Annotated in this window: 48 protein-coding genes and 2 pseudogenes (1 of these 50 running past the window's edge); 23 read left to right on the plus strand and 27 right to left on the minus strand. The window is 47.1% G+C overall.

Features of this window, described 5'->3' with window-relative positions:
- Positions 1–166 precede the first annotated feature (166 nt).
- From hutI to RQP50_RS28945, 4 genes are all read right to left on the minus strand, one after another.
- Positions 167–1,450 carry an imidazolonepropionase gene (hutI, locus tag RQP50_RS28930; RefSeq protein ID WP_315747459.1) on the minus strand — a complete coding sequence of 428 codons (1,284 nt, stop codon included), beginning with the start codon at positions 1,448–1,450 and terminating at the stop codon, positions 167–169.
- A 162-nt stretch (positions 1,451–1,612) separates the two neighbouring features.
- Entirely contained in the window at positions 1,613–3,298 is a 1,686-nt protein-coding gene (gene hutU, locus RQP50_RS28935; RefSeq protein ID WP_072727620.1) for a urocanate hydratase, read from the minus strand.
- 53 nt (positions 3,299–3,351) lie between these two features.
- A complete protein-coding gene (hutH, locus tag RQP50_RS28940; protein ID WP_072727621.1) occupies positions 3,352–4,914 on the minus strand; it encodes a histidine ammonia-lyase in 1,563 nt (520 codons plus the stop codon).
- Between the two features lie 397 nt (positions 4,915–5,311).
- Complete coding sequence (locus RQP50_RS28945; RefSeq protein ID WP_315747492.1) at positions 5,312–6,475, minus strand: MFS transporter; 1,164 nt, start codon at positions 6,473–6,475, stop codon at positions 5,312–5,314.
- A 342-nt stretch (positions 6,476–6,817) separates the two neighbouring features.
- Between RQP50_RS28945 and RQP50_RS28950 the strand changes: the two genes are divergently transcribed.
- Positions 6,818–7,399, plus strand: a complete 582-nt coding sequence (locus tag RQP50_RS28950) for a TetR/AcrR family transcriptional regulator (RefSeq protein WP_021259688.1) — start codon at positions 6,818–6,820, stop codon at positions 7,397–7,399.
- 149 nt (positions 7,400–7,548) lie between these two features.
- Here RQP50_RS28950 and RQP50_RS28955 read toward each other — a convergent pair whose 3' ends face one another.
- The 4 genes from RQP50_RS28955 to nadB form a co-directional block, all read right to left on the minus strand.
- Positions 7,549–8,205, minus strand: a complete 657-nt coding sequence (locus tag RQP50_RS28955) for a DJ-1/PfpI family protein (RefSeq protein WP_315747460.1) — start codon at positions 8,203–8,205, stop codon at positions 7,549–7,551.
- A 204-nt stretch (positions 8,206–8,409) separates the two neighbouring features.
- Positions 8,410–9,510: a quinolinate synthase NadA gene (gene nadA, locus RQP50_RS28960; protein ID WP_315747461.1), complete on the minus strand. Its 1,101-nt coding sequence runs from the start codon at positions 9,508–9,510 to the stop codon at positions 8,410–8,412.
- A 22-nt stretch (positions 9,511–9,532) separates the two neighbouring features.
- Positions 9,533–10,366 (minus strand): carboxylating nicotinate-nucleotide diphosphorylase, encoded by an 834-nt coding sequence (gene nadC / locus RQP50_RS28965; RefSeq protein WP_315747462.1) that lies wholly within the window; start codon positions 10,364–10,366, stop codon positions 9,533–9,535.
- Positions 10,348–12,045, minus strand: a complete 1,698-nt coding sequence (nadB, locus tag RQP50_RS28970; RefSeq protein WP_315747463.1) for an L-aspartate oxidase — start codon at positions 12,043–12,045, stop codon at positions 10,348–10,350. Before nadB ends, nadC begins: the two co-directional genes overlap by 19 nt.
- 235 nt (positions 12,046–12,280) lie before the next feature.
- Between nadB and RQP50_RS28975 the strand changes: the two genes are divergently transcribed.
- Positions 12,281–13,426 carry an IscS subfamily cysteine desulfurase gene (locus RQP50_RS28975; protein WP_315747464.1) on the plus strand — a complete coding sequence of 382 codons (1,146 nt, stop codon included), beginning with the start codon at positions 12,281–12,283 and terminating at the stop codon, positions 13,424–13,426.
- The gene (locus RQP50_RS28980; RefSeq protein ID WP_021259883.1) at positions 13,416–13,958 is read left to right on the plus strand and encodes a transcription repressor NadR; all 543 of its coding nucleotides are present in this window, start codon (positions 13,416–13,418) and stop codon (positions 13,956–13,958) included. The genes RQP50_RS28975 and RQP50_RS28980 overlap by 11 nt, the downstream gene beginning before the upstream one ends.
- Positions 13,959–14,201: 243 nt before the next feature.
- On the opposite strand, the gene RQP50_RS28985 is transcribed toward RQP50_RS28980, so the two are convergent.
- The 5 genes from RQP50_RS28985 to RQP50_RS29005 form a co-directional block, all read right to left on the minus strand.
- Positions 14,202–15,365: an Ig-like domain-containing protein gene (locus tag RQP50_RS28985; RefSeq protein WP_315747465.1), complete on the minus strand. Its 1,164-nt coding sequence runs from the start codon at positions 15,363–15,365 to the stop codon at positions 14,202–14,204.
- Between the two features lie 305 nt (positions 15,366–15,670).
- Positions 15,671–16,270 (minus strand): nitroreductase family protein, encoded by a 600-nt coding sequence (locus tag RQP50_RS28990; RefSeq protein WP_315747466.1) that lies wholly within the window; start codon positions 16,268–16,270, stop codon positions 15,671–15,673.
- Positions 16,271–16,611: 341 nt separating this feature from the next.
- Entirely contained in the window at positions 16,612–17,079 is a 468-nt protein-coding gene (locus RQP50_RS28995; RefSeq protein ID WP_315747467.1) for a hypothetical protein, read from the minus strand.
- 225 nt (positions 17,080–17,304) lie between these two features.
- Positions 17,305–19,113, minus strand: a complete 1,809-nt coding sequence (locus tag RQP50_RS29000) for a hybrid sensor histidine kinase/response regulator transcription factor (RefSeq protein WP_315747468.1) — start codon at positions 19,111–19,113, stop codon at positions 17,305–17,307.
- A 161-nt stretch (positions 19,114–19,274) separates the two neighbouring features.
- Complete coding sequence (locus RQP50_RS29005; RefSeq protein WP_315747469.1) at positions 19,275–20,639, minus strand: erythromycin esterase family protein; 1,365 nt, start codon at positions 20,637–20,639, stop codon at positions 19,275–19,277.
- Positions 20,640–20,902: 263 nt separating this feature from the next.
- Here RQP50_RS29005 and RQP50_RS29010 point away from each other — a divergent pair, with 263 nt between their 5' ends.
- The 8 genes from RQP50_RS29010 (at position 20,903) to RQP50_RS29045 (ending at position 29,979) form a co-directional block, all read left to right on the plus strand.
- Complete coding sequence (locus RQP50_RS29010; RefSeq protein ID WP_227774329.1) at positions 20,903–21,796, plus strand: CPBP family intramembrane glutamic endopeptidase; 894 nt, start codon at positions 20,903–20,905, stop codon at positions 21,794–21,796.
- Positions 21,797–22,412: 616 nt separating this feature from the next.
- Positions 22,413–23,408: a beta-ketoacyl-ACP synthase III gene (locus RQP50_RS29015; protein WP_315747470.1), complete on the plus strand. Its 996-nt coding sequence runs from the start codon at positions 22,413–22,415 to the stop codon at positions 23,406–23,408.
- Positions 23,398–24,729: an ATP-grasp domain-containing protein gene (locus tag RQP50_RS29020; RefSeq protein ID WP_315747471.1), complete on the plus strand. Its 1,332-nt coding sequence runs from the start codon at positions 23,398–23,400 to the stop codon at positions 24,727–24,729. Before RQP50_RS29015 ends, RQP50_RS29020 begins: the two co-directional genes overlap by 11 nt.
- Positions 24,711–25,727: an NAD-dependent epimerase/dehydratase family protein gene (locus RQP50_RS29025; RefSeq protein WP_315747472.1), complete on the plus strand. Its 1,017-nt coding sequence runs from the start codon at positions 24,711–24,713 to the stop codon at positions 25,725–25,727. The genes RQP50_RS29020 and RQP50_RS29025 overlap by 19 nt, the downstream gene beginning before the upstream one ends.
- On the plus strand, positions 25,718–26,617 hold the full coding sequence (locus tag RQP50_RS29030) for an MBL fold metallo-hydrolase (protein WP_315747473.1): 900 nt from the start codon (positions 25,718–25,720) through the stop codon (positions 26,615–26,617). Before RQP50_RS29025 ends, RQP50_RS29030 begins: the two co-directional genes overlap by 10 nt.
- Positions 26,599–27,918 carry a F390 synthetase-related protein gene (locus RQP50_RS29035; RefSeq protein ID WP_315747474.1) on the plus strand — a complete coding sequence of 440 codons (1,320 nt, stop codon included), beginning with the start codon at positions 26,599–26,601 and terminating at the stop codon, positions 27,916–27,918. Before RQP50_RS29030 ends, RQP50_RS29035 begins: the two co-directional genes overlap by 19 nt.
- Entirely contained in the window at positions 27,915–29,072 is a 1,158-nt protein-coding gene (locus RQP50_RS29040) for a GNAT family N-acetyltransferase (protein ID WP_315747475.1), read from the plus strand. The genes RQP50_RS29035 and RQP50_RS29040 overlap by 4 nt, the downstream gene beginning before the upstream one ends.
- A 25-nt stretch (positions 29,073–29,097) precedes the next feature.
- Positions 29,098–29,979 carry an SDR family oxidoreductase gene (locus tag RQP50_RS29045; RefSeq protein WP_315747476.1) on the plus strand — a complete coding sequence of 294 codons (882 nt, stop codon included), beginning with the start codon at positions 29,098–29,100 and terminating at the stop codon, positions 29,977–29,979.
- 86 nt (positions 29,980–30,065) lie between these two features.
- Here RQP50_RS29045 and RQP50_RS29050 read toward each other — a convergent pair whose 3' ends face one another.
- Both RQP50_RS29050 and RQP50_RS29055 read right to left on the minus strand, forming a co-directional pair.
- Positions 30,066–30,926 (minus strand): AraC family transcriptional regulator, encoded by an 861-nt coding sequence (locus RQP50_RS29050; RefSeq protein WP_315747477.1) that lies wholly within the window; start codon positions 30,924–30,926, stop codon positions 30,066–30,068.
- A gap of 200 nt (positions 30,927–31,126) precedes the next feature.
- On the minus strand, positions 31,127–32,155 hold the full coding sequence (locus tag RQP50_RS29055) for an alpha/beta fold hydrolase (RefSeq protein WP_315747478.1): 1,029 nt from the start codon (positions 32,153–32,155) through the stop codon (positions 31,127–31,129).
- 557 nt (positions 32,156–32,712) lie between these two features.
- Here RQP50_RS29055 and RQP50_RS29060 point away from each other — a divergent pair.
- The gene (locus RQP50_RS29060; protein ID WP_315747479.1) at positions 32,713–33,792 is read left to right on the plus strand and encodes an LLM class flavin-dependent oxidoreductase; all 1,080 of its coding nucleotides are present in this window, start codon (positions 32,713–32,715) and stop codon (positions 33,790–33,792) included.
- Positions 33,793–33,973: 181 nt separating this feature from the next.
- Here the strand turns inward: RQP50_RS29060 and RQP50_RS29065 are convergent, their stop codons facing one another.
- The 5 genes from RQP50_RS29065 to RQP50_RS29085 all read right to left on the minus strand — a co-directional run bounded on the left by RQP50_RS29065 (position 33,974) and on the right by RQP50_RS29085 (position 38,773).
- On the minus strand, positions 33,974–34,336 hold the full coding sequence (locus tag RQP50_RS29065) for a hypothetical protein (protein WP_072727641.1): 363 nt from the start codon (positions 34,334–34,336) through the stop codon (positions 33,974–33,976).
- A gap of 85 nt (positions 34,337–34,421) precedes the next feature.
- Entirely contained in the window at positions 34,422–35,096 is a 675-nt protein-coding gene (locus tag RQP50_RS29070) for an ABC transporter ATP-binding protein (protein WP_315747480.1), read from the minus strand.
- Positions 35,097–35,105: 9 nt separating this feature from the next.
- Positions 35,106–36,539, minus strand: coding sequence for an ABC transporter permease (locus RQP50_RS29075; RefSeq protein WP_072727643.1), 1,434 nt, complete (start codon positions 36,537–36,539; stop codon positions 35,106–35,108).
- A gap of 148 nt (positions 36,540–36,687) precedes the next feature.
- A complete protein-coding gene (locus RQP50_RS29080) occupies positions 36,688–38,139 on the minus strand; it encodes a HAMP domain-containing sensor histidine kinase (protein WP_315747481.1) in 1,452 nt (483 codons plus the stop codon).
- Positions 38,102–38,773, minus strand: a complete 672-nt coding sequence (locus RQP50_RS29085) for a response regulator transcription factor (RefSeq protein ID WP_072727644.1) — start codon at positions 38,771–38,773, stop codon at positions 38,102–38,104. The genes RQP50_RS29080 and RQP50_RS29085 overlap by 38 nt, the downstream gene beginning before the upstream one ends.
- A gap of 674 nt (positions 38,774–39,447) precedes the next feature.
- Here RQP50_RS29085 and RQP50_RS29090 point away from each other — a divergent pair.
- Entirely contained in the window at positions 39,448–40,380 is a 933-nt protein-coding gene (locus RQP50_RS29090) for an MBL fold metallo-hydrolase (protein WP_072727645.1), read from the plus strand.
- 115 nt (positions 40,381–40,495) lie between these two features.
- On the opposite strand, the gene RQP50_RS29095 is transcribed toward RQP50_RS29090, so the two are convergent.
- Complete coding sequence (locus RQP50_RS29095) at positions 40,496–40,939, minus strand: hypothetical protein (protein WP_315747482.1); 444 nt, start codon at positions 40,937–40,939, stop codon at positions 40,496–40,498.
- A gap of 207 nt (positions 40,940–41,146) precedes the next feature.
- Between RQP50_RS29095 and RQP50_RS29100 the strand changes: the two genes are divergently transcribed.
- Both RQP50_RS29100 and RQP50_RS29105 read left to right on the plus strand, forming a co-directional pair.
- Positions 41,147–41,662: an RNA polymerase sigma factor gene (locus tag RQP50_RS29100; protein ID WP_072727647.1), complete on the plus strand. Its 516-nt coding sequence runs from the start codon at positions 41,147–41,149 to the stop codon at positions 41,660–41,662.
- A complete protein-coding gene (locus tag RQP50_RS29105; RefSeq protein WP_315747483.1) occupies positions 41,643–42,683 on the plus strand; it encodes a DUF4179 domain-containing protein in 1,041 nt (346 codons plus the stop codon). The genes RQP50_RS29100 and RQP50_RS29105 overlap by 20 nt, the downstream gene beginning before the upstream one ends.
- Positions 42,684–42,806: 123 nt before the next feature.
- Here RQP50_RS29105 and RQP50_RS29110 read toward each other — a convergent pair whose 3' ends face one another.
- Positions 42,807–44,399, minus strand: a complete 1,593-nt coding sequence (locus tag RQP50_RS29110; RefSeq protein WP_315747484.1) for a basic secretory protein-like protein — start codon at positions 44,397–44,399, stop codon at positions 42,807–42,809.
- A 221-nt stretch (positions 44,400–44,620) separates the two neighbouring features.
- On the minus strand, positions 44,621–44,992 hold the full coding sequence (locus tag RQP50_RS29115; protein ID WP_315747485.1) for an iron chaperone: 372 nt from the start codon (positions 44,990–44,992) through the stop codon (positions 44,621–44,623).
- A 259-nt stretch (positions 44,993–45,251) separates the two neighbouring features.
- Between RQP50_RS29115 and RQP50_RS29120 the strand changes: the two genes are divergently transcribed.
- From RQP50_RS29120 to RQP50_RS29140, 5 genes are all read left to right on the plus strand, one after another.
- A complete protein-coding gene (locus tag RQP50_RS29120) occupies positions 45,252–45,749 on the plus strand; it encodes a DinB family protein (RefSeq protein ID WP_315747486.1) in 498 nt (165 codons plus the stop codon).
- A 271-nt stretch (positions 45,750–46,020) separates the two neighbouring features.
- Positions 46,021–46,251: a hypothetical protein gene (locus RQP50_RS29125; RefSeq protein ID WP_021254037.1), complete on the plus strand. Its 231-nt coding sequence runs from the start codon at positions 46,021–46,023 to the stop codon at positions 46,249–46,251.
- A 6-nt stretch (positions 46,252–46,257) separates the two neighbouring features.
- Positions 46,258–47,865: a malate synthase A gene (gene aceB, locus RQP50_RS29130; protein WP_251488326.1), complete on the plus strand. Its 1,608-nt coding sequence runs from the start codon at positions 46,258–46,260 to the stop codon at positions 47,863–47,865.
- 19 nt (positions 47,866–47,884) lie between these two features.
- Positions 47,885–49,168, plus strand: a complete 1,284-nt coding sequence (gene aceA / locus RQP50_RS29135) for an isocitrate lyase (protein ID WP_315747493.1) — start codon at positions 47,885–47,887, stop codon at positions 49,166–49,168.
- A gap of 635 nt (positions 49,169–49,803) precedes the next feature.
- A complete protein-coding gene (locus tag RQP50_RS29140) occupies positions 49,804–51,093 on the plus strand; it encodes an esterase/lipase family protein (protein WP_315747487.1) in 1,290 nt (429 codons plus the stop codon).
- Between the two features lie 113 nt (positions 51,094–51,206).
- On the opposite strand, the pseudogene RQP50_RS29145 reads toward RQP50_RS29140, so the two are convergent.
- From RQP50_RS29145 to RQP50_RS29160, 4 genes and pseudogenes are all read right to left on the minus strand, one after another.
- Positions 51,207–51,389: pseudogene (locus RQP50_RS29145) on the minus strand (2-thiouracil desulfurase family protein); the annotation flags it as partial.
- Positions 51,390–51,437: 48 nt separating this feature from the next.
- On the minus strand, positions 51,438–52,292 hold the full coding sequence (locus RQP50_RS29150; RefSeq protein ID WP_315747488.1) for an alpha/beta fold hydrolase: 855 nt from the start codon (positions 52,290–52,292) through the stop codon (positions 51,438–51,440).
- 344 nt (positions 52,293–52,636) lie between these two features.
- Positions 52,637–54,070, minus strand: coding sequence for a PQQ-dependent sugar dehydrogenase (locus RQP50_RS29155; protein WP_315747489.1), 1,434 nt, complete (start codon positions 54,068–54,070; stop codon positions 52,637–52,639).
- A 228-nt stretch (positions 54,071–54,298) separates the two neighbouring features.
- A complete protein-coding gene (locus RQP50_RS29160; RefSeq protein ID WP_072727655.1) occupies positions 54,299–54,670 on the minus strand; it encodes a winged helix-turn-helix transcriptional regulator in 372 nt (123 codons plus the stop codon).
- A 241-nt stretch (positions 54,671–54,911) separates the two neighbouring features.
- Here RQP50_RS29160 and RQP50_RS29165 point away from each other — a divergent pair, with 241 nt between their 5' ends.
- The 3 genes and pseudogenes from RQP50_RS29165 to RQP50_RS29175 form a co-directional block, all read left to right on the plus strand.
- Positions 54,912–56,105, plus strand: a complete 1,194-nt coding sequence (locus tag RQP50_RS29165) for an MFS transporter (protein ID WP_315747490.1) — start codon at positions 54,912–54,914, stop codon at positions 56,103–56,105.
- A gap of 27 nt (positions 56,106–56,132) precedes the next feature.
- Entirely contained in the window at positions 56,133–56,975 is an 843-nt protein-coding gene (locus RQP50_RS29170) for an aldo/keto reductase (protein ID WP_315747494.1), read from the plus strand.
- Positions 56,976–57,198: 223 nt separating this feature from the next.
- Positions 57,199–57,671 (plus strand): annotated as a pseudogene (locus tag RQP50_RS29175) (LysE family translocator); it runs 106 nt beyond the window's last position.

Genomic DNA, 57,671 nt, shown 5'->3' on the forward strand with positions numbered 1-57,671 from the left:
AAACCGTTCCTTTCGTAAATGGTGGGTGGTACTTCCATTTTACTAAAGAACGGTTTCTTTTTGTTTTACATATTTGAAAACAAGGGGGCGTCCCAAATCTTTTTAGACTTTTGGGACACCCCCAGATTAGGTCGTATGATAACTGTCGATTCTTTACAAGAAAATCTTACGCTTGTGCCGTTAAGGCACGGTTCCATACAACCTGCATGCCGTTCTTGATGACGCCGAATGTATGATTGATGCCGAAATGATACGGCAAGTAGGCTAGATTAGGAGCATCGAAGATGGTCAAGTCTGCCCGCTTGCCGACTTCGATAGAGCCGATGTCTGCTGCACGTCCGATCGCAGCAGCTGCATTCAACGTGCATGCTGTCAGAATCTCTTCAGGCTGCATTTTCAAATTCAAGGATGCCAGCATGATGATGAGCTGGATCGATTCCGTCGGGCATGATCCCGGATTGTAGTCGGTCGAGAGAGCGACAGGCAGCCGGAACTTGTCGATCATATCGCGGGCGCGGGCATGCTGGGATAGACCAAGGTTGAAGGTCGTTCCCGGAAGCAGAACCGGAACAACCTTCCCTGCGGCCAGACTAGCTAATCCTTGATCGGTTGTCATTACCAGATGCTCAGCTGAGATCGCTCCCACCTCTTGCGCCAGTTCAGAGCCGCCTAGTGCAACAATTTCATCTGCATGGATTTTCGGAATAAGTCCATGGTGTCTGCCCTCCATCAAGATAACACGGGATTGCTCCACGTCAAATACGCCTTCTTCGCAAAAGATGTCGCAAAATTCCGCTAATCCTTCTGCTGCAATGGCCGGGAGCATTTCCTCAATGATTACGGCCACGAATTCCTCTGTCCGCCCCTTATACTCTTCCGGTACAGCGTGTGCTCCCATAAAGGTAGAGGCAATGTCCACCGGATGCGTATCATGAAGTCGACGCGAGACGCGCAACTGCTTCAGTTCTGTCTCCAAGTTCAGGCCATAGCCGCTCTTCGCCTCGATCGTGGTCACCCCCTGAAGCAGCATTTCATTCAGGCTTCGATAAGCCTTGTCGTACAGTTCTTGCTCGCTCCATTGCCGAGTCGATTTGACCGTGCTTAGAATTCCGCCGCCCTTCGCCAGAATATCAAGGTAGGGCACTCCTGAGCGCTTCATCGCTAGCTCGTGCTCACGGGAGCCGCCATGAACGAGATGCGTATGCGGATCGACTAACCCAGGCGTCACGATGCGGCCTCCGACATCAATCGTCTCGCGAATAGCTGCTCCTGCCAAGGCAGCCATCACTTCATCCTTATGTCCGACCAATACGATCTTTCCCTTATCAATGGCGACTGCTGCATTCGCAATTTCCTGAATTCGCCCCATCTCTTCCCCATATCTGGGTCCATTACCTTCGGGGGTGTATAAACATCCGATACCTGTTAGAAGCAAATCAATCTGTTCCAATGAAAGCAACCTCCCTCGCTGTGTATTAAGGTTAGGAAATATTCCGTTGGTACTTCGCCGTTAGTACCTTTAGTGAGCAAGTAGTTAGTAGTTTATTTATTCGCAGTTAGTAGTTAGAAAATTTCAGTCGTCAACTCGCAGTCAGCAACTTTTAATCCACTACTATCGGCAATTTCCCGTGCTGTCATGACTGCTGCGCATTGGAATACAGATTCCATGCTGCTCCGCGGTTGCAACCGCTTCGTCATATCCTGCGTCTACGTGGCGGATGACCCCCATCCCTGGATCGGTCGTCAAGACGCAGCGCAGCCGTTCCGCAGCTTCATCCGTGCCGTCGGCAACGACGACCATACCGGCGTGCAAGGAATATCCCATGCCAACGCCGCCGCCATGATGGACGGATACCCAAGAGGCCCCTGCCGATGTATTAATAAGTGCATTCAAGATTGCCCAGTCTCCTACAGCGTCAGAGCCGTCCTTCATCCCCTCCGTCTCGCGGTTCGGGGAAGCAACGGAGCCGCAGTCGAGATGATCGCGGCCAATAACAATCGGAGCGCTAAGCTCGCCTGACTTCACCATCTCATTAATCGCCAAGCCGAACTTGGCGCGATCTCCATATCCGAGCCAGCAAATACGGGCCGGCAGGCCTTGGAAGGACACCCTCTCTTGGGCCATCGCAATCCAGCGGCGCAAATGATCATTATCCGGGAACAGCTTCAATACGAGTTCATCTGTCTTGCGAATATCTTCTGGATCGCCCGATAAGGCGGCCCAGCGGAACGGCCCTTTGCCCTCGCAGAAGAGCGGACGAATATAAGCCGGAACAAAGCCTGGAAATGCGAACGCGTCTTGCACACCTTGATCGAATGCCACTTGGCGAATATTGTTGCCGTAATCAAACACAACAGACCCGAGCTTCTGCAAGTCCAGCATCGCCTGCACGTGAACCGCCATACTGGCCTTCGCCAGCTCGATATAATGCTTCGGATCACGGACGCGAAGAGCAGCAGCATCCTCCAAGCTGTAACCAGCTGGGATGTAACCGTTGAGCGGATCATGAGCAGAAGTCTGGTCGGTTACGAAGTCGGGCTTGATGCCGCGGCGTACAAATTCAGGGAATAGCTCGGCCGCATTGCCAAGCAATCCGATCGATAACGGCCTCTGCTCATTGATTGCTTGAATTGCGAGTTCCAATGCTTCATCCAGGGTCTCGGCCAATACATCACAGTAACGCGTTTCAATGCGGCGTTCAATCCGAGAACGATCTGCCTCGACTGCAATCACGACGCCATCATTCATCGTCACAGCAAGAGGCTGGGCACCACCCATGCCGCCAAGACCAGCCGTTAATGTAAGCGTGCCGCGAAGCGTTCCTCCCGCATGCTGGCGGGCAGCTTCCGCGAACGTTTCATATGTGCCTTGGAGAATGCCTTGCGTCCCAATATAAATCCAGCTTCCCGCAGTCATCTGACCATACATCATCAGCCCTTTGCGTTCGAGCTCGCGGAAGTGATCCCAGTTCGCCCAATTCGGTACGAGCACAGAGTTCGACAAGAGTACGCGGGGTGCCCGCTCATGTGTGCGGAATACACCGACCGGCTTGCCGGATTGAATAAGCAGCGTCTCATCGCTCTCCAGCCGCTGCAGTTCACGGACAATGGCCTCGTAGGAAGGCCAGTTGCGTGCCGCCTTGCCAATCCCGCCATAGACCACCAAGTCTTCCGGTCGTTCCGCCACTTCTGGATCCAAATTGTTCATCAGCATGCGCATGGCTGCTTCCTGAACCCACCCCTTGCATGTTATTTCGTTACCGCGCGGTGCACGAATGCTTCTCTTTACCTGATTCATCTTGTTACGCCTCCTTTTCATATGAAACATGATGTACTCTTCTTGAAGTCGACTTAATATAATCGGCCTGCTACTTCCTCTACGGCATGAAGGAACTCCCCTCTGCTAAGCGCAGATGCTACTTCTTCAATCTCCTTGCTTAGAGAGCGATCCGTCGTTACTGGCGGTACAAGCTTGCGCACTAAGTCGAAGAGTGCACGCGTCGAAGGAGCCAGCTTCTCTGCGCCTCGGAACTCGGCGGCTTCTGCCGCGCAGATCAGCTCAATGGCCAGCACCTTGGACACATTGTCTACCACTTGTGCCGCATGGCGGGCAGCCGTCGTCCCCATCGATACATGATCCTCCTGATTGGCGGAGGAAGGGATCGAGTCGACGCTCGCCGGATGAGCCAACACTTTGTTCTCCGAGACGAGCGATGCGCTCACGTACTGCGGAATCATCATGCCAGACGCCATACCCGGCTGATGGCTAAGGAAAGCAGGCAGCCCACCAGACAATGCTGGATTGACAAGCCGCTCCGTGCGCCGCTCCGCGATGTTGGCCAGCTCGCTCATCCCAATTTTCAAGAAATCCATCGCAAACGCCATCGGCTGTCCATGAAAATTCCCGCCCGAGATGACTGTGCCCTGTTCCAAAAACAAGAGCGGATTATCGGTCGCTGCATTCATCTCCACATTCAACTTATCCTCTACATAAGCAAGTACCTGTCGTGATGCGCCATGAACCTGAGGCAAGCAGCGCAGGGAATAGGCATCCTGCACACGAATATCGCCTTGCTTCGTCGTCAACCGGCTGCCGCTCAGCAGTGTTCTCAGATTGGCAGCGACGCCAATCTGCTCTGGATACGGCCGGACGCGCTGAAGCTCATCCGCGAACGCATCCGTAATCCCATGCAAGCACTCCACCGTCAGAGCTGCGATCGCATCCGCCGTCTTGGCAAGCCGTAGTGCATGCACATAAGTCAGTGCACCGATTGCTGTCATAATCTGTGTGCCATTGATTAGCGACAGCCCTTCCTTGGCCTGCAGCTGTACGGGCTTCAGACCTGCCGATGCCAATGCATCATGACCGGACAAGCGCGTTCCATGATAGACAGCTTCCCCTTCACCCATTAGAACCAGCGCCAAGTGCGACAATGGGGCCAAATCTCCGCTCGCGCCAAGCGATCCCTGCTCAGGGATCACCGGATGAACGCCCCGATTCAGACAGTCAATAAGCAATTGAAGCGTTTCCAGACGAATGCCGGAGAAGCCCTTTGCGAGGGCGTTCGCCCGCAGCAGCATGATCGTGCGCACCGCTGCCTCTGGCAAGGAAGAACCAACGGCACAGGCATGGCTCCGAATTAAGTTGGCTTGCAATTCTGCCGAATCCTCTGGTGAAATCATGACATCGCTGAACTTGCCGAATCCGGTGGTCACCCCATATACCACTTTATTCGCATCCACGAATTCCTCGACCATCTCACGGCATCGCGTGACGCGCTGCACAGCGTCTGATGCGAGAACAACTGGGGCGTAATCATAGGCAATCGTAGCCAGTTGACCTAGTGTCAATTGTCCTCCGTCCAGCGTGATTGGCCCCGTATGCTCTTCTTGATGCAAATGTTTAACTGCCACAACCATCCCTCTCCTTTCTTGCTTTACCAAAAGAAAGAGGCTGTGCGGAAGTTGTTAGCTTCCACACAGCCTCTTGTTCAAAAGGGCCGACCTATGAAATTGCTCATCCCAGTAACAATGATGAACGCGCATCACTATGCATCGCCCTTTCATTTGAATTAGATAGGCAAATATATCCATTTCATCTACTATTACATGTGTATTCATTTCTGTCAAGTATGGTGCATTCACAGACGTAGGGATTAAGCGCCCTTGCCATCACATCCAACATCTGTGATGCAGCCGCTGCCAACACAATTGCAAGTGAAGATGCCGCATAGTCCTCGCGATTGAGTGAGGTGATAAGCAACCCGATTCATGATGCTGAGTCTGAAGATTATAGGACTGCAGCTTACCTTCATGCAGCAGCCCCAACGCGTCTGGTCATTGCCCAAAAAAGGAGAGCTGCTGCACTGACTGAGGCTCCAAGCAAGCATACGCCGCCCCAGCCATAATGTGCATAGACATGGGTTGAAGCAATTGAGCCGCTTGCGCTGCCGATCGAATAAAACACCATGTATCCGGCAGTTAGTCGACTGCGCGCCTCCGCGCGCAAAGGAAGGATCATCGTCTGATTCGTGACGTGTACGGCTTGCACCGCCAAGTCCAGCAGAACTATGCCAATCATTAATGCGAATAAGGACTGCTCCGTATAGCGGATGAACAACCATGAGAGCAGCAGTAGAACCAGAGAAAAGCCAGTCGTTCTCTGTCCATAGCCTCGATCAGCCAGCTTCCCCGCTCGTGCTGCCGCTAACGCTCCGGCAACACCCGCTAGTCCAAACGCCCCGATAGCACTGTGTGAAAGCGATAGCGGCGGCGCACTAAGCGGCAGTACGAGTGAAGTCCACAAAATGCTGAAATCAGCAAAAATCAGCAGCGCCAGGACAGAGCGGATACGCAGCATCCGTTCTTGTACAAACAACGTAATCACGGATCCGAGCAGCTGAGGATAGGACAGTGATATGACTTCACGCTCAATATGGGGCAGCACTCTAGCAAACATACAAACGATAAATAGCAGCAGCGTGGCGGAGACTAGATATACGGCACGCCAACCTGCAAGATCCGTTACAATACCAGCAATGGACCTTGCAAGCAGAATGCCGATGACAATTCCGCTTGTGACCATGCCAACGACGCGTCCTCGTTCAGCGGGAGCAGCCATCGTTGCCGCAAGCGCCACAAGCGTCTGCGTCACTACGGCAAGCAGCCCCACCAATGCCATGCCAACAAATAGAACGGTGCTGGTAGGAGCCGTTCCCACGATAACGAGAGCAATCATGGACAATAGCATCTGTCCAATAATTAACCGACGTTGGTTCAACAAATCCCCAAGCGGTACCAGCAGAAGCAATCCCAGCCCATAAAAGATCTGAGTGATCGTAATAACGATGCCAATAATCGAATGCTCAATACCAAACTCAACCGACAGCTGATCGAGCAGTGGCTGGGCGAAGTAGATATTGGCGACAGACATGCCGCAAGCAGCCGCAAACAGCAGGATCACATAACGAGACATCGCCGTGTGCTGATCAGAATCAGACGTAAGCTGTGTTGCGGAATTCCCCTTGGCATGGGCATGAATCTCTGCCTTTTCTAGAACCTCCTCCATGTTGGACACACTTACCTCCATTCGCTTAACTTAGTGATTATCATACTTTACCGATCGGTATGTTATAATTCCCAGTTAATATAGCTCACGCCAACTCCTATTGTCAACAAGTATATTTGAATTCATTAGCGTTTGTTGAAATGTCCATCCTCTCTCAATTAGGATAGTCCGACCTATATTTGACAAAAAGAACAGCAAATCGTAAAATAATAGCATACTGGTCAGTACGTAAAAAGAGAGGTATGTATTGTGGCAAGAACTCGTGAATTTGACGAAGGTAAAGTATTAGATGCGGCCATGCAGCTATTTTGGGAGAAGGGATATGAGGCTACCTCGTTAAGCGATCTAACCTCCAGAATGGGTATTCAGCGCCCTAGCATATACGCTGCCTTTGGAGACAAAAAAGAATTGTTCGAAACTGCGCTGCGCAAATACATGATGTCCCGGGCTTCTGAGACACGCGACAAGCTTCAAAGCCACTCTTCTGTCAAAGAAGCATTTGCTGCGTTTTTTGCAGATGTGGTTGCTGAGGAATACGCAGGTGATTGCAGTCGGGGTTGTTTTTGCATTAATACCATGGTCGAACTTGCGCCTCATGATGAGAAATTCGAAATTCTAACAAGAGAACATCAAATGTACTTGTCTGTCATTTTTCAAGAAACGATAGAACGCGGGATTCAATCAGGCGAGCTCGATGCCCATATAGAAGCGAAGGCTTTGTCACAAGCGCTCATCATCTCGCTAATTGGACTGACTGTTATGTTGAAGTCTCGTCCACAGCAATCATTTATTGATAATGCGATCAGAGCGACGCTTGCGTTGCTGAAGTAATGTAATGTAGGTCGTCTAGGAAATGAAAAAGCAGCAGTCTAGCACCCGAATAAAGTCCTAGACTGCTGCTTTCTATTTTCAGCTGCTGATATATCTCTCTGTTCTAATCCTCGTCAGTCTGTATCCAGACCTGATAGACGTATTGCAATTTATAAATTCGGTTCCTTCTGTGAAAACTGTTGAAGCATTCCTCGTATCTGTTCTACCAATGGCGCCGGCGCTTTATGGGGCGAACCAGCATCAAACGGAGGCTGAGGATCATATTCCAAAATCAACTGCACTCCTTTGCTCATCTCTTCACCCATTTCCCAGGCTACCACTTGGAGTGCCATGTCGATACCGGAAGAGATGCCGGCCGCTGTGACGATTTTGCCATGACGAACCACTCTCTCATCTGTTGGAATGGCTCCAAGCGAACGAAGCAGTTCGAAGGATCCCCAATGACTTGTCGCCTTGGCACCATTCAACAAGCCAGCAGCACTCAAAATCAAAGAACCGTTGCACACCGATGTCGTCCAAGTTGTGGTCTCATGCAATTGGCGTATCCAATTCAACGTCGCTTCATCATTCATCGGAGCTTTATAGTTTGGTGGGCTGCAGCCAGGAACGACAAGAATATCAGCTGAAGTAATCTCCGAAAAGCTGTAATCGGCATGCATATAGCCCATTTTCGAATCTAATTTAATCAACCCTTTTTCTTTGGCGACAAACTTCACGTTGCATTTCATTGTAGCCGCAAATACTTCATAGGGCCCAATTGCGTCTAAGGCTGTGATTCCATCGTATAGCATGATTGCGATTTCCATCCAAGACCTCTCCCTTACGCATGGTGTTTGATTCGTATTCACACACAGTATACCATACCCCCCTATAGTATATTGGTGTCGATACTGTGAAACCATTGCTGGGTATAATGGAAAATAGCGTGTACATGCTCTATGCACCTGCGGCTCTCAATCAGCAATATATAGTTATCTCCTAATAATGCGCTCGCCTCTAATAGCTCTTACCTAAATCTGCAGCATTCGATCCAGCGCCTTAACAGCATCGACCTTGATCGATTCTGGCACCGTAATGATGCCTACCGGCTTGCCTTGGTCAATCTGCTCCAATGACCAGAGCAAATGAGGCAAGTCGATCCGATTCATCGTTAAGCACGGGCACATATTCGGATTGAGCGATTCAATCTGCTGATCCGGGTGAGTATGGATGATGCGGTTCACGAGATTCATTTCCGTTCCAATGGCCCACTTCGTTCCGGGTTCCGCGGCATTGATCGTATCAATGATATACTTCGTGGATCCTGCATAATCCGATAACGCTACGACTTCACGCGAGCATTCAGGGTGAACGATAATGTGAATCTCCGAATCCCGTTCCCGAACACTGCGAATATTATCTTCTGTAAATTTCTCATGTACAGAGCAATGTCCCTTCCATAAGATAACCTGAATGGCTTGCACATCCTCACGATCTGTTACCAGCTCCCTCAGCTCCGGATCCCACAACGCCATGTCGTGCAGCGGAATGCCCAGATCATAAGCCGTATTCCGCCCTAGATGCTGATCCGGCAGGAAGAGGATTCGTTCCTTCTGCTTGAACGCCCATGCCAATACTTCCTTCGCGTTAGATGAAGTTACTGTCGCGCCTCCATGTCGGCCAACGAAGGCTTTAATCTCAGCCGATGAATTGACATAGGTTAACGGAATAATGGTGTCTCCATACACTGCCTGCAGACGTTCCCACGCCACCTCGGTCTGCTGCATATTGGCCATATCCGCCATCGAACAGCCAGCACGCATATCTGGGAGCACAACGACTTGACTCGAAGATGACAGCATGTCAGCCGTCTCTGCCATGAAGTGAACACCACAAAAGACAATAAACTCTGCATCTGTAATTCGCTGAGCAAGCTGCAGCGAGTCCCCTGTAATGTCGGCAAACTGAATGACCTCATCCTTCTGATAATGGTGGCCGGGAATCAACAATCTCGAGCCGAACCGCTGCTTGATATCACGCACCCGCTGCTCCATCTCTACCACACTCAGCCGCTTATAGTGCTCAGGCATCATGCCATGTTCGCCGCCTCTCATCACTTCCAATATGGACATCGTCTCTCTCCTCCTCTGTTCCTTAACGAAGTTCTACATCCATGCTAATGTCTAGACTGTGTACTGAATGAGTCAAAAATCCGAGCGATATATAATCCACACCTGTTCCCCGATACTGGTGAAGCGTGTTAAATGTAATGCCGCCTGATGCCTCAGTTATGATGCTTTCTGGTGTTAATGATGCGAAGTGCTTCACTTCTTCCGGTGAGCGGTTATCGAACATAATGACATCTGCCTGCGCGGCAATGGCCTCCAACAGCTGTGCCTCCGATTCAATCTCTACCTCAATCCGAATCATGTGGCCGGCATAAGATCGCGCTCGTCTAACCGCCTCTGTGATCGAGCCGCAAGCCGCAATATGATTGTCCTTGATCATAATGCCGTCATATAGACCGAAGCGATGATTATAGCCGCCGCCTACACGCACCGCATACTTGTCGAGCATGCGCAGACCCGGCATCGTCTTGCGCGTATCACAAATTCGGGTATGCTCGTCATCGAGCAGCCGAATCGCTTGTCGCGTCTGAGTCGCAATCGCAGACATGCGCTGCAGCAAGTTCAGGACAACGCGCTCTCCAGTCAGCATTGCTCCCGCAGGTCCCTGTAAGACTGCTATTGGTTCTCCCTTAGATAGAGAGTCCCCATCTCGCTTCTGCAAGGAAATCTGAATCCCCTCTGACATCAGCCGAAAGCCCTCTGTAATGACATCCGTCCCTGCAAGCAATCCAGCAGCCTTACTTTTAATAACCGCTTTGCACTGTTCGCCGTCAAATAGAAATGACGATGTCTGATCCCCGCTTCCGATATCCTCCGCATAGAAGGATTCCAGCAGTCGTCTTAACTGAAAACGTTCCATGATGGCACAATCCTTTCGTTACGCACAATTTGAATTCCTGTCAGGGAATGGACAATTTGTCTACTTCCCCAATTTTGATAATCACGATTCGGACAATCGCTCCGGTAATGAGCCCCGCGGCTCTCCTCCCGCAGCAAAGCAGACTCGGTAACAAGTTGTGCCAGCTGCCACAAGTTCGCAAGCTCCAACTGTTCCCTTGTGATTTTTTGCACTTTTAAGGCCTGTGTCGGCATCTCCATTAACCACTGCTTCATGCCCTGCAATTGTTCCCGATTCCGTTCAATTGCTGCTGCCGCCGTCATTCTACGCTGAAGCTCAGCAAGCGACGTCTGCGGAACCTGTATCGAAATGGAGTGCTGCACATTACCATCAACTATTTCAGCCTCGACTTCTTTAGCCATGCCTACTTCGCCAGTAATTGCTGCTTCACCCGTGAATGCTCCAGTCGCTCTGGTTCCTCTGACAACGTTTGCCTCTACCTCGTCGGCCCGTGATCCCAGTTTCCCGAGTTCACTCGCACGAATTCGCATTGCCGCCCTGCGCCCTGTAACTAGTGCTTCCAACAATGAATTGCTTGCTAGACGATTAGCTCCATGGAGTCCGTTGCAGCCGGCTTCCCCAATCGCAAATAATCCGTGAATACTGCTCTCTGCCCATTCATTAACTTGAATGCCCCCCATGAGGAAGTGCATGCCCGGGGCTACTGGAATCCGTCCCTTCTCCAGATCTACACCAGCTTCTTCACAAAGTCGCGTAATACTCGGGAAGCGACTTCGAAACTCTAGACATGCTTGAATATCCATATACACCGCATGCCCTTGCCGCATCTCTTCATGAATCACTCGAGCTACGACATCACGTGGAGCCAAATCCTTAAGTTCATGTCTGCCTTCCATAATCCGGCGGCCATACTCGTCAATTAACACACCGCCTTCCCCGCGCACCGCTTCCGACACTAGTCCATAGCTGCGGTCGTCCTTCACAAGCAGGGTCGGATGAAACTGCATGAATTCAAGATCCGTTAGATGCGCTCCTGCACGATAGGCCAGCATTAGCCCATCGCCGGTTGCAATCTGATGATTGCTGTGATGGCGATACAGGCTGCCACATCCTCCTGTGGCTAACACGACATGATCAGCATGAAGCGTCTCGATCTGCCCTTCCTTGCTTCGGAGAACAACACCATTGCAGTGCCCTTTCTCCACAAGAAGATCAATTACAGTAACATATTCACGGATTTGAACATGACTCGGGATCTGCTGCAGCAAATACTCCACCAGCATCCTGCCAGAGGCGTCACCGCCAGCATGAAAGATCCGATTCGCACGATGAGCACCTTCACGTCCAAGCATTAGCCTGCCATCGCGATCACGGTCAAAAGGAAACTGAGCCTCTACAAGCTCAAGCATAATCTCCTTGCCCTCCCGAATGACCGTCTGCACCATGTTCAGGTCGTTATGCCCCGCTCCGGCTTCAAGTGTATCTGCGATATGACTAAGCATCGTATCATCTGGCAAGTAGGAGGTAGCAATCCCCCCTTGTGCCAGAATCGAGTTGCTGTCTGACACCGTTCCCTTGGTTAATACAGTTGCGTGTATATGTGGAGGCAGCGAGGATAGTAACGACAGTGCCGCGACTCCAGAACCCACAACAATAACGGAGTGTTCTCCCTTTTCCATATCTCTTCACTTCTTTATTTCGAAAATAAGTGCATGAACTTTACAAACAAATAATCATATAATATACATGTGTCTTTACACTTGTATTGACAGTAAATCTGATACAACATTACAATAAGCTCAGTCACTTTGCAAGCAAGGATTTTGATAAAGGCAACTCATTCCTGGATAGACATAGGAAAAGTGACTGCATGATGAGTAACAAATAACAAGAATATAAAGGGGACTTTCACCGTTGATATATTTGGATTACGCCGCTGCTGCACCTATGGATGAACGTGCGCTGCACCTACTAACCGAATTAAGCCGCGAAGCATACGGCAATAGTCACAGCCTGCATGACACAGGCGGCCGTGCAGCAAATGTGCTGGAATACTGCCGAGAGAAGCTGGCAAGTATGATAGGCGGAGTTAAGGAAGGCATATATTTTACGAGCGGAGGATCGGAGTCGAATCTATTGACGATTCAATCCATTCTCAACGGGTTGCCAGAGGGGAGAAAGCATCTTGTCACAACGGTAATGGAGCATGCCTCCATCCGTAATGCCATTCCCTATCTGGAACGGTTAGGGTACCGGGTGACGCTCATTGAGCCGAATGCGAGAGGCATCATTACGAAGGAAATTCTTGAACATGCACTTGAACCGGACACAGGCTTAGTATCCATTCAGCATGCCAATTCCGAGACAGGAATTGTGCAGCCGCTGGCAGAGCTGTCTCCTCTACTCAGAGCACGAGGCATTTTCCTGCATAGTGATATGGTTCAGACATTTGGCAAGCTCCCGATTGATATCCGCCAGTTGGGGGTGGATGCCTGCTCGCTGTCCAGCCACAAAGTGTATGGCCCCAAAGGGGTGGGAGCCGCCTTCCTTCACCCACGCGTTCCTTGGCAGCCTGTCCTTCTAGGAACTAATCACGAACGTGGATTTCGTGGGGGCACTGTCAATGTTCCCGGTATTGGCGCCTTCGTGACCGCAGCCGAACATTGCATGGAGAATCAAGCTGAGCTTTTCTCACACTTCCGGCAGCTTCATACTTATTTGTTCACCCAAGCTGGGCGGCTTGGAATTCCACTCACCCCTGTTGTCAGCGAACAATACGCCGAAGTTGCTCCACATATTGCCGGGTGCCTCTTTGACGGGATGGAGGGCCAATATGTTATGCTAGAATGTAATCGCAACGGAATCTGCATTTCGACCGGAACGGCCTGTGCAGCAGGTCATCAGGAGCATTCCCCCTCTCTTGCGGCTATTGGACTTCGCAAGGAGGAAGCGCTTCGGTTTATCCGCATTTCCTTCGGCAGATCCACAACTACTGAGCATCTGGACAGCCTATTAACATTGCTGGCGTCCTTGAAAGGAGCAAATCCAATTGGCGACTAACATCAAGCTGACAGGCGAAGAGCGCCGAACGAAGCTGCTGGATTGGCTGAAGTCCTCCTCCCCACTCACGGGAACCGAGTTGGCCCAACGAGCCAATGTATCACGCCAAGTAATCGTGCAAGATATGACCTTGCTAAAGGCGCGCAACGAACCCATTCTCGCGACTAGCCAAGGATACGTATACATGGATCAAAGCACAAAAGAAAACGCCTCGTTGTTCGAGCGAGTAATTGCTGTTCAGCACGCACCCGAGCAAAGTGAGGAAGAACTGCTGCTTATCGTCGATTATGGCGTAGGCGTCAAGGATGTTATCGTGGAACACCCCATATACGGGCAAATCTCGGCACAAATCCGCGTTAATACCCGCAAAGAGGTATATGATTTCATGAACAATATCCGCAGCAGCGGAGCAGCCTTCATCTCAGAGCTTACGAACGGAATTCATCTCCATACCTTGACCTCCCCAAGCGAAGAGCGATTGGATGAAGTATGCGAAGCGCTCAAAAAGGTCGGGTTCCTTATTACGGACTAAGCACGGGCACATTCTTACGGATAGAGGTCTAATTGACGTCTACATAGTTCCTGTGAAATGAAGAGATTCTCGATAATGGCAAATGAAAAGCGGCAGTATCAGGAATGACGAATCCTGAGCTGCCGCTTTCCGATATATACATCTTCATGACGCTGACATCACGAGCAACACGAACATCATGCTTTACTTCTACAGGTCATCAACCTGTGCAGGCCTTGTATAGAACTAGAACTCAAGATCATCCTACTCTACTGTGATGCGCAGAGATACTTGTTTGCCGCCATATGAAAAGGTAAGGACAGCCTTCCCTTTACTTACTGCAGTAATCATCCCTTGATTGGCAGTCGCCTTGCCGTTCGACTTCGACTTGGCAAGTGACGTGACATCAGACGTGTTACCGCTGCTGTATACTGCCTGTACTCGATAGCTCGTCGACTGATGAGGCGCAAGCTTCGCCGTTGATGCCACAACGGTCAGCTTTTTCAACTTTGGTGTGACTTGAACCGGGATTTCAAACGTACGATCACCGTACACGCCCACAATTCTCGTCGTTCCCTCCGTAAGTCCTTTTACGCCGGAAACGGTTACTTTGGCAATTTGATCATTGCCGGACTTCCATGCTATCTTGCCAGCAAGAGACACCTTTTTGCCGCTCGATAAAGTGCCGATTACTTTAATGGGCTTCGCAGCTCCCGCTTCCACCACGAGAGATGTAGGCTGAACATCAATACTCACCAAGTTTTCCTGTAGTACAACGGGAAGAGTTACACCTTTCCCTCCATAATACAGTTTTACACTGACGCTTCCCTTTGGCTGCCCCACCGCCGTAACGACACCGCTGCCAACATCGATGCCCTGACCTGACGCTTTCGCCGTCACCTGTGAAGTTACATCTCTTGTGCTCCCGCCCGCATAGACCGCTTGAACGGAAAAAGCCGCAGACTTCCCGGGAGACAGTACCACCTTCGTAGGAGTTACAATTAGTTTTTTAATCGTAGCAGTAACGTGTACGGAAATATCAAACCTTTGTGATCCATATACGCCTGTAACGATCGTACTTCCTTCCGCCACTCCTTTAATTATTGCGCCGCTCATTTTCACAACTTGCTCATTGCCTGACTGCCATTGCACCTTCGATCCAAGCGATACTTTTTTCCCATTGGATTCATATCCGTATACTTTAATCGACTTGGAGGAACCCGCACCTAATGTGACAGAATTAGATGGACTCACGTCATATTTCACAAACTCCTTAACGGAACCTGGCTGATTGCCGTATGTCACCGATACCGCGTCGCTCTGGGCATATAAACTTGTTGGGCATGATAAGGTCAAGATAAGCATCGAACAAACGATGAGCCACCCAATGCCAATGCGGCCTTTTCTAACTTCCAATACTGACTTCATAATTTCTCCTCTCTCAACGACTAGGTTCTCTATGTATAGCTAACGATTAGACTATGGTGGATTCAAAAAAGTTCACCTGTCCAATTATTTACTATATTATTTATTAACGGCTTATCGTGAGAAAAAGTGAACATCTCGCACGCGTATACGATTTCCTTCTCAATCCTTCGGCTAGGTTATGCAAGAATCTACTGCAAAGAAATCTTATGAAAATTACTTATTGGCACAAAAAAAGAATCCATTTTGAATAATGACAAATCAAAATGGATTCTTTGTATTGAATGTTCCGTTTATATAGTACTTAATTACTTATGAAACTTTACACGCTCTTCTAACGGTTTGAATTGCTTTTCACCTGGTGCAGCTGTTGGATTACCAAATGGCATTTGCGCAATAAGTTTCCAATTAGCAGGGATATTCCATTCTTTTTTCACTGCATCATCAATCAATGGATTGTAATGCTGTAAAGATGCTCCTAATCCCTCTGCTTCCAATCCTGCCCACACCACTAATTGGTGCATACCTGATGCTTGGTTTGACCAAATTGGGAAGTTGTCAGCATATGAAGCAAATTGTTCTTGAAGTGATTTCACTACAGCCTCATCTTCAAAGAATAATACGGTACCATAACCTGCTTTGAAGGAATCCATCTTTTGTTGTGTTCCTGAAAAGTCTCCATCACCAACTACTTTTCTCAATGTTTCCGTTGTAATGTCCCACAATTTATTATGTGCCTCACCAGACAATACAACCAAACGTGCAGTTTGCGAATTGAAAGATGACGGTGTGTGTTTCACAGCAAATTCTACGATTTCTTTAATTCTTTCATCTGATACTTGTACCTCTTTATTGATTCCGTAGTAAGTACGTCTTTCTTTAAGTGCAGTGTAGAAATCTTTTGTCATCGTTTTCTTCCTCCTAATAATTCTAATATCCTTCAAATCGATATATCTTGTGAAAACATTTGTAAATGAATTGAATACATCATTATTCAATACTTTTTCATCCATCCTCAATTAATGTATCCTGCGTGTTTCGCATTTATACAAATATGAACAACAGCTATTTGGGATGGCACTACTTTATCTTGGACTAAAGTATCTCTAATTCGAGATAATTATATAAAATAAAATGAATATAGTCAACAAGAAAGAAAAATGACTTTTGAATTTTAGGGTCTAACGTCTTGCAAAAGCGGGATACAAAAAGACATCTCTAGAACGAGATGCCTTTTTGATAAAAGAATCTATTCGCCTACCCAGTCGAGTTTCACTTTGCCGTTGGTGATTTTACCACCTGGAGCACCGTTATACCACAATTGAACTCGGTAAGTACCCGCTTTAAGTTTAGTGTACGTGTGTGCCTTAATATTGTCGGTGAAAATGTCCTCTTTAACCATATCCCATGAGCTTCCATTCTTTTTTTGAAACTGCATGTAGAGTAAAGTGTCTTTTGGATATGTTGCGTAAGCTGTCACAGCTACATACTTACCCTCATCAACAATCATATTTTTTTTGACGAGGAGATTAGTAGATATTGAATCAAATGTTCCTTCGTAATGCATGTTTGTTGATGCTGAAATCGTTGGATTGTTACTAGGTGTTGAAGCATATGATGCGTTTACTTGAGACGATGCTTGTTCTGCATTTGCAGCAGGCACAATAGATATAACCGAGAGAGCCGCCAATAAAGCCAAGAATGGAATTTTCTTCATAACAATCGCTCCATTTATAATTTTTGGCGATGCTGTCTGGACAAAGATGGAACTACTTTATAGAAAAAATAGAATATACTGTATTCTTCGGCAAGTGAAATTAATAATAAATATAAATAGTTCATTATACTATAAATGGATTTGAGGCATAAAAACAGCCCGTGAATTTCACGGGCTTATTTGGAGAAGTTGATTATTGCCACTAATCTATCAAAGCTCTCTCTTCTAACTAATCAACCCTTCTTCCTTCGCCTTGTCAACTGCATCTTGCCTGTTATTTACGCCTAGCTTGGAATAGAGGATAGATATATAATTGCGGATCGTTCCTTCCGAAAGATTCATGCTAGCGGCGATAGCTTTGTAACGTGATCCACGGTGCAGTAGATCCAACAACTCGAACTCGCGTTTAATTAATCCATATGAATTATCCCAAATGATATTCCCACGTTCCTTGAGCTGCACCCGCTGCTGCTTCATCTCTTCGAATACTTGCTCCGCGATCTCCTGGGTGATGGACATGCCTCCAGCATGAATGAGGCGAATCGTGTCGATTAACTCCTTGGGCTGTATGGATTTCAACAAATATCCCACTGCCCCGTACTGAAGTGCGGTCACCGCTTGTTCTACATCACTGAAGGTACTCATTACGATCACTTGTAGATCAGGCCACTTTTCCTTAATCACTTGTAAAGCTTCGATTCCATCCATTTCAGGCATACGGACATCCATCAAGATAACATCTGGATGAACCTGCTCGCACAACTCAACGGCTAATTTTCCATTTCCGGCCGTTCCTACTACCTGCAGATCCTGTTGATTATCAAGTATCATGCTAAGACTATCGACAATCAACTGCTGATCGTCGACGATAACAAGCCGTATCTTGCTATGCACAATATCATTTCTAGGCACTGTACAGAGCACGACCGTCCCTTCATCACGATGAGAGTGGACGGATAAGTGGCCTGACAACTCTAGCAAGCGCTCCTTCATCGTCGAAAGCCCAAAGCCTGGCTGCAACTGCTCATTACCTACCCCATTATCTTGAATTTGCAAACGCAATTGATTCGCTTCGAAATGCAAATGAACCTCGATGGCCGTTGCTTGTCCGTGACGAGCCGCATTCGTCAATGCCTCCTGTAGACAACGGTACAATGTTAATTTGATCGGATTAGGCACGGCATACTCTTCACCTAATGTTCGATACTTAACTTCAATCCTTGTTGTATCCTTGAATTTGCTAACCAGCTTGTGTAGAGAAGTCGTAAAAGATGCGGGTAGGGTAGATGACGACATTTGATGCAAGTGAGTTCGAACTTCTTCTAATCCACTGCGGGCAGAGCGCAGAAGAGCATCAATGCGTTCAGTCTGATCGCCTGTTGCCGCCTGACGCAGCGACTCCATTCCCATAATGAGTGAAGTCAACGTATGGCCGATCGTATCGTGCAGTTCCTTAGATAGTCGATTTCGCTCCTCGACTAACGTCATCTGTTCAACCTGAGTCACATGTTGTTCCAAAATCCGATTTTGCTCCTTGATCACTTGCCCCTGTCTATGCGTAAGTACCGCTAATTGAAAGGCATATCCCAAGGCAAATACAATCCCATAATGCAAAATGACGTCTACAATAATATCAATCCAACTTATTTTACTTACCCAGCCGAGAATAAACGGAATGACACCAGAAGATAGAATCGCTGTCCATCGGTAAGTAGGATTACTGCTTAGAAAGCCAATGACAAATACAATCGGGGCATATTGCCATACATTCGATATCCCATACAGATTTAGGAAAATAACAAAACTCCCCGACAACACAATTTCAGCAATCAAATACCACTGCAAATGATACTGTTGAAGCCAAAGCGGGATGAATAATGGAACAAAGGAGAGCCCCATAGCTGCCCAAAGTGGTATCGGCAATCCTCGCTCATGCAATATGCATAGACTAATCACGAGCGTGATCCACCATGAGATCCGTATACATAATATGACCCAATCTGACCACAACCATCGCTTCATCCATTCTTTCATAGGAATACCTCAATCCTTCATCAGATATCTACAAGTTACACCACATACAACCTAATTGAGAACCATTAATTTCTGAAATAAATGATTGAACCTTCGTGCGGAGTGAGGTCTAGTATAAGAAGAAAGAGCAACCGTATCCCGATTGCTCCAGAAATGATTTCCTACTTTTGTACTTGTACGATATGGGATGGGCTGGTGTTACGAATATGGACAAGAATGTCAAACCGCTCCCGCAGGGGCACATTGAAAAATAGCGGCAGGCCCGGTACAAATCGCGCCCCTATGCTGAGGAGCGGCTGCTCTTCCTTCACCCATCGACCTGCCTCTCCCTTCAGTTGGCGTGCATCCAGTAGGAACTTCTCGTATGATACTTTCCCGAACATAGCGTTCGTACTATTCTTTTGCTGCGGTATCACATCCGTCGTAATCTTCCCGCCGCTGGCATTCGGATCGATCTCGCTGAACAGCGTAAAGCGTCCTTCCGTCGTTGAGGTTCCAATGGTGACGTACTGATTACCTACACGTTCTTTCAGGAACTCACCGGCTGGTTTCGGATACCATTCCTTATCAATAGCACGCTTAGCTAAGTGATTATTATGGCCCCACACCATTGTCTTCCCACCGAATGTTTCATTTGCCCATATAGCCTGTTCCGCCAGATATTGCTCGTGAAGAGTGACCAAGGACGAATAATCATCTGGAATCGTCATGGTTGTAAAATTCTTTATTGCTTTTGCCGTCCCTTTCACCCATTCAAGCTCGTATGAATCCGATTGTTTTTTGTTGGCTACAGTCACTTTCTCAAGCAATTGGACAACTTTCTCTGCATTCGTCTGGAACCGCGTCTTCTTCTCAGGAGTCAGCTTCATATAATCCACCACATTAGCAGTTTCCGACGACAGATCCTTATAGCTTTTCTCAACTTCAGACAATATATGGGGATGATGTTTCTTCACATAGTTAATGACTTTATTGTAGGCGTTCTTGTCAAGCGACTTCAGATCGAGTCCGATAAATTGAATCTTATTCTTGTTCTTTGAATTGGCATTAAAGTCCTTCATCCACTCCACCATAGCGATAATCTCGTCGGTTGGATATAACATCTTCAAAAGTTGCTTAGGATCTCCTTTCCCTGTATGGATATATTCATTCAGTTGTAAGCCATTCCCCCAATCTTCCTCCAGCCCGAAGTTCGTAAATCCCATCTCCGTAACCAAATATTTCACGAGGCGAAATTTCATCGTAAAAAGTTCAGAACTACCATGAGTTGACTCCCCTAATCCTACATAGTGGGCTTTCCCGATCATCTTCTTAAGCGGCTTTAAATCTGCAAACGATTGAGTCGGATCAATTGTCTTCAATGGAAAAACCTGTGATTCAAAGGACTTCACAATACTATTTTGCGACGTCTGCACGGAACGAGTCACTTCTGTTGACTGAGCACCAGCATTCGAAGCTCCCCCAGCAACCAACAGCGCTGTGCTAACTACTGCAGCCATGCCACTAACCATCATTTTCTTCTTCATGTTATTCCACCTCAATTGAGTAATTTGATGAGCGCAATGAACCGCAAGCAAGGCTATGCGTCAATCGCTCAACCCGATTGTCATTCATTCCATATCACTTTTCCTAGTTACTCTCTGTCACCATTTTTGATGACACATACCTCATGTCATTTCGTTACAAGCCTCACTATGAATAATGACGCCCCATTGGCCATACTGAGTTTGCGAAAGATTGAGGGCATCAATATAAAAAATTTCTATGAGTCGAAAGGAAGGATGTAATTTTGAAATCGCGTGGAAACAAAAACACTTCGGATTTTGGGGAGGTGAAAGTACAACATGCCAGAAAAGGACTCAATCTATTTCTGGGCCTCTTATTCGTAATGTCACTGATCATGAATACGGCTGTCATCATGTCGGGAAATATTATGCTTATTGTTGTATACATGTTCGTACCGGCAATCGCTTCGATTCTAACCCGTCTCCTCTTGCGGGAAGGTTTTGCAGATGTATCCTTTCAGTTGGGCAGTGTAAAAGTATGGAGAGGGATCGGACTGGGCCTGCTCATTCCTATGCTCATCTGCGGAATCACCTATTCCACCGCCTGGATGAGTGGTATAGCCTCGTTCCAGCTTCCTGTGGGAGGTACCTTCGAAACGTACTATCATGCTCTTGGTCTGCAGTACTTGCCTACGCCGCTGAGCTTCGTGCTTATGGTCGTAGTGGCTGGCATTGCAGGAAGTATCATCAACCTCATTCCCGTTATGGGGGAAGAAGTCGGCTGGCGGGGATATATGTTGACACGTTTAGTTGAGGCCAAGGCTCCGCGTCCTATTTTGCTTAGCGGATTGATCTGGGCAACTTGGCATATTCCGATTGTCATATCTGGTATGTATGTGGCTGGATCATCTGTCCTTCTCTCTGTCCTAGGCATCTACCTGTGTATCATTCCGTTCAGTTATATTACCGCCCAATTGCGATTAGCCACTGGCAGCGTCTGGCCTTCTGTCATTATCCATACCTCATGGAATTCTGTAATCCAAGGCCCTTTCACTCGTGCAACAACAGGGGAGTTTTCTGAGGTCTGGATCGGTGAGTCGGGTCTCCTTACGGCATTTATCATTATCATCGCAGCAATTATAGTGTCACGAACAGTAAAAGTCCGAGAGTTGACGTGACTAGAAATGAAGCTTTCTACTCATTCTCATTGACGAAAAAGAGAGTAACGAATTAGATTGATCATAAATCCTCCTTAGCACTAAGGGGGATTTTATGTTGTGTCCAGCCGACATTTAGTATTTTTGTGAAAAAAAGAACAAGTTAGCTATTGACTTGTGAATTTCTGACCTCTGTATGAAATGAAACAAGGAGCCTATTGATTCTCTATCAATAGTTTCTCCTATATGCATCACTCCTCTTATTAAACAAACACTTCGGTTAGTATCCTTTTGAGAATAGCGATAGTTTTGCGACTCTCCCCCTCTTTGCCAGCTCTTCTTGAGCCCAACCTTTTTTCGCTCAACAAACTACATTTTTATTACGTAACAACAGCAACACATCTGGATAGGAACGTAATGGCATTTTTAATCGTAAGGATTTTTTACAATTTTTTTTGCAAGACAGATTATCACGCCAATGTAAAAGTACTCCGATATATAATAGAAGAATCAACCGAACGAGTAAATTGATGGAACCACCAAGAGAATGTGCATTACAATAGAGGGGGCTTTTGGGTAATAAGCAAGAGCTTCACGTCATGATCGAAATCAACAAGAGGAACGAGGCCATGGGAGTATGGAGAGAAAAGTGAAAATTATCGGTACGGGGGTATATTTACCGAAGCAGCGCGTTACTTCAGATGAAATGGATCGGAAGCTTGGCGTACCCGCCGGGTGGTCCTTGAAAAAGTCGGAGGTTCGCGTACGATATTTTGTTGAGAACGAAACAGCCGCCGAGATGGGGGCGTTCGCTGCGCAAGCCGCACTGCAGGATGCGGGACTTACCTTCGCTGACATCGACTGCATCGTATGCGCGAGCGGTACAATGCAACAGCCGATTCCATGCACAGCGGCTTTGATACAGCAAGCAATGGGGAAAGGAAACTCCGGGGTGCCGTCTTTTGACATTAATTCGACCTGCCTCAGCTTCCTAGCCGCGCTCGACGTCATGTCGTATCTGATTGCCGCTGGACGCTATCAGCGTATCCTCATCGTCTCGACAGAGGTAGCCTCAGTCGGCCTGAACTGGGAGCATAAAGAAAGCGCGGTTCTATTCGGCGATGGCGCCGCTGCCGTTATCGTAGGCCAAGCGACAGCATACGAGCAATCTCGTATCGCAGCCTCATTAATAGAAACCTATAGTACCGGAGCCTCATACTCCGAGATACGCGGTGGAGGTACGGGGCTGCACGCTAAATATTACGATGATGCTCGAATGAGCGACTATATGTTCCATATGGATGGTCAGCCGATTTATAAAATGGCGTCCAAGCTGCTGCCTGACTTCCTTGAACGGCTGCTTGGATCGGGAAATACGGCAATGTCGCAATTCCCGCTTATCATACCGCACCAAGGCAGCGCTATGGCGATGCGCCTGATTAGCCGCAAGCTGGGCATTGCTCCAGAGCAGCTCATGAACATTACATCGGATCACGGCAATACGATTGCCGCTTCGATTCCGATGGGATTGCATGAGGCCATTCACCAAGGGCGGGTGCAGCGGGGAGACCGTATTCTGCTGCTTGGAACTTCTGCCGGGCTGTCATTGGGAGGGCTGGTGCTTGAATATTAGCAGTTCTAGCAGTCCGTCCAAGGATATACCGCCGGATGGGAGGCGAACTGTCCTAATTACCGGCAGCCGCTCCCCCGTCTCCTTGGAACTGGCGCGGCTATTGGGTGGTGCTGGGCACCGGATCATCATGGCTGATAGCTTGCTCGTCACAATAGGCTCAGCCTCCCGCTTTGTCACCCGCCATTACTGTTATCCGCCTCCCCGCCATGAACAAGAGCGGTTCCTAGCTATAATAGAGCGTATCGTGATAGACGAGCAGGTGGATTGCGTAATTCCGACCTGCGAGGAAGTGTTCTATCTAGCACAGAGACAGCGGGCATGGCCCAATGGATGCGAGCTATTTGCTCCTCCGTGGGAGATGCTTAAGCAGCTTCATCATAAGGGACAATTCATCGAAATGATCCGGCAAGCTGGCTTACACGCACCTTCGACACAGCTGCTGACATCACAAGCGGAAGCATGCGGCTACATACAGGCGCTTGGGGAAGATGCTGCCGTGCTGAAGCCGGCCTACTCGCGCTTCGCGAGCCGTGTATTATTCGTACGGGCTGGCTATGCCCTGCCGGACGACATCCTAATCACCCCGGACTATCCTTGGGTTGGACAGCAATATATTCACGGGACATTGTATTGCACGTACAGCATTGTCCGCGATGGCTCTGTATGTGCTCATGCCTGCTACCCCTCCAAATTCACGGCGGGTGCAGGGGCAAGCATCGCCTTCAAGCATGAGCCGCAGGCCGATCTGCTGGCATGGGTGCAACGATTTGTCGCCCCGCTTCGATATACGGGACAGATTGCGTTTGACTTTATCGTCACGCCGGAACGGAACATCTACCCTATTGAGTGCAATCCCCGCGCTACAAGCGGTGTCCACTGCTTTACAGTATCCGATCAGTTGGACAAGGCGTTCTTCGAGGTGAATGGTGGGATAAATGGCGACACAGAGGTCGGCATGGACGGCTGCACAAATAACACTGCTAATCAAAATACATATCTTGATGCAAATTTTGATGCAAATCTTGGCGAGCATCATGCGAGAGCCTACCCCATCGAGCCAACATCCACCCGCCCTGCCATGTTGACGCTCGCCATGCTGGCGTACGGCTGGAGGAGTCCTCGGCGGGCCTATTGGTTGAGGGAGCTATGGAAGGGGCAAGATGTCATCTTCCGCTGGCAGGATCCGAAGCCGTTTGTCGCGCAGGCCGTTATGCTATACCGCTTCTGGCGAGAGAGCAAAAAGCGCTCCATCTCACTGATAGAGGCCACTACATCAGATATAGAATGGAATGGTGAATCATCATGCGCCGACGAGCATTAGTGACGGGGGGAACCGGATTTCTAGGGCAGCGGCTAGCATTAAGATTGGTCGAAGAGGGCTATACCGTCAGCGCCATTGGCCGCAATACGCATGTAGGCCATGAGCTGGAACGAATGGGTGTCCGATTTACTCCGCTTGAGTTAGGCGATGCCGAGCGGATTAAGGAGATATGCCACGGTCAAGATACCGTCTTCCACTGCGCGGCACTGTCTGCTCCATGGGGCGCATATGCCGACTTCTACGCCAGCAACGTCATAGGTACGCGCCATGTCGTACAAGGATGCGTAAGCGGAGGAGCACGGCTCGTGCATGTGTCAACGCCGAGCATTTACTGGAATTGGCGTGATCGACTGAACATTAAAGAATCCGATCCGCTGCCTTCCAAGCAAGCGAATGCCTACGCCGCCACCAAGCTGCTAGCCGAGCTGGAAGTGGATCAAGCTGTGGAAGGGGCTGGGCTGCACGCCATTACGCTGCGGCCGCGCGCGATCTACGGTCCAGGTGACCGCTCCATCCTCCCACGGCTCATAGAGACGAACCGAGGCGGCTATATGCCGCTCATTCGCGGCGGCCGGTCGATGCTCGACGTTACATATGTCGACAACGTGGTCGATGCGCTGCTGCTAGCCGCCGAAGCTGACCCGGCTGCGCTTGGCGGCAAGTACAATATTACGAACGGCGAGCCCAGCCTGCTGAATGATTTGCTGGCTAAGCTTTTCGCCCTGCTCGAAATGCCGTTCCGCCCCATCCCGCTCGCTTACCCGATCGCTTCGGCGGCGGCCGGGATGCTGGAGCTTAACGCCCGCTGGTTTGCCAGAGGCAAGGAGCCGAAGCTTACCCGGTATACGGTTGGACTAATCGGACGGAGTCAGACGCTCGACATTACGGCTGCCCGCGAGATGTTGGGTTATAAGCCTAGGATCTGTATCGAGGAAGGCATGAAGCGATTTGCTGAAGCATGGGTACAAGAAGGAGGCTCGTCAGCTGCATGGACGTGAACAAAGGAGCCATAAAAGAAGTTTCCGTGAACTTGATGACCGCAGGGTACTGCACGCACCGGGAATGGCTTACGATTCAAGGCGGGAGCGGCGCTTCCGTGCGCTTTCCGGCCATGTTCGCCTATATCGAGCACCCGCGGCTCGGATCAATCCTGTTCGACACCGGCTATTCCACACGCTTCTTTCAGGCTACATCAGCCTTTCCCGCGAGGCTGTATCGGTGGACGACGCCGGTCTATATCGGCGAAGATGAGAGTGCAGCCAATCAACTGCGCAATCTTGGCGTAATGCCGGAGGACGTGCGGACGATTATTTTGTCGCACTTTCACGCAGATCATATCGGCGGTGTGTGCGATTTCGCGAATGCCGAGTTTTATTATTTGCGCGAGGCTTATCGGCCCCTGCAGGACATGTCTCCTTTCCAAGCTACGAAAGCCGGCTTTCTGCCTGGGCTATTGCCGGATCGATTCGGTGATCGATCCCGTCTTATTGAGGAGACATGCAGCCAAATAAACTTGGACGAGGGATATGCACCCTTCACAGAGGGATACGATCTGTTCGGGGACGGTAGCATCATCGGCATCAACCTATCGGGGCATGCGCTGGGTCAGCTTGGCCTGCTTCTGCGCTCTGCAGGGCATGAATACTTCCTCTGCGCCGACGCTGCTTGGTCAACGGCAGCCTATGCATCGCATCGGCGTCCGAAGTCCATCGTCAAGTTGATCAAAGCGAATTGGCAGCAATATAAGGACAACCTTCACCGATTACATATCCTGCATCGTAGGCGACCGGATCTTCGCATCATCCCAACGCACTGCCGGGAAGCCGAACAGTGGTACGTAACAAGCCCTAAGGTTCAAGGAGGTGCTCAGTGGATAAAGGAACGATGATCGCTGCCCGGGAATATATCCGTACGAAGTACGGACGAAGCTGGTGCAGCAGGGAAGCACTGGAGCGGTGGCAGCATCGTCAAGTGATGAAGCATCTGGGGCGAATCAGGCAGTGCTCCCCCTTCTTCCGCGAGCGCATGGGCGAGCTCCCCGACGATCAGTGGCGCGGCATGCCAGTCATGGACAAGTTGCTGATGATGGAGCATTTCGATGCCCTTAATACCGCTGGCGTACGAAAGGAGGAAGCGTTCGCCATGGCACTGGCAGCTGAGGAGAGCCGCGACTTCACTCCTGAATGGAATGGCATTACCGTTGGTATGTCCTCGGGGACGTCAGGCAATCGCGGCCTCTTCCTCGTCAGCCCACAGGAGAGTATGGCATGGGCCGGAGCGATGCTCGCTAAGGCTCTGCCTGGTTCCGTATTGGCTCGGGAGCGCATCGCGCTCTTCCTGCGCGCCAACAGCAACTTGTACGGGAGCGTGAGCAAGCGGCGGCTGCAGTTCGCCTACTTCGACCTGCTCGACCCGTTGGAGGAGCAGGTTATGCGACTGAACACTTACGCCCCTACCCTGCTCGTCGCGCCGCCGTCTATGCTCCGCATGCTTGCAGAGCAGCTGGAGCAGGGCCTGCTCGCGATACGTCCACGCAAGCTTTTTGCCGTAGCTGAAGTCCTTGATCCGCTCGATGAAGCGATAATTAGCGCGGCGTTCCAGCAACCCGTGCACCAAATCTATCAATGCACGGAAGGCTTTCTCGGCATTACGTGTGGACATGGGACGCTTCACTTGAACGAAGACCTCGTCTTCGTAGAGAAAGAGTGGCTAGACAAGCGCGAAAGAAAATTCACACCGATTATTACTGACTTCCGGCGTATGACTCAGCCGATCGTTCGTTATCGGCTGGACGATGTCTTGACAGAGAGAAACGAGCCTTGTCCGTGCGGATCTCCCTTCACTGCACTGGAGCGCATCGAAGGGCGTCACGATGATATGTTTTATATGCCTTCACTAAGAGACGGCACTCTTACGACTGTATTTCCCGATTTTATTCGCCGTGCAATTCTGTCCGCCTCATCGAAGATTGAACACTATGCGGCGGTGCAGCATTCGCCAACGCACATCACGGTGGCGCTGCAAGTGCCTACGCAATATCGGACAGCATGTGAACGGGACATTATGCTCGAACTACATAAGCTGTGTGCAATCGTTCAGTGTGCAGCGCCTGACATTCAATTTACCGAGTGGAAGCCGCAGCCTGCCGGGCACAAGCTGCGCCGGATCGAGAGGAAGTTTACAGTATGAGTATCGCAGTTCTATATGATGCAGCGAATATCGATCGGCTGCCTTGGCCGAACGATGAGGAGGGGCATGCGGCTAAGGCATGGATAGAGCCATGGATACGACATGGGCCGGAACGCGACGTGGATAATATTCAGACCCGGATGATGGCGATCCTCATCGACGACCAATTTGTGCTGCCGATTACCGTTAATGAACGAGAGTACGACAACGCATATGTATGCTCGCCGTATACGCACTATGTTACTTATGCGAAGCAAGAGCTCGGCATGCTGAAGCAGCCGCTGCTGGAACGGCCGCTTGCGTGGCTGTTAAGTGGAATCGGATTAGGAATGAAGTTTGCGCAGTGCAATCGCGTCGTGCATGTGAACAATTGGCTGCTGTCTACGAATCTGTATCCACGTATGACGGCAGAGCACGTATTAGCCATCATCCCCCTGCTGCAAGCTCGGTTCCCCGATCACTCGATCGTGTTCCGTTCGTTGAATCGCCACTACTACCCGGAGCTGTGTCGCAGTTTGGAGGAAACCGGATGTGCGCTTGTGCCTAGCCGCCAAATCTATTGCTTGGATACCCGCGATTCCAGATCTCAGAATGCCAAGGAGAGATGGTTAATTAAGCGCGATGAGGGGCTGCTGACGAAGCACGGATACGAGATCGTTCGGCATGAAGAGCTTGTACCGGCCGATATTCCCCGCATGGTTCAACTGTACAACTTGCTCTATATCGATAAATATTCACCGTACAATCCGCAGTTTAATGAACGCTTCTTCGCACATGCACTGGCGACGAAGACACTGCGCTTCCTCGCTCTGCGCACACCGAAGGGGCGAATAGACGGCATCATGGGTTACTTCTGCCGCAACGGTATACTGACGACGCCAATCTTCGGTTACGATACCGCCCTTCCGCTGGAAACAGGCCTGTACCGCATGCTCTCCGCTGTCCTGTTCCGTGAGGCGCAGCGACTTGGCATGCAATGGAACGAGAGCTCGGGCGCAGCGCAGTTCAAACGCAACCGGGGAGCTACTGGGCATTGGGAATATTCCGCCATCATGGATCGGCATCTGCCTGTGTACCGCCGTAGCTGCTGGTCGTTCATCTCCTTGGCCGCCAATCGAATCGGCGTTCCGCTAATGGAACGACATAAATTATGAGGATATAGACGGGGAAGGAGGATTCATGTTGACATCACCACAAACGAAGCCGCAGCATTCTATTGCTTCTCCTTCGCGGCCAATCGCCGTCGTGACCGGTACGTCCAGCGGCTTCGGGCTCTACACGAGTGTCGCGCTGGCGAGCGCAGGATATGATGTCGTAGCGACGATGCGTAATACGACCAAGCAAGGAAAGCTGCTTGCTGAAGCACAGACATGCGGCGTCTCCGCATACATCCATGTGCTCTCCCTAGATGTCACGAATCAGGAGAGTATTGAAACTGCATTCGTGTATATTCGCCGGCATTACGGCAGGGTCGATTTGCTCGTGAACAATGCGGGCTACGCCGCAGGTGGATACGTCGAGGAGGTGGACATGGACGCTTGGCGCGCCCAACTGGAGACCAATTTTTTCGGCACGGTCGCCGTTACGCGCGCAGTGTTACCTATCATGCGGGAACAAGGCAGTGGAACCATTGTGAATGTGAGCAGCATTAGCGGCCGATATGCTTTTCCAGGCTACGCCCCATATGCCGCCTCCAAGTTCGCCGTCGAAGGCTTTACAGAGGCGCTGCGGCTTGAGATGCTGCCATTTGGCGTATATGCCGTACTGGTTGAACCAGGCTCCTACAAAACGGATATATGGGAAAAGGGATTCTCCTCTATCCAATTACGCGAGAATTCGCCGTACAGCAAGCTGCTTCAAGCGGTTCTGCAATTCTCGAAGCGCAGCTCTGAAACGGCTCCTCCTCCGCAGGAGGTGGCGCGTCACATCGTCAAGATTGCGCGCACGCCAAGACCGAATCTACGCTATTTCATGGGTCGAGGGGCGATGCCCCTGCGCCTTATCCGTCTATTGCCATGGAAGTGCTATGAGAAGCTCGTACTGTGGGCTTTACGACGATAGACAAAGAGGCTGTGCCCAGTGTACATGTTGGGCCAGCCTCCTTTTTAACAGGTAATTGATGAACCGTCAATTCTTACTCTTTGTATTTATTTCTTTATAACCGGAATCCATACCTCGCTGCGATAGTCCTCTGCCCACGGATCCCCTGGAGGATACAGCTCGAAATCAGGACCCTCGGCTTGCTCGTAGTCTGTAGCTGGGAACCATTCCTGATAGATGCGGTTCCATACTTCTTGAATGGAACCAGGCATTGGACCCGTTGAGGTGAATATAGCCCACGTCGCAGCTGGAATTTGAATCAATTCATACTCGCCTTCTGATTCTGTCCGATCCGTCTCTACTGCAATCGCGTAGTTAAAGACCTCCCCACCCGGCTGCGCGCCATAGCAAATGCCTAGGGTATCTTGATTTTTGCCCAGCGCAGCAATTTTAGCGACGCTTCCATCCGCGTGACTATCTTGCCAAAACTTCGGAATCTCGATCGAATTTTCTCCCTCTTTCGTGGTCGTCTGGATCGACTTTCCTACTACGGTAAACGCCTCTCTCTGTACAATTCTATAATCCATTTCTTTGTCTCCCTTCAATGATAGGTGGAAGGAAATGCGAGGAAAGGCCTTCAGCTGGACACCCGAATTTCGAGCCTCGGAGGGCGAGATGCCGTGCAGCTTGCGGAACGCCTTAGAGAACGATTCTGGCGAATCGTAGCAATACTTCATCGCGACATCGATCACTTTAGAGCCACTCATTGCTAACTCTTGAGCCGCCAAGGTTAAGCGCCGTTTCCGTATATACTCAGCTACTGTCATACCAGTCAGCATATAGAACATCCGCTGAAAGTGATGGGGAGAAGAATACGCTGCCTTCGCAAGCTCCGCCATATCCAATGGCTCCAGCATCTTCGCTTCGATTAAATCAAGCACCGACATCATTCGGTTCAGCCATTCCATTCGCAATAGCTCCTCTCTGAGTACATCTTATCAAGGCTGCCTCTTGCCATCCTGTCATTCTGTGCGATCGTGTGACAGACCTATCATCTGCCCGTATCATTTCCCCTGCTTATCCTCATCTATAATCAACCCGTACAATGCCTAAATCATCGAATTAGCATCAGCTATGAACTAAGGTTCGACTTTAGCCCTACAATCCATCATTTTGCGAACGAGTCCACCATCCATTGCGAGAACTTTTCTTTTTCTTCAAATTGCGGATAATGAGCGGATTGATCGTATGTGATAAATTCCTTTTTAGCTGCATTGATTTGATCAAAATATGTTTTGGCTGCTTTCGCAGATGTCATGTAATCGTACTGCCCCATAATGAAATAGACCGGTACTTCCAGCTTGGTAACAAATGTAGGCAATGGCTTCTTCAATACCTGCCCTATCAATACTTCTTGTGCATTCGATACGCTGCGATAAAAACGGATGCGATCCAGCAAATTATATTCCGGTCCGAACAAGCCTCTATCCATGTCAGCATTCACATCAATCAATCTTGCTGTACCGCCATATTTACGCACATAATTGCGTGGAGTTAATTGTTCTCCGCTTTGCACCTTTTCCGTTAACCCTTGCAAGTACTCCATATCGGTTGCTTCGCCGCTCAACTTTGCTTGATTAAGCGTGAACTGCAGTGCATCTTTTTCGCTTTCCGTAACATTAGACATCTGTCCGATGCCAATATAGGCTTTATATTTCTCAGGTGCTTGCTGTGCAGCTTGTATGCCAATATAAGTACCGAAGGAATGGCCCGCTAATATGACCTTCTCTTGATGGAAACGAGCCGATATGTAATCTGTCAAAGCCAGTACATCTTTCACTAATAGATCCGTAGACAGATTGGAATAATCCTCTCCAAAATGATACGACTTTCCTCCGGCTCTCTGGTCATAACGAACAACTGTGAAATGCTTCTCCAATATGTCTTGGTATTTGGTTACATAGGGGATTTCCGATACAGCCGGTCCACCGTGCAAGAAAATGACAACCGGATTATTCTTATCCTGTCCCCGTATCATCAATTCATGGCCCGTTCCATTAATTTCGACTTCCTCAAGCACGCTTATACTGTTTGCGCCCTCTATACTAGGAGTCCATGTGGGAAAAACCAATGCTATCCCAACCAATAAAAGAATGGCTACTCCGATGTAAATGAATGCTTTTCTAACTTTTTTCACAGTTTCAGCTCCCTAGTCCTGATAGACACCCTCGTCTTATCATCCGATGATCCATACGAATGATGCTCTTCCATCATTGTAGTCGAGGAAAAATTTGAGAGAGTCGTACAAACGTCGGGAATTATACTGGACTAGGGTCGGGGAAAAGGGATAGCACAGTGCCCGCTTCCCCATTCCGTATATATTCCACTTCAATAGTGCCCATAGATTAGTCCAGTATTTCGTTGAAAAGGAGTCCTTCTCCTTTTATTTTTATGATTTTTAGACGCTTCGTGTTTTTAATAAATGTTCCCCCTTTCATTTTAACAATAAGCGCTTCTCATAATCTAGGCACAATTTTAGGTGATCCTAAAGCCATGTTCGCCTTGATTGAGTAACTACCTATAATCGGATCGTAGATGGATGGGAATACAGACGGGCGGGCAAGATTGATATGAGCGACTGAACGAGGATAACAGGCAACGACAAACGGGACAGCTTTTTGTTTTCTTTTAAACTAACAAAAGTTATGTTACTGTATATTATAAAGCAACATTTGAATAAAGGAGGCGAACACGATGACCGATAAACCGGTTGTTGATCTGGAGATTGGAATCAGTACGTTTTTGGAGGCATCGACGAATCCGGTGACAGGTGAGCGCATTAGCCATACCGAACGAATCCGTCGGTCGGTAGAAGAGATTGTTCTAGCCGATCAGGTCGGGCTTGACGTCTACGGCATCGGCGAGCACCACCGGTATGAGTATGCTTCTTCGGCCCCAGCGGTCATCCTGGCGGCAGCGGCGGCACAAACGAAACATATTCGGCTGACCAGCGCCGTGACCGTCCTGTCCTCGGATGATCCGGTACGCGTATATCAACAGTTTGCGACGCTGGATGCCATCTCGAACGGACGCGCCGAGATTATGGCTGGCCGCGGCTCGTTCATTGAATCCTTCCCGCTGTTCGGCTACAACTTGAATGATTACGATCAATTGTATGAAGAGAATCTGGAGCTTCTGCTCGCTATCCGGGAGTCAGAGAAGGTAAGCTGGCGAGGCAGCCGTCATCGTGCGGCTATTGACAATCTTGGCGTGTACCCACGGGCCGTTCAGGAACCGCTTCCCGTCTGGATTGCCACCGGCGGTAACGCAGAATCTTCCGTCCGAGCCGGCAGACTCGGCTTGCCGGTTGCTTATGCGATCATTGGCGGCATGCCGGAGCGCTTTGCGCCGCTTGTCGAGCTCTATAAGAGATCCGCGGCTAAGGCTGGACACGATGTGAACAAGCTGCAAATTGCAACCCACTCACATGGCATTGTAGCTGATACCGCCGAGAAGGCGGCAGATCTTCTGTTCCCAGGGACACAAGCGATGATGAACAAGCTCGGACGTGAGCGTGGCTGGGGAGCTCAGTACACACGCGCAACCTTCGATGAGGACAGCAAGTTGCGAGGCTGCCTCTATGTCGGCGATCCAGAGCACGTCGCTGAGAAAATCGTATTGCTCCACCGCAACTTGGGCGTGACGCGCTTCTTCCTGCACTGTGACATTGGTTCAATTCCGCACCATGATATCATGCGCTCGATTGAACTGCTCGGCACCAAGGTCGCCCCGCTCGTACGGAAGGAGCTTGCACGTGCCGAGGGCAAAGCGTAAGAATTAATGGCATAAGGAATGATTCCCGCAGAAGGTAGCGCGTCAAATCGTCAAGATTCCACGAGACCAAGCCCGAAGCTTCGGTATTTCACGGGTCGGGGGGCGACGCCACTTCACCTTCACCCAGGATTTCTCAACAATTTAAAGGCGTGCCCAGCAGGGCACGCCTTTAGACGAATTCTCATTTTTCATTGTTCTGAAACCACGTTTCAAAATCAACCTCATCGCTTTCATTCGTGCGTATTCCTCTAGCGGAAGCGGCTTGATCACTACGGTTAGGATTTCCTGCATGAGAAGATGAGTTCAAATGCAAGTTCCACCCTAATGTAATTAGGATAACGGCAAAAATCATATATTGTGCACAGCTTGTCATAAAGAAGTTTACAATTTCGTATCTATTTTCGCTGGCCACCATCTGATCCATCGCTATCATTTCGGAAATATAACCATAACTCTGGGACGCTGACCAGGCCGTATATAGCATCAGCAACCCAGCGAGAGCATATAGAACCATGCTCAAAATGGGAATCTTCTTTTTTCTCATGTTTTTCTTCTCTTTTCGCTATATTTTATAAAAAGTGCAGATAACTGAATGCCTGCTGTCAATGTTCAATTCTCACGGTCATGACTTATTGAGTTTCTCCAACTACAAACAGTCTTCCCGCATGTATCCCCAAAACCTCATCCGCAATCGATGTAACCTTCTTAGAGTGGGTAACGATAATGACACATTTACCTTCATCATGGGCAAGCGAAGTGAAAATCTTTAAAATCTCAGCTTCCGTATCTTTGTCCAAATTTCCGGTTGGCTCATCGGCTATGATAATATCTGGATGATGCGACAGTGCACGTGCGATTCCAATGCGCTGCTGTTCGCCACCCGACAACTTCAGTACCGGACGATCGGCTGTTTCACGGTCAATTCCAACTTTATCAAGAATTCCATAGGCAAACGCTTTCTTATCCTTTTCAGGGCTCTTGCTGATGTTCATCGAAAGCACAATATTTTGAACCGCCGTAGCGTTTGTCAGCAGGTTATATGCCTGAAAGATCACTCCGATGCTCTTAGCCCTGTATTCGTCGCGGTCAATTGTTTTCAGATCATCGTCTCGATATAAAATCGCGCCTTCCTTACAAGTATCAAGACCCGCCATCAGCGACAACAGCGTGGACTTGCCAGAACCCGACTTGCCAATAATCGTATATACCTTGCCTGGTTCGAACGCTGTGCTTACCTCTTTCAGAACGTGTTTTTTGGCGCCATCATATTTGTAGGAGACGTTTTGTAATGTCAATACACTCATATTTATCACTTAATTCCTTTCCATAAGAATTTTGATCGGTTCGTATTTAGTAATTCGACTGATAGATATGAGACTGGCTGCGGATACAAGCAATAACGCGATTCCTATAATTTGAAGAGCCGAGTCCACATTTAAGGAAAGATCGATGCTGCTGAGCGGCTCCACGTCTGCACTTGGAAAGGAACTCTTCGGACCCATCATCATCATATTGCCCCCGCTTGGCTGCTGATTGGCTGCCTCTTCTGCCAATTCAATCTGGTTGGCAAGTAGGGCGTTGGTGACAGGCTGCGCCGTCAGACTGCCCATGCCAAGTCCGACCGCCAAACATGTACAGGTAATCATCATGATTTCAGACCACAATCCAAAAGCGACCTTCCTTTTTTTCATCCCCATCGCCCGCAGGACGCCGATTTCATACTTGCGCTCTCGGATAGACATCGAGGAAAGAAGGGTGATAATGATGCCTCCGAGAATTAACACGACCGCCATGAACGTCACGGCAATGCCTCTCAGTCCTTCCACGGGACCGATGATTTTATTATAGGAAGCCTCATCGGTAGTAACGTTAAAGGTTTTCTCCAACCCTTTATCATATACTTCCTCAGCGAACGCATCCAACATGTCGGGCTGCTTCAAATAATAGGTCGCTTCAACCTTGATACCGGACATATCTGGCTGAATTTCCTGAACGACTGTTTCATAAGTCGTAAGTATTTCATTGCGACGGTTGGCAAAAGCGTTTTTCATTGAGCCTTCCGAGTATTCATCCGTCGCATCATTGTAGGTTCCCACCACGGTCAATTCATAGGATATATCCGTGCGTTTCCCCTCCATCATATTGTTCAATTCACTAAATAACGATAGCTTATCCCCAATTTGAATCCCGTTCTTCTCCGCCAAATCCGTACTAATGATAGCCTCGTTACGTTCTTCCGGCATCCTTCCTTCCGCAAGCTCCCGCGTTCCATCCTCAAATTGAGTAAATGTATTCCCCAAAAGATTCAGCATGAACTGCATGGCTTCATCCTGGGGCATATCTGGACCGCCCCTCTTCATCACACCGCCTCCAGGGCCAAGCTCCGCGTCAATCGCGGTGACTTGGTCGCTATTTACTCCTGTTTTGGCCGTATATACGCTATTTTGCAAATATTCCGATTTACCGAAGTCGATATATTGGTCAGCAGGAACCGAAGGAATGCTTACCCTAATTCGCCCATCTGTACTGTTTGCCATAGCCTCCTCTCGTATTTTCTGCATGTCAGGTTCAAGACGCACTTCCGATCCAAAACGGCCTTTATAGTCGTCTATAATGCCATTTGCGGTGTTGCGGATCATGATCGCAATGACGGTAGTCACGACAACACCCAGAACGATTGCGCCGATCAGAATGTTTCTGCCCCTATTTTGCCTAACATTATGAAGCGCATTTTTTAAAATATACATGTTCTCTCCTCCTGAAAATCCTTTTGCGACGAGCCCCGATTTCTCATCTGAACCAGCATACTGTCCCAATCTAACTTGAATCTAACTTTTGATTTCAACCTAAAAAAACCGGCAGGTTCATCTGCCGGTTTATCGGTTAAACATCATTCTATTCGTGAGGTAGATCCATATGAAATAACACGCCATTATCCACATTTTCAAGCGCAAAGGAGATTCCCATTAAATCGAGCGCTTTTTTCACAATGGTTAGGCCCAGGCCGCTGCGCCCCTGACTCCGGCTTCTGGCTTTATCCTCACGGTAAAAGGGCTCAAAGAGCTTAGCTAGCATTTCCTCCTGAATCCTCACGCCGTTGTTGAAGACACAAAGACGAACGCATTTTTTCATGTCCTGCGTATAGATATGGATTCGTCCACCTTCCGGCGTATTTTGGATCGCATTCATGACAATGTTGGACAACGCTTTGCGGAACAGCTTCGGATCCAATGTGCAGCATAGGTTCTCCGAAATGTTCACATCGATGCTCTGCTCTCTTACATCTGCTAACGTGCGGTAGGAAGAAAGAATCCCGGTTACTAACTTATTTAGATGGATGCTCTCACGTTCCTGTCCCGCCATATCATTGCTCAGTGTCACAATATCTAAAATTTCCGAGACCAGTTTATTTTGTTCATTCATCATTTTCAAGCATTCTCGTACATATTTTGGATGTTCCGCCGGCGGTATAACATTTTCCAACATCCCCTCCAGCAATGCACTGGTGGCGGCGATGGGCGTCTTTAACTCATGCGAAGCGGCAGAGAAAAAATATCGCTGATTCTCTTCCATCTCTTTTTCCCGTTCAATTTCAATTTCCAATTGCTGAATCGTTGCTAGTAATGTTCTATACATTTTATAGACATCTCCAGCAAGCTGACCAATCTCGTCTTTGCGGGAACCAGGAGCAGTAACTGGCTCCAAATCAGACATTTTCTTGGTGTCCTGCGCGATTTTTTCGATTGGCTTTGCGATTTGTCTGGCAAATAGAGCTGCGGCAAGGAGACTTACCATGAGTATCATCAAAAAAGCAAAAATCATTTTTTCGATAAACTCGTGATATACAGAAGTTCCAGATATCGTACCGGTAACATATAAGGCTACGCCCCCGGAAGCCTTCATTAGGAATTGAAACCGACCGCTGGCATCGGCGGTTATAAAATGAAATTTACGCTCCGTGAATGGATTCCCTTTCACGATTGCATTGCCTGATGGCAGTAATCCGATATCATTTCTCGTCAGGGTAAAATTTTCGGTCTGATAAAGAATTTGTCCATCGGAAGCCTCCAAGCGAAATTCAAAGGAGGTGTTTTTTTCGTGGAAATCTTTAGCCATAATCATAATCTCATCATCAGATTTTCCATGCAGATGATTGAGAAGGGGCTGAAATACATTTGATATTTGCTGTCGCTGTGTTGACTCAACGACAGATTTGATTTGGTCGGAGAAAAAGATGAACATAAAAAAGATAATAAAGAGCAATATCAACGCAGTATAGAAAAACACTTTTCCATAAATCCCGAAAAATCTACGCTTGATGATCCTCGACCTCCAAACAATAGCCAATCCCCTTGACGGTTTTAATGAGATTTTTAGGCAATTTATCCCTTAGCTTTTTGATGCTTGCATGAATAATGCCCTCATTTCCATCAAAATCATATCCCCAAATCTTAATTAATAACGTTCCATGTGGCACAATTTTATGGCTGTTTTGTGTAAGCAGCATTAAAATCTCGAATTCCTTGGGCGATAACTGAATTTTTTCACCGCTATATTCCACGCCGTAGGTTTCGGGGAATAATGTCAGCTTACCCGCTGTAATTTCTTTTTTAATAGCCCCGCTGCGTCGTAGAAGCGCTTCAACACGTTTGACAAGAATCGGCATAGAGAACGGCTTGGTTACGTAATCGTCCACTTCATTGGTAAAAGCGGTCAGTTGATTCTGATCATCGCTCAATGCAGTCATCATCAATACCGGGGTGTCGCTTATTTTACGAAACTCTTTCAGAAGCTCCTGCCCGTCCATGCCGGGCAGCATAATGTCCAGTATGATGAGGTGATACTGTGTGTTATAAAATTGCTCTAGCGCGTCATCGCCATCCGAACACGTATCGATTCGATACCCCGCATTTTGCAAAAATTTTTGAACCATCGTTCTGATATGCTCATCATCCTCGACCACCAAAATTCTAATCTCCATAATCTCACCCGACACCACTTTAGCATGATCATCTAACATTTATCTAACCAGGATACAATATCATTATCTTGAGTCATTTTTCATAATTGCAAACACTAAGTGTTTTTAACCTCTTCTGCTACGATCCATATAATAAAATCGCTACAACCGCAAACTGTTCATTTCGATTTCAAATCAGTATCATAAAAAATTCAAAGCTCTCTCCCAACCATGTACTGTCAATAAATATTTGGAATTTTATAGTATTTCAAAAACCAGCCTTGACACTCTTTATTGGTTGTAACTATAATAGTTACATCTCGAGAACACACTAATGCAAATAAGCAGTAGAATTTCCATTGCGGTTCAAAATGATTTATAAAAAGTGAGCCCATTTTTTTTGGAACAGTTGTAACTATAACAGTTACAACTTTAGATCTCGAAATACGTTAGAAAGGAGAATGTTGATTACGATCTGCTGGATATGCTGATTGCCAAATACGCAAACAATCAAGATAAAGCTGAATGCTTATGAACTGTGACGGGCATACTTTACCTACTTTTAGGAAACCACGAATTGGTGGTTGGATCGTGGTAAATCACTCAAATGATATAAGAGTGAGCAGCTTGAGCTGCGTATCGTTACACGTTTCTGTTTAAAATTGTTATCAACATAAGGAAGAGGGAGATTTTTGATGTTTAGAAAGAAATCATCGATCGGAGTTATTTTATTGCTTGCTTTTACCCTATTGCTGAGTGCATGCGCCGGTAAAGCGAACACGACAAACAACGAGAACAAAGAAGAACCTAAGAAGCAGGCAGCTGAACTGAAGATCACGCCATTCAACCCTGGAGAAAACGGCCTCTTCTCTGTCAGTTCGAGCCTAATCGAAGGGCCGAAAGAGGTCGTGCTTGTCGATGCACAGTTCGAAAAGAGCAACGCCGAAAAGCTGGTCAAAATGATCCAAGACACTGGAAAGAAGCTGACTACGGTCTATGTAAGCCATAAGGATCCAGATTTCTACTTCGGTCTGTCGGCAATCCGCAAGGCATTTCCAGACGTAAAAATCGTTGCTACTCCGGCAACCGTGGAAGGAATTAAGGCAACCATCAAGATTAAGAATGACTTCTGGAGCCCAATCCTGAAAGAAAACGCTCCGACAGAGCTGATTGTCCCTGATGTCCTAGACGGTGATAAGCTGACAGTCGATGGTGAAACCGTGCAGATAGTCGGTCTCAATGGTTCTGATCCGTCCCATACTGTGCTTTGGGTTCCATCGAAAAAAACAATCTTGGGCGGCGTACCTATCTACGAGAACCTGCATGTCTGGATGGCAGACAACCAGACTCCAGAGAGCCGTGACCACTGGCGGGAAATTTTGAAGCAGATTCTTGATCTGAAGCCGGAACGGGTTATCCCTGGCCATTACCTAGGCAAGAGCTCCGAGAATACGTCCAGCGTCACCTTCACTCGTGACTATATTGCAAAATTTGAAGAAGCGGCTAAACAGTCCAAAAATTCAACTGAGCTGATTGCAGCGATGAAGAAAGACTATCCGAACTTCAAGAATACAAGTGATCTGGAAATGGGCGCACAAGTAATGAAAGGCGAGCGTTCATGGCCTTGATTTAACGTTTGTTTCATATAATATAAGGCCGTCATGCCGTCTTCATTCGGAGTACTCCACACCATCAGGTTAGCTCCATTGCAGCGGTATGGCGGCCCTTTTTTATGTAGTCTATTCACGATTCTGTCAGTTCAAAATACCACTCGAGGAAGGAATTAAAGCTTTTCCATTGCGAATCCAGTTTACCAGCATAAAAATCCTCCATTTGCTGACCCAATCCTAAGCCTATCACTTCGTCTGTGTTCTTATTATAAAAAAAACCGTATTCCCCTTCAAAGCTATCTAACGGAATATATTCTTCAGGCAGTTTTAAAACGGCATGAGCATTCTCCATTGCTAACATATAATCCAAAGAATTGATCATAAACCAACAAATCTGATAGATTTCATATCGTCTATTATAGAAAGTCGGCCCTTCCTCTGCATGCAAATAAAAAGCAGCAAAATCAGAACCCAGATCAATGCCTAACTTTACTAATGCGTTTTTATACTCCTCATCAATGTCTTCAAACCACCAGTTTTTGCTTCTGCAATAATTGACCACTTTTTCCGACAGCATCTCGATTGCTCCTCCGATATATTTATAAACTATCTAAATTATTCCCCTGAGTATATCACATCTCCTTTCGTTATCGTTGTTCGCGGCTTACCTAATTGTGCTTCAAAAGCAAGGCAGGTATGGTCGATAAAATGTTAACTGTTAAAAAGTTTATCGGAATGGGATATTTTCGAGCTCCCGATCGTGTTGTATATAGGAGGCGAAAAAATGGAAAGCAATTCTTTATTGCGTACGGATAAGGAATTGGCCGAACTCTATCAACGGCATGTAGATGTAGTTTACAGGCTGAGCTATATCTATTTGAAAAATCCCGCTGATGCAGAAGACGCTGTTCAATCTGTATTTATAAAACTTATTCAATCTCAGGTGGTATTCAATGACCATGAGCACGAAAAAGCTTGGTTTTTGGTAACCACCCGAAATTACTGTAAAGACGTATTAAAGCATTGGTGGAAATCCCGGCGCGTCGATGCAAAGTCCCTACCGGAGATTTCCTCTTGGAATGGTCAGGAGGCATCTGGCAAAATGCTCGCAAGGCTGCTGTCACTTCCCGAAAAGTATAAAACCGTGCTGTACCTTTATTATTACGAGACGTACTCGATAAAGGAAATATCAGAGATGATAGGATACAAGGAAAGCACGATTCAAACACAGCTAGCCAGAGGCCGGCAGCTCCTTAAAGCGGACTTGGGAGGTAATTATCTTGAGCGACAAACAGATTAATCGGCTATTTGAGGCTCTTGCGCCTACATCGGAGCAAAAAGAAAAAATGTTTCATAACATTGTCGTACATAGCCAGAACGAAGCGAAAAAACAGAGCAGGTTTACTCCCGCGAGACGTTTAAGACCCGCGCTGCTGTTTGCCATCCTGTTAGGCTGCTTGACGACAACAGCTTTGGCAGCGGCCTATATCGGGTTAGATGAAGCATTTATAAAATTTCTGAAGCCCGCAAACCAGGGGCAGGCACAATTTTTATCAAATGACGCCTATATCATCGATAAGCAAATAAAAAATGAAAATGGTACGCTTACGTTGAAGCAAGTCGTCGGCGATAGTAATCGAACCTATATCCTCATGAACTTTACTGCTCCAAATGGGACTGTGTTAGATGCAGATGAATACCGTTTTGAAAGTACCTATCTTCGCTATGATGGGGCGGGGAAAGATAGGTTCGGATATAGTTGGGGGTTCGATGTGCTAGATGATGGACATCCGAATGCCAATAGTATCAACTTGATCATGAAGATTACGACTAAACATTCATTAGCTGGACGTACATTTGATTTCGAATTCGAGAACTTGCAAATCAGAAATCTCCTTACGAAAGATTTTGAAACGGTCATACCAGGTACTTGGAAAACAACAGTTAAGCTGGATTTTAAAGAATATTCCAGCGTGTATCAGATCAACCAAGACATCGACATGTATGGTCATAAGGCCGTGTTAAAAACGATCTCCATCTCGCCAATTTCAATTACGTTAAAGCTTGAGAGTAATTCGCTACGTGAGATTTCCAATACCGCTGACAGAGGGAAAATTGACGGTAAGTCATTGGATAACTTCCCTATCACAATAAACTATAAAGATGGATCCTCAGAGACGACAAACTTTTTTAGTGGATCAGATAGTATGGATCTTATAACTGGGCAAATGTTTACGAACAAAACTTTTAAAAATGTTATAAATGATAAGGAAATCAAATCTATTGTATTCTTTAATAAAGAATTTCCAATCAACGACTAAAATTCCCTATTGGTTCAGTTCATAAAATTAACCCCCTTGACATTCAAGGGGGTTAATTTTTAATGATATGAATTTCGCAATATTGCAATCAATCCGATTTTTTCATGTGTATTTGGCTAAGACCTAATTAGGAAGTGACGCTTGATACTGTGACCAAAGCGTCTGCACGTCTGTTCCGGTAATCAATTTAATTTGACGTTCCTTCCACAATCTTTTTTCATTTTCTCCTCCAATGTTGTAAGGGATCTGGGTCGCATTTAATTCACGAATGAAGCCTCGTTTTTTCGTATCCTCTATCCAGCGAAGGAAATTCGCTGTCCCCTGCTTCTCCCAGATTCCTCCCTTTCTCGCGCTATAACGGTCATGGTAGCCCGCTCTATAGCGCAAGCTATCGGCTATTGCCTCTACATCAAAATTACTATATTGATAAACATGACCGATTTCATGATAAAGGATTCCAATTATTTCGTCGCGCAGCGATTTGGCAGGGCTCTCTACAAACTTTTGCAGATACTGCGCACTGAAGCCTACTGTCTTCAGCGTGGCATCTCCCGATGTCCAAGCCACCCCAGGAGCGTCTACTATCGTAACTAATATTTTTTTGACATCTACAGGCGCATCGGCCGGACTCATGTATAACATCTCATGTACTTTACGTGCGACCGCCAATATTTCTTTCTCTGCATTGGGAAGAGCTTTCTTAAATAATTTACCTTTACTCGTTGAATCAAGGATCTGTACTTCGATTTTTGGGTTGATGGCATGCCCGACATCATTCGTACGCGAGAATTCGACTTCACCCAATTGCATGGAGTTTCCGCTGTGATTTTTCATATTGCTGAGTCTATAGTATTGATACGCTGCGGTATTGTTATCTAAAAGATAATACATGCGCTGATGTCGAACCTTGAATATCTCATTGCTTTTCTTATCTATACTAGTCCAGTTCTTATTATCGTTCGATCCTTGAAGAACCCAACTTTTAGGGTCGCGTTCAGGTCTATCATCAGCTGCCGTAAGCGAGTAACCATCGATTGTCACCGACTTGCCGAAATCGAATGTCAGCCATGCAGTATTATCTTTTGTTAACCATTTTGTAACGCTAGTCCCGTCCACCAGATTCTCTTTGGTATTGTTAGGCTTATTTTCTCCGCTGGCTGCAACCTCGGGCTTGGTCGTACTCCATTTCTTTGAGCTGCCATCATATAGCTTGATTTCGGAGACCTGCAGCATTCCGCTTCCATTTTGATTATGAAAGTTATCGAATTTCACAAATTTATACGCTGTCTGATTGGAAAATGAATAAGTTTTCGTTTGGTGCCGGGAGGTGAAGCTTTGATTCTGCTGCACGTCCAGCTGAGTCCAGCTAGCCCCGTCATTAGAGCCTGTTAACACCCAGCTTTTCGGGTCTCGATATGGCTCGTCCTCCGCAGAAGTAATCGAGTATGAGGTTACGACTTTCGCGTCAGGAAACTCGTATTGCAGCCATGCCGGGCTGTTGAACGTCAACCATTTTGAAAAAATATCTTGATCGAATGCCTTATCCTTCCCTTGATCCGGCGCGAACTCTCCGCTGGCCGTTGCCTTCCCGCCTAAAGCCAAATTCGTTGGGATTTTGATTGAAGTTTGTTCCGCTGCTGCTGCCTGAATATGTACACTGTTGCTGAAGCCTGCCCCTAAGGTAGCAGCTAAAATAAGAATGCCAAGTCTCTTCATGCTTCGCCATCTCCTCTTTACTTTGCTTTGGGATTGGACCGAAATGGGATGGTTATAATTTCTAATTATACCTCAAAAACACATATTGGTAAAATATACAATTCAGTCATCCGTATTACCAAACCTATTCCATTTCACGTGATGCTACTATCATGAACAAAATAAAAAGAGAGCATAAAATAACCCCCTTAGCATTTAAGGGGGCTCCATCATACATGATATTACTTTCGCCAAAAGGTTGAGCAGTTTGCCTTATCCAAAATATTGAACGCAATCATTTTCTCAAGTAATGAGAAAGGAACCGGACTACTCCACGGAATACGAAACAACTGCTTCGTCTGTTCATAGCCAGCCTGCTCAATTTCATCAGAAAAATGAATAATCCCAGCCCTTTCGGGGCCAACAGCTAAATGATTCTTGGATACACTAAAGCCAATAATAAATGTGCCATGATCGGTAAACATAGGCTGATTCCACGCGATTTTGGGCATTAAAATCGGAAATTTCTGAATGATCCAAGCCAAAACCTCTTCTGTTCGATCCCGATGCTGTGGGTGCTCAATTTTTTCTAAATATTCTGAAAAAACTTCCATGTCGCTCTCTCCTAAAATGAAAACTTATTTTTACATAACATTATTGTCACTGTACACCAATTCCTATCCTTCAGTGCTTTGGTGACGTCCATTTATCAACTGTAGAGATTATTGTTCTATTACACTAGAAACGCTTTGCTGGATAATCATATCCAACAAGTTTTGATGTTGCAAATGTATGTCAAAATGCTTTCAGGGGATCTTTTCCATTCGACTGGTTGTATAGTATTCTAGCCATAGAAGGAGTGAGGAAAAATCCATGGTAAAACAATTAATCGTCGGAGATGCCTTGCAAGAACTGGCCATTACACGCCGCATACTGGAGCGCTTACCCGAAGAGCATTTGACGTGGAAGCCGCATGTGAAATCGATGTCGTTAGGCGGGCTAGCCACGCACCTGATTAACCTGCTGAATTGGCAAATCGCAATTTTTCGTTACCCGGAATTCGATCTTTCAACCGTGCCGAATCGTCGAGAAGCTTTGGAAAGACGTGAAGACGTGCTGAAAGAATTCGATGCAAATGTCGTGGAGCTTGAAAGGTTGTTAGCTGAATGTGACGAAAACGCCCTTAGCGAGGAATGGACTTTGCGAAACGGTGACCATATCATCCTGCGCCAGCCGCGGGCGATCGCGCTTCGCACAATCGGAATAAGCCACATGATCCATCATCGAGCACAGCTCGGGGTTTATTTGCGGTTACTCGATATTCCGCTGCCAGGCCTCTATGGTCCCTCGGCCGATGAGGAAGGAAAATAAATAAAAAATATACCAAAAGGTCGCAGAGAATCGGCAAACCGCCGGGTACTCTGCGACCTTTTTTTTGAGAATAGAATTTTTGCCGGGCAGGTGGATAAAAAAAATATTTTTTGCAGCAAAAGCCGCACCCCTATTGGGATTGACCTTTGTTTATGGAAAATTTTCTTAAAAAAGGGGCTTTTCATTCTCAAAAGCTCTGTTATAATACAGATCAACGAATGACAAATCTGTATTATAACAGATAACCTAAATGACTCAGGAGGCGTTTGGAATGGACTGCTACTACTGTCATGGCAATGGAGAAATGGAATGTTTGGAATGCGAAGGACACGGAAAACAGGAGAGCGGCCACCAATGTGGCTCATGCCAAGGGCATGGCATCACGCCTTGCCTGCGCTGCAACGGAAGCGGCAGCCTGGATTACGAATTCAATGAACAAGACTCGATCACGAATATTTTGCAAGCCGCCTATTTGAGTCCGGCTTTCAGCAGAGGGAGGTAATTATTCATGTCCAAAATGCCCGCTAACAATTGCAAGGAAATTGTTGTACTCGGTCACATGCCTGAACCGTACGCCGAGATTTTGACGCCTGGGGCACTCGAGTTCCTCGGAAAGCTCCATGAACGGTTCAATGCCCGCAGATTAGAGCTTCTCTCTGACCGTGCCGAGCGCCAACGCCGACTGGATGCCGGCGAACTCCCCGACTTCCTGCCGGAAACGAGGCACATTCGGGACGGTGAGTGGAGCGTCGCCCCTGTGCCTTCCGATCTCCAAGACCGACGGGTGGAAATAACTGGCCCCTCCGGGGATGCAAAAATGGTCATCAATGCGCTCAATTCCGGCGCCAAAGGCTTCATGGCCGACTTCGAAGATGCCAATTCCCCGACATGGGACAATTCGATCCGCGGCCAAATCAATATGCGCGATGCCATCCGCCGCACGATCACCTTTACGAGCCCAGAGGGCAAAGCCTACCGCCTGAACGAACAAACCGCTTACCTGTTAATTCGTCCTCGCGGCTGGCATTTGGAGGAGAAACACATTCGCATAGGCGAAGAAAATGCCTCAGGCAGCCTTGTCGACTTCGGACTCTATTTCTACCACAATGCTCGTACCCTCATCGAGAATCAATCCGGACCTTATTTCTATCTTCCCAAGCTGGAGTCCCATCAAGAAGCAAAACTATGGAACGATGTATTCGTGTTTGCCCAACAAGAGCTGGGCATCCCTCAAGGAACGATTAAAGCAACCGTGCTCATCGAGACGATTCTGGCCACATTTGAGGCAGATGAAATTTTATACGAGCTGCGGGAGCATAGCGCTGGCTTGAACTGCGGTCGCTGGGACTATATCTTCAGCTTCATTAAGCGGCTGAACCGTCATAGACATGCGCTGCTCCCCGATCGTTCACAGGTCACGATGACCGTGCCGTTCATGCGGGCGTACACGCAGTACGTCATCCGTACCTGTCACAAACGCGATGCGCATGCCATGGGCGGCATGGCAGCCCAGATTCCAATTCGGAATGACGCCGAGGCTAACGCGAAGGCAATGGAGCAAGTGCGCGCCGATAAGCAACGCGAAGCAAATGACGGCCATGATGGAACTTGGGTCGCCCATCCTGGACTCGTTCCGATCGCAATGGAAATATTCAATGAACAGATGAAGGGGCCGAACCAGCTTCAGAAAAAACGCGAAGATGTCCGTGTCACGGCAAGCGACCTGCTCGCTTTACCAGAAGGCACAATTACCGAGCAGGGACTGCGGACGAATATCAGTGTCGGTCTGCAATATATCGAAGCATGGCTGAGGGGATTCGGCGCCGTACCGATCTTCAATCTTATGGAGGATGCGGCGACGGCCGAGATATCGCGCACTCAGGTGTGGCAATGGATTCGTCATCCGGAAGGCCGGCTTACGAATGGAAACGACATCACGCTTGAGCTTGTGTTGAAGCTGACGGAAGAAGAAATGTCCAAGATTGAAGAGTCAATCGGCCAAGATGACTTCGCGGGCCGCAGATTCACTGAGGCGAAGCAATTGTTCGTAAATTTGATTAGCGAAGAAACTTGCAGCGAGTTTTTGACGGTGATGGGCTATGAATTGCTGGGATGAAATCATTGAATATGAGGAGATGGCTGCCGTGAAGGATAAGCATACGATTCAACAATTGGAGACGAAATGGAAAGGAGAACGGTGGGAAGGCGTAACGCGTACCTATTCTGCCGATGAAGTGATCCGGCTTCGCGGTTCTGTCCAGGTGGAGCATACGTTAGCCCAGATGGGAGCCGAACGGCTCTGGCATCTGCTGCATACCGAAGAATTCGTGCCCGCGCTTGGAGCATTGACGGGGAATCAAGCCGTGCAGCAGGTAAAAGCTGGCTTGCCCGCCATATACTTAAGCGGATGGCAGGTAGCCGCAGACGCCAACCTGTCGGGTCATATGTATCCCGATCAAAGCTTATACCCGGCCAACAGTGTGCCGCAGGTCGTGAAGCGGATTAATCAAGCCCTGCAGCGGGCCGACCAAATCCAACATGCGGAAGGCAAAAACGAAACCTACTTTTTTGCCCCGATCGTGGCAGATGCCGAAGCAGGATTCGGAGGGTCGCTCAATGTATTCGAGCTCATGAAGGCGATGATTGAAGCAGGAGCCGCAGGCGTACACTTCGAAGATCAACTATCTTCGGAGAAAAAGTGCGGGCATCTCGGCGGCAAGGTGCTCCTGCCTACGCAGCAAGCCATTCGTCATTTGATTGCAGCCCGCTTGGCTGCCGACGTTATGGGCACGGGCACCTTGATTATCGCACGTACGGACGCCAATGCGGCCCAACTGCTGACGAGCGACGTCGATCCGTACGATCGGCCATTCCTGACGGGGCAACGTTCTCCGGAGGGCTTCTATTATACCCGTGCTGGGATTGAACAAGCGATTGCGCGCGGTCTCGCCTATGCGCCTTATGCAGATCTCGTCTGGTGCGAGACGTCCGAGCCGAACATCGATGAAGCACGGCAATTCGCCGAAGCGATCCATGCCAAATATCCAGGCAAGCTGCTCGCTTATAATTGCTCGCCTTCCTTCAACTGGAAGAAGAAGCTGGACGATAAGGCAATCGCGGGCTTCCAGCGCGAGCTTGGACGTATGGGATACAAGTTCCAGTTCGTGACACTAGCCGGTTTCCACGCGCTCAATTACAGCATGTTCGAGCTGGCGCAAGGCTACAAGGAGCGTGGCATGGCCGCCTACTCCGACCTGCAGCAGGCTGAATTCGCCTTGGAACAGCTCGGCTATGAAGCGGTTAAGCATCAGCGCGAGGTCGGCACAGGCTACTTCGACGAGGTGGCACAAGCGATTTCGGGCGGAATTTCATCTACAACCGCCTACACAGACTCGACGGAGGCAGAGCAGTTCACGTAAGGGGAACCGTTTCAAACCCATTTTTGAACATAGAGCTAAATTAACTAAACGCCCCGGTTTGCAATCACTCCCCTTTGCTGCCCGCTGCTCTGCAACCTCACCTTCGCTGCTATAAGCAGCTTTCGTAACACGAAGCTCGCTACGGAAGCGCAAAACCTCAGTTCCACCGCAACCTCCCCGGGGCATACAAGGATGGAGCCGTCTCACAGGTCATTGAACAATGACGCAGAGACGGCTCCATTTTTTCATTCAGCAGCCCCTTTCCCAAACGCATTTGTACCGTTTCCCTATCGTTGCTAGTGGATTCAGCCCATTCTTTACTCCCTTTTATATCTGCTTCTTTCGCACTCCTCACTAATCAACTCTCCAAAACTATCACTGGATGACAAATGCTTCAAAAAGCTATTTACTAGCAAATATTTAATTTACATAGTTGTAAATATTAGGTTTATATGGTAAATGTAAATGTATAACATCATGCTAACTGTCCCCCTCAACACGCCATTCCGTCAACACACCACAAAAATCTCCTTTTGAATCTTCATGAATCCAGCAATGCTAGAACAGAAAGAATAGCGGAATTTTGAGAGCAACTGTATTTGAAAGCGATTACAAAACTAGATAGGAGGCATTTTATGAGCCGTAAACTGTCAAGCTGCGTTTTGCTACTCTTTATTCTTTGTTACTCTATTCTTCCTAACAACTTGCCGTCTGTTCACGCGCAGGCCGACGATGCCATTGTCAACAATATCATTGCTAACAATGACTTCCCTATCGTGCTGGTTCATGGATTTGGAGGCTGGGGAAGAGACGAAATGTTTTCGTTTAAATACTGGGGCGGATTGGGCGATATTCAAGGACAATTAAGGAAACACGGTCATTCCGTATATACAGCTGCGATAGGGACGGTATCGAGCAATTGGGATCGTGCCTGTGAGTTGTATGCGCAAATTAAAGGGGGAACCGTAGATTACGGTCAAGCCCACTCGGAACTGTATGGTCACGAGCGATATGGCAGATCGTATGAAGGGATGTATCCATCATGGGGAGAGATCGACCCGAATACGGGGCGTCCGAAGCAAATTCATGTAATTGGACACAGCATGGGAGGACAAACTGCACGCATGCTGATTCATCTATTGGAAAAAGGAGATGCTGCTGAACGTGCTGTCACCGATGCATCTGATCTATCCCCGTTGTTCAGTGATCAACCACTTCCGTATGTTAGCAGCCTCGTTTCCCTCGCTGCGCCGCATGATGGCACCAGCTTTACGCATTTTGTAGAGGGAGTAGTTCCCTTCATCCACCAGCTGATTGGCTTGATTGCCGCAGCTTCTGGCAATGCCGAGCACCCCCTATATGATTTCAAATTGGATCAATGGGGATTGAAGCGAATGCCCGATGATTCCTTTTTCGATTATTTCCAACGGGTAATAAACAGTAAATTTTGGAGAATATCAAAAGACAGTTCACTGTGGGATTTAAGTCCTGACGGGGCCAAACAGTTCAACGAGCAAATACAGGCAAATCCGAGCGTCTATTATTTCTCGATCGCCACCAACAAATCATATCGTATCCCGCTATCCGGATGGCATGCGCCAAAGCTGCTCATGAATCCGTTATTGCTGCCGCCGAGCTATTTTGTCGGTTCCTTTTCGTTCGATTCCCCAGGGCATGTAGTCATCGATGAGGAATGGTGGCCAAATGATGGGCTGGTAAATACGATTTCCATGGACGGCCCGAAAAACGGATCAAACGATCAAATCATTACTTACCAAGGAAAGCCGCAGATTGGAAAATGGAACTACTTAGGACTCATGGATTCCTGGGATCATCTCGATATCGTTGGATTGGGCCTAAAAAATACGGGAGATTTTTTTCTTGACTTAGCGGATATGCTGACCGACCTGCCTCCGGCAGGCTGATGAAACAGATGTCTATAGGAAATAAAGTGTTACCTTGACTTCAATATAAAACCAGCGGCAGTCTCCAACTGAAAAATACAGTCTTAGACTGCCGCTATTGCTTTTTAACACTTATCTTCCCCACAACCGCCAACGATCTCAGCTGGCTCCCTTGGAGTCGTAAAGCCCCCAAGCAATTCTGGACATACTGTTATCGCTTGGTCTGCTTCTAACAATTGGAGTATCTTTGAATCTAAACAATGTGTACCATTATATCTCACCTCTAAGCCTGCTAAGCAAGAGCTCACTAATATCATTTATATCACCTCTATATATCGCGGAAAATAAGATTTCTGCATCCACGATTACTCCAACGATGTGTGGTTCGAAATTGCTTGAATAATCGTATCCCAATCGTCGAAGTGTATTTCGTGCCCCGTTCCATCAAGCGTTAATAAGGATGCATTCGGTATTTCCTCAGCAAGTGCAACACCATGTTCTAATGGAAGAATCGTGTCATCCGTACCGTGAATAACCAAAGCAGGCACATTGATTTCTTTTAACTTCCCTTCGTAGGCGTCATCACCTGTAAGCAGTGCGTGATTAAACATACTGAGCAGATTATTAGCTCGTTTGATCTCGCGCATTACTTGCTTATTCACTCTATTCTCATCGAAGTCATGCTTGGAACCACAAAGCAGGCTAGAGCCTTTGACCAGGTATTTTGCAACCGCCTCTTCATCCGACCAATCCAGTGCTGCTCCATCCGCATGATAAGCAAGTATCTTTTCATCCATCGGAGGCAATCCCCTGTCGTTGTCATCAGATCCAAAAATAGATGAGGCAATCAAAGTCATGCTTAGAACTCTTTGAGGATATTTGACAGCGATTATCTGTGCAATCATGCCACCCAGTGACAATCCGACGAGATGCGCTCGGTCAATTCCGTATGAATCAAGCACCCCAACTGCATCATCAGCCATGTCTACCACGGAATATTGGGACTTCCCTGGCGGATAGGTCGTTGTACGTCCCACATCTCGGTTATCAAATCGAATCACATAACGGCCCGAGTCAGCCAAACTTTGGCAGAATTCATCATCCCAATAAACCATAGAACACATGGCTCCCATAATCAACAGGACGGGTGGATGAGTTGGACTGCCAAAACTCTCTGTGCATATCTCAATTCCATTGATTTTTCTTATCTTTTCACTCATGAGATACTCCTCATTTCATTCGAATAATTTAAAAAGATACACTCAAATAAACCCATACATTTTTCAATAAAATGATGAGAGTAGTTGAACTGTGCTTCAAATTAACGCAAACGAATGAACTCGATAATCATGAGAAGCTCTCTCCTTTATAAAAATTGGTTTTTGATACCAATTTCGATTTTACCATATCCGCTGCAATATTTTCAGTATTTTTATCAAATAAGAACATGGACAATACCGATTATCATTTATAAAGAAGAACCTTCTGCCATAGGATACGCCTTATATGGATTGCTGAGTGTCGGCTTCGCAGTAGTGAGCTCAACCCGAACAATAGTTACGAACTATGGAACAATCTCAAACACAGTTCCTTGGTGACGATCAGCCACTTTTACAGAGCCATAAACCCCTAAATACAGTCTGGATTGACTCAGACTCGTTCCCAAACTAACATAATAAGCGGATTGAGACCCAAAATCATAATCGGTTTCAATCACACTAAAATCACTTTGTTTACAATCCGTTCTTACCCTGGTATAAGCTAAAACTCCTCTAACTGGAGGGGGAGATCCTTCATTTCTGGCGAGATCCGTAAACACAACACTTCCCGTTAAACCGGGGATTGCATTTCCCATATAGGTCTGAACCCCAGTCAGGGCAGTTCCTCCAAACTTATCGGCTCGGGGATCTTTATGAAAATAACTAATGAGAGGCGGAAGACACCGCACTGAAGTCGTGATCGCTTCATCGTAATAAGAAATTGTCTTCTCAGCCAAAGCCGGATCTGCAGAACAGCCTGTAATGAACGAAGTAGGAAAAACGCCTTCCCACCCTCGCCAGCCAAAGTTAATAAATCCTTCTTGGTCAAGGACAGAATTCGTCAAAGTCGAAGAAGCTTGAACAAGCTGAGTAACCGGTATGGGTTTATAATGAATGAATGCAAAAATCGACTCTACGAGATCCTGTCCGACACTTCCTACGTATTTGATGTACTGATTATAAGATAACCTTTGAAATGCAATGCCTGGCAGATTGCGGCCCCCTTTGGCCATTACCGCAAGTGTTTCCTGAATAGACACAGGCAGCTCATTAAAACGTGTAACTACGGGCAGATTATCGATAAATGTAGGTTTGGAAATATTAATTTCAATGATTTTACCCGCGATTTCCATATCCGTTTGGCTTAAATTAAATGGATCATAGCCTGATCCGCCATCTCCGGTTGTCAAAATAAGTTTTCCTGTTTCAGGTGAGAAGTTTAAGCTATTGACGCCATTATGATTTAAAAATGGTCTTCTTATATTCAGTAATGTCCGCCGTTTTTGAGGTTGTCCATTCGCATGTAGAATCCATTCCTCAACGGTATCAATATGATCATAATACGTTTCTCGATTTAACCACTTCAAGTTTAAGGTTTTAGGATCACACGGGCTCGGCTTAAAAGATTCAAATTCACCTGGAAGAGAACCAGGGCCTTGGGTTCCAGCCACTGAATAATGGAGATAAAACAGACCATTAAAATAAAAATCAGGATGAAAGGCTAGCCCTATCAATCCCCGTTCATCATACCCACCATTAGAGGCACCTAGTGTTATGATTCTTGAGCGAATATCTAAAAAGGTTCTTATATCCCCGTCCCCTATGTAAAAGATCTCACCTACTTGAGTTGCAATAAATAATCTTTCAATTGATTCACCCGGAAGGATCGCTGTTTTCAAAACAGTGGGCATATTTAACTTGCTTACAATGGGCCGTAAGCCAACTTTAACTTTCATCAAATAGCTGTGCGCCCCCTTTTTATTGTTTTACTTTTGATATGAATATGTTTCGATCTGTTCTATTAGTACCGACTTAGGGCCTGGCATCTGACAAGGCATTGCACCACTTTCCGAGCCTGGCCGCGGCGTATACAAAAAGGGCTCTGCCTCCATTACGGAAAGCAAAGCCCTTCTCACTATCTGTGCTTACACATATGCCCTCTACTTAACCAAACTCCGGATATCCCCTTACTTAAGCTGTTCATTCAACACACTATCTTCTAAAACAGCAAACTTATCTCCATATACTCTCGTTAAATGCTTTTCACCCCATGCACATAGTGCACTTAGAATCCCTTCTAAGCTCTGTCCATATTCACTAAGCTCGTATTCCACTCTTGGTGGAACTTGATTGTACACGATTCGATTGATAACCCCATCCTCTTCAAGCTCGCGCAGCTGTTGGGTAAGCATTTTTTGTGTGATATTTGGCATGAGGCGCTTTAATTCGCTTGTCCGTTTTTTTCCGTGAGTCAGATGGCATAGAATCACACATTTCCACTTGCCACCTAAGACTTCTAATGTCGCTTCAACAGAGATATTGTATTTCTTTTTTTGCATCTTGGTTCTCCTCCTTCTTATAGGCACTAAAAAGTACCTATATTACTTTTAGGTTTCTATATAACTTAAAAGTGCGTACTTTTCTTTATGGATGATATATCTCATAATAACATTTGCCGGCCGATGAATACCATACTTTCTTAAAAATCAATATAACATTTTGAGACGGATGCATTTCAAAATTTATTATTCGCTGGAAAGAAAGTTCCCATTTATATAACAGAAAAAAGGAGGAGATAATATGGAACTAAGTAAAAAGCAAAGCATGTTAGCATTGCTTGCCTTGGCTGTAAGTGCTTTTGCAATCGGAACAACTGAATTCATCAGTGTCGGCTTGCTGCCGCTTATTGCAAATGATTTACGTATTCCCGTAACCACGGCCGGATTAACGGTGTCCTTATATGCGTTAGGAGCGACGTTTGGAGCTCCGATTTTGACAGCTTTGACATCAAGTATGTCACGTAAGAAATTATTACTCTGGATCATGATTGTCTTTATTATTGGCAATACTGTTGCTGCACTCTCCACGACAATTGGGATATTGCTAGTAGCACGTGTGATCTCCGCATTTTCACATGGGGTCTTCATGTCAATAGGATCGACAATTGCTGCCGATTTAGTTCCAGAAGACCGCAGAGCTAGTGCGATTTCCATTATGTTTACAGGTCTTACTGTAGCTACGGTAACTGGTGTTCCATTTGGGACATTTATTGGACAGCAGCTAGGTTGGAGAACAGCCTTTATTGCTATTGTTATCATTGGTGTTATTGCTTTAATTGCAAATAGCATTCTTGTTCCATCTAATTTGCGTAAAGGAGTAAAGACTTCTTTTCGTGATCAGCTTAAACTAGTGACAAATGGTCGGTTATTGCTTTTGTTCATCATTACAGCATTAGGATATGGCGGAACATTTGTCGTGTTTACCTACTTATCACCATTGCTACAAGACATCACTGGGTTTAAAGAAGGAACAGTAGCTGTCATTTTGTTAGCTTACGGTATCGCGATTGCAATTGGGAATATGATTGGAGGTAAGTTATCGAATCGAAACCCAATTGGTGCATTGTTCTATATGTTTATTGTACAAGCAGTCGTCTTATTTATTTTGATGTTTACAGCACCATTTAAAGTTGCTGGATTGATAACCATCCTGTTGATGGGGCTGTTAGCATTTATGAATGTGCCAGGCTTGCAAGTCTATGTTGTGATACTGGCTGAGCGCTTTGTTCCTAGTGCAGTTGATGTGGCATCAGCAATCAATATTGCTGCATTTAATGCCGGGATTGCGATAGGTTCCTTTGTAGGCGGTGTTGTTACAGACTCGATAGGACTTATTCATACAACTTGGATTGGTGCACTTATGGTATTAGCGGCTACAGTCTTAACTGGGTTTAGCAGAGCTATGGAACGAAAAGATCAAACAAGCAAAATCTAATAAAAATTTTTGGAGGTTTTCATTATGGTGGCAAAAAATTTGCAAGATACAACAACTTTGAATAACGGTGTGAAAATGCCTTGGTTTGGACTTGGCGTTTTCAAAGTCGAAGAAGGCCCTGAATTGGTTAACGCAGTAAAAACAGCGATTAAACATGGATACCGCAGTGTAGATACAGCAGCGATTTATGGCAATGAAGAAGGCGTTGGCCAAGGGATCCAAGATGGCTTAAAAGAAGCAGGCATTTCAAGAGAAGAGCTATTTGTCACTTCTAAGGTTTGGAACGCAGATTTGGGATACGAATCTACGATTGCTGCTTATGAAACAAGCTTGAAGAAACTCGGTTTAGAGTATTTGGATTTATATTTGATTCATTGGCCAGTTGAAGGAAAATATAAAGATGCTTGGAGAGCTTTGGAGACTCTTTATAAAGAAGGCCGCGTAAATGCAATTGGCTTAAGTAATTTCCAAATTCATCATTTGGAAGACTTGATGAAGGATGCTGAGATTAAGCCGATGATCAACCAAGTAGAATACCATCCGCGCTTAACTCAAAAAGAGCTTCAAGCATTTTGCCAAGCCAACGATATTCAGTTCGAAGCATGGTCACCTCTCATGCAAGGTCAGTTGCTGGACAACGAAGTTATTCAGGAAATTGCGAACAAGCATAATAAATCTATTGCCCAAGTTATTTTGCGTTGGGACTTGCAAAACGGGGTTGTTACTATTCCAAAATCAACAAAAGAGCATCGTATTGTTGAAAATGCGAATGTGTTTGACTTTGAATTGACGAAAGAGGAAATGGAGATCATTGATGGCTTGAATCAAAACCATCGTGTAGGTCCAGACCCAGATAATTTCGATTTCTAATAAAAAAACTCGGAGTCCGAGTTCTCAGCGTGTAGAGAAAGAGGTATTCTTTCTCTACACTTTTTTTATGTTGGTCAAAGAAAATAAAGTGTTTTCTTAGTACTTAGATATCTAGGACTTTATTTTCTTATCCTTGGCCTTCATACTCCTTACAAAAAATGTTATCACAGTTGGACTTAGGATATATAATAACTTTGATAAACTAGGAGAGGAGTAATGTGAATTGGTGAGTTTTGGTACTTTTATTGCCTTTGTATTTGTTTCGCTTGGCATGGTTTGTTCTCCTGGCCCTAACATGATTTATCTAATTTCTTGTACTATTTCGCAAGGTCGTACAGCTGGAGTCATCTCGCTTCTTGGTGTTTTACTTGGATTCGTGATTTACATGATCGCAACCATGTTCGGTCTCTCGGCTCTTTTCATAACGGTTCCGTTCGTTTACGAATCAGTCAAGTGGGCCGGTGCTGTTTACCTGCTCTGGCTCGCTTGGAATGCGGTCAAACCAGGTGCTGCTTCCGTTCTCAAGCCTAATACTCTTCTATTGAGCCTCCGAAAAAATTATTTTTGATGGAATTTATGACAAATCTACTGAACCCCAAAATTGCTGTTTTGTATGTTTCACTCTTACCTCAGTTTGTAGATCTAACACGCCGTCAGCTTTACCATTAACCTGCTTATTGTTCTTATAGCAAGCAG

The organism is Paenibacillus suaedae, from assembly GCF_032337355.1.
In the GTDB taxonomy this organism is placed as follows: domain Bacteria; phylum Bacillota; class Bacilli; order Paenibacillales; family Paenibacillaceae; genus Paenibacillus_B; species Paenibacillus_B suaedae.

Bases quoted from the DNA above. Each gene is read 5' to 3' on its own strand.
- RQP50_RS28995 (WP_315747467.1), bottom strand. From the start codon at position 17,079: ATGAAGAAAATTCCATTCTTGGCTTTATTGGCGGCTCTCTCGGTTATA.
- RQP50_RS29005 (WP_315747469.1), bottom strand. From the start codon at position 20,639: ATGAAGAAGAAAATGATGGTTAGTGGCATGGCTGCAGTAGTTAGCACA.
- RQP50_RS29120 (WP_315747486.1), top strand. From the start codon at position 45,252: ATGGTAAAACAATTAATCGTCGGAGATGCCTTGCAAGAACTGGCCATT.
- RQP50_RS29160 (WP_072727655.1), bottom strand. From the start codon at position 54,670: ATGCAAAAAAAGAAATACAATATCTCTGTTGAAGCGACATTAGAAGTC.
- nadB (WP_315747463.1), bottom strand. From the start codon at position 12,045: ATGGAAAAGGGAGAACACTCCGTTATTGTTGTGGGTTCTGGAGTCGCG.
- aceB (WP_251488326.1), top strand. From the start codon at position 46,258: ATGTCCAAAATGCCCGCTAACAATTGCAAGGAAATTGTTGTACTCGGT.
- RQP50_RS29050 (WP_315747477.1), bottom strand. From the start codon at position 30,926: ATGGAATGGCTGAACCGAATGATGTCGGTGCTTGATTTAATCGAAGCG.
- RQP50_RS29075 (WP_072727643.1), bottom strand. From the start codon at position 36,539: ATGTATATTTTAAAAAATGCGCTTCATAATGTTAGGCAAAATAGGGGC.
- RQP50_RS29045 (WP_315747476.1), top strand. From the start codon at position 29,098: ATGTTGACATCACCACAAACGAAGCCGCAGCATTCTATTGCTTCTCCT.
- RQP50_RS29015 (WP_315747470.1), top strand. From the start codon at position 22,413: ATGGAGAGAAAAGTGAAAATTATCGGTACGGGGGTATATTTACCGAAG.
- RQP50_RS28990 (WP_315747466.1), bottom strand. From the start codon at position 16,270: ATGACAAAAGATTTCTACACTGCACTTAAAGAAAGACGTACTTACTAC.
- RQP50_RS29165 (WP_315747490.1), top strand. From the start codon at position 54,912: ATGGAACTAAGTAAAAAGCAAAGCATGTTAGCATTGCTTGCCTTGGCT.
- RQP50_RS29040 (WP_315747475.1), top strand. From the start codon at position 27,915: ATGAGTATCGCAGTTCTATATGATGCAGCGAATATCGATCGGCTGCCT.
- nadA (WP_315747461.1), bottom strand. From the start codon at position 9,510: ATGTCCATATTGGAAGTGATGAGAGGCGGCGAACATGGCATGATGCCT.
- RQP50_RS29140 (WP_315747487.1), top strand. From the start codon at position 49,804: ATGAGCCGTAAACTGTCAAGCTGCGTTTTGCTACTCTTTATTCTTTGT.
- RQP50_RS28955 (WP_315747460.1), bottom strand. From the start codon at position 8,205: ATGGAAATCGCAATCATGCTATACGATGGAATCACAGCCTTAGACGCA.
- RQP50_RS29065 (WP_072727641.1), bottom strand. From the start codon at position 34,336: ATGAGAAAAAAGAAGATTCCCATTTTGAGCATGGTTCTATATGCTCTC.
- RQP50_RS28985 (WP_315747465.1), bottom strand. From the start codon at position 15,365: ATGAAGTCAGTATTGGAAGTTAGAAAAGGCCGCATTGGCATTGGGTGG.
- RQP50_RS29090 (WP_072727645.1), top strand. From the start codon at position 39,448: ATGTTTAGAAAGAAATCATCGATCGGAGTTATTTTATTGCTTGCTTTT.
- RQP50_RS29030 (WP_315747473.1), top strand. From the start codon at position 25,718: ATGGACGTGAACAAAGGAGCCATAAAAGAAGTTTCCGTGAACTTGATG.
- RQP50_RS29060 (WP_315747479.1), top strand. From the start codon at position 32,713: ATGACCGATAAACCGGTTGTTGATCTGGAGATTGGAATCAGTACGTTT.
- aceA (WP_315747493.1), top strand. From the start codon at position 47,885: ATGGCTGCCGTGAAGGATAAGCATACGATTCAACAATTGGAGACGAAA.
- RQP50_RS29150 (WP_315747488.1), bottom strand. From the start codon at position 52,292: ATGAGTGAAAAGATAAGAAAAATCAATGGAATTGAGATATGCACAGAG.
- RQP50_RS29100 (WP_072727647.1), top strand. From the start codon at position 41,147: ATGGAAAGCAATTCTTTATTGCGTACGGATAAGGAATTGGCCGAACTC.
- RQP50_RS29110 (WP_315747484.1), bottom strand. From the start codon at position 44,399: ATGAAGAGACTTGGCATTCTTATTTTAGCTGCTACCTTAGGGGCAGGC.
- RQP50_RS29000 (WP_315747468.1), bottom strand. From the start codon at position 19,113: ATGAAAGAATGGATGAAGCGATGGTTGTGGTCAGATTGGGTCATATTA.
- RQP50_RS29085 (WP_072727644.1), bottom strand. From the start codon at position 38,773: ATGGAGATTAGAATTTTGGTGGTCGAGGATGATGAGCATATCAGAACG.
- RQP50_RS29025 (WP_315747472.1), top strand. From the start codon at position 24,711: ATGCGCCGACGAGCATTAGTGACGGGGGGAACCGGATTTCTAGGGCAG.
- nadC (WP_315747462.1), bottom strand. From the start codon at position 10,366: ATGGAACGTTTTCAGTTAAGACGACTGCTGGAATCCTTCTATGCGGAG.
- RQP50_RS28945 (WP_315747492.1), bottom strand. From the start codon at position 6,475: ATGTCTCGTTATGTGATCCTGCTGTTTGCGGCTGCTTGCGGCATGTCT.
- hutU (WP_072727620.1), bottom strand. From the start codon at position 3,298: ATGAATCAGGTAAAGAGAAGCATTCGTGCACCGCGCGGTAACGAAATA.
- RQP50_RS29115 (WP_315747485.1), bottom strand. From the start codon at position 44,992: ATGGAAGTTTTTTCAGAATATTTAGAAAAAATTGAGCACCCACAGCAT.
- RQP50_RS29125 (WP_021254037.1), top strand. From the start codon at position 46,021: ATGGACTGCTACTACTGTCATGGCAATGGAGAAATGGAATGTTTGGAA.
- RQP50_RS29095 (WP_315747482.1), bottom strand. From the start codon at position 40,939: ATGCTGTCGGAAAAAGTGGTCAATTATTGCAGAAGCAAAAACTGGTGG.
- RQP50_RS29070 (WP_315747480.1), bottom strand. From the start codon at position 35,096: ATGAGTGTATTGACATTACAAAACGTCTCCTACAAATATGATGGCGCC.